The 57,671-nt window shown below is 38.2% G+C and carries 53 protein-coding genes, 2 tRNA genes and 1 pseudogene (2 of these 56 running past the window's edge); 23 read left to right on the top strand and 33 right to left on the bottom strand.

The annotated features are described in order from the left end of the window. Positions 1-14, bottom strand: partial view of an EAL domain-containing protein gene (locus WAX86_RS19800; protein WP_341489569.1) — the beginning only. 2,119 nt of this gene lie to the left of the window's left edge; the window shows 14 of its 2,133 coding nt (coding positions 1-14); its start codon is at positions 12-14; its stop codon lies beyond the left edge, outside the window. Positions 15-444: 430 nt separating this feature from the next. Beyond that, on the bottom strand, positions 445-3,270 hold the full coding sequence (locus WAX86_RS19795) for an FAD-binding and (Fe-S)-binding domain-containing protein (protein WP_341489809.1): 2,826 nt from the start codon (positions 3,268-3,270) through the stop codon (positions 445-447). Between the two features lie 160 nt (positions 3,271-3,430). On the opposite strand from WAX86_RS19795, the gene WAX86_RS19790 reads away from it, so the two are divergent. The 3 genes from WAX86_RS19790 to WAX86_RS19780 all read left to right on the top strand — a co-directional run bounded on the left by WAX86_RS19790 (position 3,431) and on the right by WAX86_RS19780 (position 5,838). Then, positions 3,431-4,333 carry a LysR family transcriptional regulator gene (locus tag WAX86_RS19790; protein WP_341489568.1) on the top strand — a complete coding sequence of 301 codons (903 nt, stop codon included), beginning with the start codon at positions 3,431-3,433 and terminating at the stop codon, positions 4,331-4,333. Positions 4,334-4,429: 96 nt separating this feature from the next. Continuing rightward, positions 4,430-5,002 carry a type II secretion system protein gene (locus tag WAX86_RS19785; protein ID WP_341489567.1) on the top strand — a complete coding sequence of 191 codons (573 nt, stop codon included), beginning with the start codon at positions 4,430-4,432 and terminating at the stop codon, positions 5,000-5,002. A 449-nt stretch (positions 5,003-5,451) separates the two neighbouring features. Continuing rightward, positions 5,452-5,838: a hypothetical protein gene (locus WAX86_RS19780; RefSeq protein WP_341489566.1), complete on the top strand. Its 387-nt coding sequence runs from the start codon at positions 5,452-5,454 to the stop codon at positions 5,836-5,838. A gap of 71 nt (positions 5,839-5,909) precedes the next feature. On the opposite strand, the gene WAX86_RS19775 is transcribed toward WAX86_RS19780, so the two are convergent. Next, positions 5,910-7,727, bottom strand: a complete 1,818-nt coding sequence (locus WAX86_RS19775) for an amidohydrolase (protein ID WP_341489565.1) — start codon at positions 7,725-7,727, stop codon at positions 5,910-5,912. Positions 7,728-8,009: 282 nt separating this feature from the next. Here WAX86_RS19775 and WAX86_RS19770 point away from each other — a divergent pair, with 282 nt between their 5' ends. The 3 genes from WAX86_RS19770 to uhpT all read left to right on the top strand — a co-directional run bounded on the left by WAX86_RS19770 (position 8,010) and on the right by uhpT (position 11,290). Then, positions 8,010-8,354 carry a helix-turn-helix transcriptional regulator gene (locus tag WAX86_RS19770; RefSeq protein ID WP_237042950.1) on the top strand — a complete coding sequence of 115 codons (345 nt, stop codon included), beginning with the start codon at positions 8,010-8,012 and terminating at the stop codon, positions 8,352-8,354. 149 nt (positions 8,355-8,503) lie between these two features. Continuing rightward, complete coding sequence (arsB, locus tag WAX86_RS19765) at positions 8,504-9,577, top strand: ACR3 family arsenite efflux transporter (RefSeq protein WP_068969700.1); 1,074 nt, start codon at positions 8,504-8,506, stop codon at positions 9,575-9,577. 312 nt (positions 9,578-9,889) lie between these two features. Then, positions 9,890-11,290: a hexose-6-phosphate:phosphate antiporter gene (gene uhpT / locus WAX86_RS19760; protein WP_065170611.1), complete on the top strand. Its 1,401-nt coding sequence runs from the start codon at positions 9,890-9,892 to the stop codon at positions 11,288-11,290. A 70-nt stretch (positions 11,291-11,360) separates the two neighbouring features. On the opposite strand, the gene WAX86_RS19755 is transcribed toward uhpT, so the two are convergent. The 5 genes from WAX86_RS19755 to WAX86_RS19735 are packed head-to-tail and all read right to left on the bottom strand — an operon-like array spanning position 11,361 to position 15,953. Further along, entirely contained in the window at positions 11,361-11,957 is a 597-nt protein-coding gene (locus tag WAX86_RS19755; protein ID WP_341489564.1) for an ATP-binding cassette domain-containing protein, read from the bottom strand. Then, positions 11,950-12,645, bottom strand: coding sequence for an ATP-binding cassette domain-containing protein (locus WAX86_RS19750; protein ID WP_238071161.1), 696 nt, complete (start codon positions 12,643-12,645; stop codon positions 11,950-11,952). Before WAX86_RS19750 ends, WAX86_RS19755 begins: the two co-directional genes overlap by 8 nt. Next, entirely contained in the window at positions 12,632-13,429 is a 798-nt protein-coding gene (locus WAX86_RS19745; protein WP_341489563.1) for an ABC transporter permease subunit, read from the bottom strand. The genes WAX86_RS19750 and WAX86_RS19745 overlap by 14 nt, the downstream gene beginning before the upstream one ends. After that, positions 13,426-14,379: an ABC transporter permease gene (locus WAX86_RS19740; protein WP_341489808.1), complete on the bottom strand. Its 954-nt coding sequence runs from the start codon at positions 14,377-14,379 to the stop codon at positions 13,426-13,428. Before WAX86_RS19740 ends, WAX86_RS19745 begins: the two co-directional genes overlap by 4 nt. Beyond that, entirely contained in the window at positions 14,379-15,953 is a 1,575-nt protein-coding gene (locus WAX86_RS19735; RefSeq protein WP_341489562.1) for an ABC transporter substrate-binding protein, read from the bottom strand. The genes WAX86_RS19740 and WAX86_RS19735 overlap by 1 nt, the downstream gene beginning before the upstream one ends. A gap of 520 nt (positions 15,954-16,473) precedes the next feature. Here WAX86_RS19735 and WAX86_RS19730 point away from each other — a divergent pair. From WAX86_RS19730 to WAX86_RS19695, 8 genes are all read left to right on the top strand, one after another. Next, complete coding sequence (locus WAX86_RS19730; protein WP_341489561.1) at positions 16,474-17,322, top strand: urease accessory protein UreD; 849 nt, start codon at positions 16,474-16,476, stop codon at positions 17,320-17,322. Positions 17,323-17,346: 24 nt separating this feature from the next. Continuing rightward, positions 17,347-17,649, top strand: coding sequence for an urease subunit gamma (gene ureA, locus WAX86_RS19725; RefSeq protein ID WP_036765376.1), 303 nt, complete (start codon positions 17,347-17,349; stop codon positions 17,647-17,649). A 9-nt stretch (positions 17,650-17,658) separates the two neighbouring features. Continuing rightward, the gene (locus tag WAX86_RS19720; protein ID WP_036765374.1) at positions 17,659-17,973 is read left to right on the top strand and encodes an urease subunit beta; all 315 of its coding nucleotides are present in this window, start codon (positions 17,659-17,661) and stop codon (positions 17,971-17,973) included. A gap of 2 nt (positions 17,974-17,975) precedes the next feature. Then, positions 17,976-19,679, top strand: a complete 1,704-nt coding sequence (gene ureC / locus WAX86_RS19715) for an urease subunit alpha (protein WP_106341275.1) — start codon at positions 17,976-17,978, stop codon at positions 19,677-19,679. Between the two features lie 17 nt (positions 19,680-19,696). After that, complete coding sequence (gene ureE / locus WAX86_RS19710; protein ID WP_341489560.1) at positions 19,697-20,155, top strand: urease accessory protein UreE; 459 nt, start codon at positions 19,697-19,699, stop codon at positions 20,153-20,155. Positions 20,156-20,184: 29 nt separating this feature from the next. After that, a complete protein-coding gene (locus tag WAX86_RS19705) occupies positions 20,185-20,850 on the top strand; it encodes an urease accessory protein UreF (protein WP_065170620.1) in 666 nt (221 codons plus the stop codon). Between the two features lie 12 nt (positions 20,851-20,862). Next, positions 20,863-21,483 (top strand): urease accessory protein UreG, encoded by a 621-nt coding sequence (gene ureG / locus WAX86_RS19700; protein WP_005303986.1) that lies wholly within the window; start codon positions 20,863-20,865, stop codon positions 21,481-21,483. A 128-nt stretch (positions 21,484-21,611) separates the two neighbouring features. Continuing rightward, positions 21,612-22,502: a LysR family transcriptional regulator gene (locus tag WAX86_RS19695; protein WP_188007516.1), complete on the top strand. Its 891-nt coding sequence runs from the start codon at positions 21,612-21,614 to the stop codon at positions 22,500-22,502. Between the two features lie 118 nt (positions 22,503-22,620). Here the strand turns inward: WAX86_RS19695 and WAX86_RS19690 are convergent. Beyond that, positions 22,621-22,697, bottom strand: a tRNA-Asp gene (locus WAX86_RS19690). A 199-nt stretch (positions 22,698-22,896) separates the two neighbouring features. Between WAX86_RS19690 and WAX86_RS19685 the strand changes: the two genes are divergently transcribed. Further along, positions 22,897-24,222 carry a tyrosine-type recombinase/integrase gene (locus WAX86_RS19685; protein ID WP_341489559.1) on the top strand — a complete coding sequence of 442 codons (1,326 nt, stop codon included), beginning with the start codon at positions 22,897-22,899 and terminating at the stop codon, positions 24,220-24,222. Positions 24,223-25,111: 889 nt separating this feature from the next. On the opposite strand, the gene WAX86_RS19680 is transcribed toward WAX86_RS19685, so the two are convergent. The 3 genes from WAX86_RS19680 to WAX86_RS19670 form a co-directional block, all read right to left on the bottom strand. Then, complete coding sequence (locus WAX86_RS19680; RefSeq protein ID WP_341489558.1) at positions 25,112-25,963, bottom strand: hypothetical protein; 852 nt, start codon at positions 25,961-25,963, stop codon at positions 25,112-25,114. A 659-nt stretch (positions 25,964-26,622) separates the two neighbouring features. Further along, on the bottom strand, positions 26,623-26,751 hold the full coding sequence (locus WAX86_RS19675) for a hypothetical protein (protein ID WP_341489557.1): 129 nt from the start codon (positions 26,749-26,751) through the stop codon (positions 26,623-26,625). Further along, entirely contained in the window at positions 26,745-27,620 is an 876-nt protein-coding gene (locus WAX86_RS19670) for a hypothetical protein (RefSeq protein WP_341489556.1), read from the bottom strand. The genes WAX86_RS19675 and WAX86_RS19670 overlap by 7 nt, the downstream gene beginning before the upstream one ends. Positions 27,621-28,225: 605 nt before the next feature. Here WAX86_RS19670 and WAX86_RS19665 point away from each other — a divergent pair. Continuing rightward, on the top strand, positions 28,226-29,101 hold the full coding sequence (locus WAX86_RS19665; protein ID WP_341489555.1) for a hypothetical protein: 876 nt from the start codon (positions 28,226-28,228) through the stop codon (positions 29,099-29,101). Here WAX86_RS19665 and WAX86_RS19660 read toward each other — a convergent pair. The 7 genes from WAX86_RS19660 to WAX86_RS19630 all read right to left on the bottom strand — a co-directional run bounded on the left by WAX86_RS19660 (position 29,090) and on the right by WAX86_RS19630 (position 34,784). Further along, positions 29,090-30,916 (bottom strand): relaxase/mobilization nuclease domain-containing protein, encoded by a 1,827-nt coding sequence (locus tag WAX86_RS19660; RefSeq protein WP_341489554.1) that lies wholly within the window; start codon positions 30,914-30,916, stop codon positions 29,090-29,092. The two genes, WAX86_RS19665 and WAX86_RS19660, sit on opposite strands and share 12 nt — an antisense overlap. A 14-nt stretch (positions 30,917-30,930) precedes the next feature. After that, entirely contained in the window at positions 30,931-31,710 is a 780-nt protein-coding gene (locus tag WAX86_RS19655) for a hypothetical protein (RefSeq protein ID WP_341489553.1), read from the bottom strand. Between the two features lie 298 nt (positions 31,711-32,008). Then, positions 32,009-32,230: a hypothetical protein gene (locus WAX86_RS19650; RefSeq protein ID WP_102433948.1), complete on the bottom strand. Its 222-nt coding sequence runs from the start codon at positions 32,228-32,230 to the stop codon at positions 32,009-32,011. Positions 32,231-32,262: 32 nt separating this feature from the next. Then, positions 32,263-33,060 carry an MvaI/BcnI family restriction endonuclease gene (locus WAX86_RS19645; RefSeq protein WP_341489552.1) on the bottom strand — a complete coding sequence of 266 codons (798 nt, stop codon included), beginning with the start codon at positions 33,058-33,060 and terminating at the stop codon, positions 32,263-32,265. Positions 33,061-33,125: 65 nt separating this feature from the next. Beyond that, positions 33,126-33,875: a site-specific DNA-methyltransferase gene (locus WAX86_RS19640; RefSeq protein ID WP_198595804.1), complete on the bottom strand. Its 750-nt coding sequence runs from the start codon at positions 33,873-33,875 to the stop codon at positions 33,126-33,128. Then, complete coding sequence (locus WAX86_RS19635; protein ID WP_102433950.1) at positions 33,875-34,126, bottom strand: hypothetical protein; 252 nt, start codon at positions 34,124-34,126, stop codon at positions 33,875-33,877. Before WAX86_RS19635 ends, WAX86_RS19640 begins: the two co-directional genes overlap by 1 nt. A gap of 567 nt (positions 34,127-34,693) precedes the next feature. Then, positions 34,694-34,784 (bottom strand) — tRNA-Ser (locus WAX86_RS19630). A gap of 412 nt (positions 34,785-35,196) precedes the next feature. Here WAX86_RS19630 and WAX86_RS19625 point away from each other — a divergent pair. The 3 genes from WAX86_RS19625 to WAX86_RS19615 are packed head-to-tail and all read left to right on the top strand — an operon-like array spanning position 35,197 to position 37,756. After that, positions 35,197-35,343 carry a hypothetical protein gene (locus WAX86_RS19625; RefSeq protein ID WP_168443827.1) on the top strand — a complete coding sequence of 49 codons (147 nt, stop codon included), beginning with the start codon at positions 35,197-35,199 and terminating at the stop codon, positions 35,341-35,343. Positions 35,344-35,348: 5 nt separating this feature from the next. Further along, positions 35,349-36,281, top strand: a complete 933-nt coding sequence (locus tag WAX86_RS19620; protein WP_065170623.1) for a DMT family transporter — start codon at positions 35,349-35,351, stop codon at positions 36,279-36,281. Positions 36,282-36,295: 14 nt separating this feature from the next. Beyond that, complete coding sequence (locus tag WAX86_RS19615) at positions 36,296-37,756, top strand: sodium:solute symporter family protein (protein ID WP_115061191.1); 1,461 nt, start codon at positions 36,296-36,298, stop codon at positions 37,754-37,756. Between the two features lie 122 nt (positions 37,757-37,878). Here the strand turns inward: WAX86_RS19615 and adiA are convergent, their stop codons facing one another. After that, positions 37,879-40,176 (bottom strand): arginine decarboxylase, encoded by a 2,298-nt coding sequence (adiA, locus tag WAX86_RS19610; protein ID WP_086368293.1) that lies wholly within the window; start codon positions 40,174-40,176, stop codon positions 37,879-37,881. Between the two features lie 655 nt (positions 40,177-40,831). Here adiA and WAX86_RS19605 point away from each other — a divergent pair. Continuing rightward, the gene (locus WAX86_RS19605; RefSeq protein ID WP_044179533.1) at positions 40,832-41,191 is read left to right on the top strand and encodes a hypothetical protein; all 360 of its coding nucleotides are present in this window, start codon (positions 40,832-40,834) and stop codon (positions 41,189-41,191) included. A 60-nt stretch (positions 41,192-41,251) separates the two neighbouring features. On the opposite strand, the gene WAX86_RS19600 is transcribed toward WAX86_RS19605, so the two are convergent. Both WAX86_RS19600 and WAX86_RS19595 read right to left on the bottom strand, forming a co-directional pair. Further along, entirely contained in the window at positions 41,252-43,729 is a 2,478-nt protein-coding gene (locus WAX86_RS19600) for an FtsX-like permease family protein (RefSeq protein WP_341489551.1), read from the bottom strand. After that, a complete protein-coding gene (locus WAX86_RS19595) occupies positions 43,726-44,406 on the bottom strand; it encodes an ABC transporter ATP-binding protein (RefSeq protein ID WP_005303967.1) in 681 nt (226 codons plus the stop codon). The genes WAX86_RS19600 and WAX86_RS19595 overlap by 4 nt, the downstream gene beginning before the upstream one ends. Between WAX86_RS19595 and WAX86_RS19590 the strand changes: the two genes are divergently transcribed. Continuing rightward, positions 44,405-45,007: an arylesterase gene (locus WAX86_RS19590; protein WP_341489550.1), complete on the top strand. Its 603-nt coding sequence runs from the start codon at positions 44,405-44,407 to the stop codon at positions 45,005-45,007. The genes WAX86_RS19595 and WAX86_RS19590 overlap by 2 nt on opposite strands. Positions 45,008-45,553: 546 nt before the next feature. On the opposite strand, the gene WAX86_RS19585 is transcribed toward WAX86_RS19590, so the two are convergent. From WAX86_RS19585 to bla, 6 genes are all read right to left on the bottom strand, one after another. Then, complete coding sequence (locus WAX86_RS19585; RefSeq protein WP_237033800.1) at positions 45,554-46,360, bottom strand: phosphorylase; 807 nt, start codon at positions 46,358-46,360, stop codon at positions 45,554-45,556. Between the two features lie 23 nt (positions 46,361-46,383). Then, on the bottom strand, positions 46,384-46,764 hold the full coding sequence (locus WAX86_RS19580; protein ID WP_044179523.1) for a hypothetical protein: 381 nt from the start codon (positions 46,762-46,764) through the stop codon (positions 46,384-46,386). Positions 46,765-46,914: 150 nt separating this feature from the next. Next, positions 46,915-47,937 carry an ABC transporter substrate-binding protein gene (locus WAX86_RS19575; RefSeq protein WP_341489549.1) on the bottom strand — a complete coding sequence of 341 codons (1,023 nt, stop codon included), beginning with the start codon at positions 47,935-47,937 and terminating at the stop codon, positions 46,915-46,917. Continuing rightward, the gene (locus tag WAX86_RS19570) at positions 47,934-48,728 is read right to left on the bottom strand and encodes an ABC transporter ATP-binding protein (protein ID WP_068968881.1); all 795 of its coding nucleotides are present in this window, start codon (positions 48,726-48,728) and stop codon (positions 47,934-47,936) included. Before WAX86_RS19570 ends, WAX86_RS19575 begins: the two co-directional genes overlap by 4 nt. A 4-nt stretch (positions 48,729-48,732) precedes the next feature. Beyond that, positions 48,733-49,779, bottom strand: a complete 1,047-nt coding sequence (locus WAX86_RS19565; RefSeq protein WP_341489548.1) for an iron ABC transporter permease — start codon at positions 49,777-49,779, stop codon at positions 48,733-48,735. A 187-nt stretch (positions 49,780-49,966) separates the two neighbouring features. Continuing rightward, positions 49,967-50,833, bottom strand: a complete 867-nt coding sequence (gene bla / locus WAX86_RS19560) for a class A beta-lactamase (RefSeq protein WP_107200372.1) — start codon at positions 50,831-50,833, stop codon at positions 49,967-49,969. 197 nt (positions 50,834-51,030) lie between these two features. Between bla and WAX86_RS19555 the strand changes: the two genes are divergently transcribed. Next, entirely contained in the window at positions 51,031-52,506 is a 1,476-nt protein-coding gene (locus tag WAX86_RS19555; RefSeq protein ID WP_341489547.1) for a protein adenylyltransferase SelO family protein, read from the top strand. Between the two features lie 81 nt (positions 52,507-52,587). Beyond that, positions 52,588-53,448 (top strand): hypothetical protein, encoded by an 861-nt coding sequence (locus WAX86_RS19550; RefSeq protein ID WP_065171120.1) that lies wholly within the window; start codon positions 52,588-52,590, stop codon positions 53,446-53,448. A gap of 94 nt (positions 53,449-53,542) precedes the next feature. Here WAX86_RS19550 and WAX86_RS19545 read toward each other — a convergent pair whose 3' ends face one another. From WAX86_RS19545 to WAX86_RS19525, 5 genes and pseudogenes are all read right to left on the bottom strand, one after another. Further along, positions 53,543-54,151 (bottom strand): outer membrane protein, encoded by a 609-nt coding sequence (locus WAX86_RS19545; RefSeq protein WP_081282946.1) that lies wholly within the window; start codon positions 54,149-54,151, stop codon positions 53,543-53,545. Between the two features lie 154 nt (positions 54,152-54,305). After that, positions 54,306-55,301: a hydrogenase nickel incorporation protein HypB gene (gene hypB, locus WAX86_RS19540; RefSeq protein ID WP_341489546.1), complete on the bottom strand. Its 996-nt coding sequence runs from the start codon at positions 55,299-55,301 to the stop codon at positions 54,306-54,308. Further along, positions 55,302-55,643 (bottom strand): hydrogenase maturation nickel metallochaperone HypA, encoded by a 342-nt coding sequence (gene hypA / locus WAX86_RS19535; RefSeq protein ID WP_044177834.1) that lies wholly within the window; start codon positions 55,641-55,643, stop codon positions 55,302-55,304. A gap of 13 nt (positions 55,644-55,656) precedes the next feature. Further along, complete coding sequence (fdhD, locus tag WAX86_RS19530) at positions 55,657-56,487, bottom strand: formate dehydrogenase accessory sulfurtransferase FdhD (RefSeq protein WP_065171123.1); 831 nt, start codon at positions 56,485-56,487, stop codon at positions 55,657-55,659. A gap of 32 nt (positions 56,488-56,519) precedes the next feature. Further along, positions 56,520-57,671 (bottom strand): annotated as a pseudogene (locus tag WAX86_RS19525) (sigma 54-interacting transcriptional regulator); it runs 1,067 nt beyond the window's last position.

The raw sequence follows: 57,671 nt of genomic DNA, 5'->3' as shown, positions 1-57,671 counted from the left end.
CTGATTAATGTCATTAACCATACCTTAAAAGTAATCAATATATTCTATTCATATCAAGAAAATAAATTATATCAAATTTGCTTTCAATTGATATTCAATGCCAGAATTTTGACATAGAGATAAGAATTGTCAATGTAATATGCTCTTATATTTATAATTTTTACTACATTCACGAACTAAAGATTCCAATATGGAATATAGTTAACCATATTTAATACTGTTTACATAAATATATAGCAACTAAATACAGTAATCATTATTTAAATTAACTTACAAAATAATAAGAATATAATCTTGATGTTGATAGCTTCCTTTATATATGCAATTAATCAAATAAACAAAACCCATACAACGCACACTATAAAAACAAGAAAATACATACAAAATGAAAATAAAAAGGAAGACTCATGAGCCTTCCCTTTCAATATCACTGACAATAAATAATTAACAACTTACTTTATCAATTAAATACAAGATTGAACGATATTCAATACCACTATGCTCCGATAATCCAATCTCACATGTCCGACTATTTGAATATCCCTCACTGCAGTTTATAGGTACCTGGGCTTTTAATGATGAGAGCGCAGATGCATTTAGCTCTGGTGTTGTGAAACCTTTATCACCAGCAAAGCCGCAACAGGTTACATCTTCAGGAATAATCACCGTCTCTGCGCATTGTTTTGTCACTTGCTCCATAACCCCAGCTAAGCCTTTACGTCGTGAAGTACAAGTGATATGAAGCATCACAGGCTCTTTTTGTGGAGTAATGGTTAGTCGAGGTAAGACAAAATCTGCAACAAATTTGAACGGTTCATAAATAGTCAGTTCACTGCTCATTACATCTTTACTAAGACTAGCACAAGGACTGGTATCCATTAATATTGGTAACGTACCTTGCTGTGAGACATGAAGTAATGCTTGCTCTAGTTGGTAAGCTTTATCTTTTGCTGTGTCGACATAACCTTTACTTTTGTAGGGCATACCACAACATAGATTATTTAGCTCATCAGGTAATATGACTTGAAACCCCGCTTTTTCAAGTAGTGAGACTGTAACATCCATCAAACTACGCTCATCACTAGCTCCTCGTTCAGTGCCCATATTTCGTGTTGAGCAACTCGGGAAATACACAACTTTCTCTTTTTCGATGGAAAATATAGTTGGTGGTAACATTTTATGAGCAGGCATCGGCATGTGAGAAGTCCACAACGGCACTCTCTGTCCTGATAAGGTTCTTACCCGTTGCATTATACTGGACATATTTTTGGTCCCTAATACCTTATGAAGACCATCAGCCGCGGCCAGACCTAATTTAGCACCGCGTGTTACTGCCGCAAAATGTTCTCCTGTCCATTTCGCAATCGATTTTGCTTTATCACTGTGATTCTGACGCAGTTTACGGACAAGATCTCCTGTATTGATTCCAACAGGACAGCGGTCAGCACAAAGCCCTGTTGCCGCACAAGTATCTAATCCTAAGTACTGATAAGACTGCTCCATTTGATGCAGTCTTTCTGGCGATTCATTGGTTTTGCGTAAACGACAAATTTCACGGTAAACCACATTACGTTGACGGGGGGTAAGCGACAGATTTCGAGATGGACACGCAGGCTCACAAAAGCCACACTCAATACAACGATCAATTAGCCCGTCTGCATCTGGCATCTGTTTTAAATGACGAATATGCGACTGGTGATCAGAATTAATAATCACCCCTGGGTTTAGCACACCATGAGTATCAAATATACGCTTGATACTCTGCATAAGCTGAAGGCCATCGCTACCCCATTCAAGCTCGATATAAGGTGCCATGTTACGTCCTGTACCATGCTCAGCTTTTAAAGAGCCTTGATATTCAACCGCAACCAATTGAGCCACAGCTTCCATAAAATCAGCATATCGTTGAATCTCAGCTTCACTATCAAAAGCCTGATTAAAAACGAAATGCAGATTACCCGCTAAAGCATGACCATAAATAATCGCTTCATGGTAACCAAATTGAGTAAATAATTGCTGCAATTGACGCACAGCAGGAGCGAGCTTTTCAATAGGAAATGCAACATCCTCAATAATAGCGGTTGTACCTACCTCTCGCACTGCACCAACAGCAGGAAAAACCCCTTTACGGATTGCCCATAATTGATCACAAAGGGCTTTATCTTGGCTAAATTCAATCTGCGCAATCGTTTTGAAAGAAGCGATAATCTGAGTTAACACAGCAATCTGCTCGTTTAAATCTTCACGATGTAAACCATGAACTTCAATCAATAATGCCGCCGCTTCGGTATTACCATCAGCTTGCAACTTTGCAATAAACTCAGGCATACCAGGTTGATCGGCAACCGATGCTAATGAACGATTATCAAGTAACTCTACCGCTGCAACCGATGTTTTTGCCAACTCACTAACAGCTAAACACGTTGATTCAATATTATCAAAAACATACAAACCCGATGCTTTAAACTGATGCTCAATTACAGTGTTATAAGTAATATCAGCAATGAACCCCAATGTTCCTTCTGAGCCAATCATAAGGTGCTGTAAAATCTCAATGGGATCATCAAAATCAATCAGCGAATTAATACTATATCCTGTGGTATTTTTTAAACGATATTTATGACGAATTTTATCACTAAGAGATCGATTTTCTTTGCATGATGCTGCAAGCTGTTTTAGCTCCAATAACAAATCATTATGACTCTGTTTAAAAGCTTCAACACTATGTTTATCAAGAGTATTGAGCAATGTTCCATCAACAAAAACAATCGTCATCCCAGCTAAGGTTTGATAACTATTTTGAGCGGTACCACAACACATACCAGAGGCATTATTGGCTGCTATACCTCCAATTTTACAGGTATTAATAGAGGCGGGATCAGGACCTATTTTACGTCCATAAGGTAATAAATATCGGTTAGCATCGGCTCCAATAATGCCAGGCTGCAACCAAATTTGCTCACCATTATTAAGAATCTTATGATGACGCCAATTGGTTGTAAGTGTAATTAACACCGAGTCTGAAATGGCTTGCCCTGAAAGACTGGTACCCGCAGCTCGAAATGTGACTGGAATATGTAAACGATAGCACTGTTTTACCGTGAAAATGACTTCATCTAGAGAATCCAGTTGCAAAACAATTTTAGGAATCAGCCGATAAAAACTGGCATCAGTTCCATAAGCAAACGTTAGAGTAGGATCAGTAATAATTCTTGTGCTTTCGATATGCTGATTAAGAATCTCTAATAATTCTTGGTAAGATGTGTCCATCATTGCTCCATTGCTTTTTTATTATTATTTCTATTGCTAAAGATATATAAACTTCATCACATAGATATATACCTAAGTAACTCATTAATATTCTATATGTGCATTTTTAGTTAATATATATCGGTTAATTCACAAAACTGTTGCAAAAAGTTGATCAATAATGCGCACTTCAGACGATTTAATCTTGTTTTACCACCTGATAGAACACGGGTCATTTAGTAAAGCCGCTGAACAAGCAGGCATAACGAAATCTGTTATAAGCAAAAGAATCAGTAAATTAGAGGCTGATCTTGGTGTGCAATTGATATATAGAACGACTCGAAAATTAACTCCAACAGAAGCTGGTATTATTTTTTATTCTCATGCCAAAGATGTATACCACTCGGTTCAAAATGCTATGAATGCGATGAGCGGTTTGGAGGAAAGTATCTCAGGGACGATAAAAATCACTGTGCCAACTATTTCTGGAGAAATGATATTACCTCAAGCGATTTCCGAATTTTCGCAACAATATCCAGATATAAAAATCGAAATGGATTTAGATAATCGTTTTGTTGATATAATAGATAAAGGATTTGACCTTGCTATTCGTACAGGAGCTCTACCTGATTCAAGCTTAATTGCGCGAAAACTCATTAATGCACACTGGATTATCTGCGCCTCTCCTACTTATTTGCATAAGTATGGACTTCCTCAACATGCATCTGAACTCACAAGCCATAATTGTTTAGGGTACAGTTACCAAGAAACAGGAGCTAGCGAATGGCTAATCAATGACAATCAGGGTATTCATACTATGACAGTCAAAGGGAATTTTACTACAAATAATGCCTCAGCCCTTCGTCAAGCAGCACTGCTAGGACAGGGAATCATTTATGTACCTAAAATATTGGTATCAGCAGATCTTGCTAATGGTGATTTACAAGAAATTTTATCAGGACAAGCAGCCAAACATTTGGGAATATATGCTGTATATCCCTATACAAAACAACAGGCTATAAAAATAAAGCTCTTCATTGAACATCTTCATAAATGCTATCAACAGCATAAGAAGCTATTTTAGCAAGCAAATAAAGTATTTCTAGACACAATGGATATCCCTAAGCAATAAAATGCACTAAAATACATTCATTCTGATTATTATTAGTTCTCATTTATTATGAAAAAGGTTGTGGGTTTTACCCTAATTGAACTGGTTGTTGTGATTGTTATCTTAGGTATTTTAGCAGTCACCGCAGCACCAAAATTCTTAGGTCTACAAGTCGATGCCCGAAATGCAGCTCTGAAAGGGTTAGAAGGAACGCTAAAATCAGCGCTTGGTGTTGGCTATTCAAAAATGGCTATATTAGGGGTTGAAAATAGCTCATACGCAACAAATAGAGCAAGAGGAGATAATGAGAAGGAAAGCTTGGGGATTTTTTCTGTCAATATGTCAATTATTGGTTGTCCTAAAAATAGTACACCAACTTGTGTATTTCAATTTGGCTATCCACAAGATCCATATACTTTTGAACAAATGGTCGAAAACGTTGGCTGGAAAGATTCTGATTCCGGCTGGACCTTCTTTTATGATGATACATCAATCATATTTACATTTTCAAATAATGTAAAAAAAATGAAGATTAATGACGAATACAAAACAGATCTAATACACAAAAATTGCTATCTTAAGTACACACCGCCACTAACAAATAACAGTAGTTACTCTTTACAATTAATAAACTGTAAATAGTTATAAAATGGCAACTTACCTGTACACATAGCACCAAATCAATAGCATTGCATACTATTGCAAAGATCTCTCACTTATTTATCATACAAATATCTTTTAAGTCTGATAAATAGTTAAGGAGTAATCAATGGCTAAAGGTGATATGAGTACAGGTAAAGGCAAACGTCGTCATCATTCATACGGTAACACTCGTCTAACCGAAAAGAATTACAAAAAGCATCATACTATGTAACTGATTGTAATTTCTGCTCTCGCTAATAAAACATCAGTACTAAGCCCAGATGTTATGTTTCTTGGTATCTGGACTTAGTATTTCGCACCTAAAGCGCTCAAAATTAGCATCCAATAAAAACAAAAATATTAAATGCTATTTTCATATTCAACCTAAGCTATATCATTTACTCATAGGCGTTAACCTATCACTTCTATTCCTTTTTTAGGTTGATTTTATGAAAAAGATCAGATATCCATTTGATTTACACGGGCATATCTCTGTACGATTTAAAAAAAATATTACTCCAGTTTTTTTAGAGACATGTGATAATAATAGTGCAGACATATCTATTGATGACTTTGTTGTTAAAGCATTTGAATACGATGCGGAATCACGCTTGTTACAAGTTTCATTACAAAAAGCAATTAATGCAACTGATGTTACTGAGTGTGATAGTGTTATGACGGGAGAAGAATTAGAAAACAATGTGATCAAATTAGATTTAATATATTGCTTATACAACGCAGCAATTATTAGCTCGCATATTTCTTATCCATTGGACGATAGTTCATTCATCAAATCGATCACGGTATCTAAGCCATTGACGCTAAAACTAAATTAATCTCAATAAGCTTGATTTAGGATGAATCAAGCCTATTAAGATCATATCAATTACACTCCAATTTAAATCAATTAGTTTAAATTAATATTTTCGCGCTGATACACAACAGCATTATCATTGATTGTGGTTTGCACTCGTATCTTTTCAATTTTTAATGGATCGATCTTTAACGGATTATCCGATAACACGACAAAGTCAGCTTCTTTTCCAACTTCAATCGAGCCTTTTCTGCCTTCTTCAAAATGTTGGTAAGCGGGCCAAATGGTCATGGCTTTTAACGCCACCAGCGGAGCTACTCGCTCAGTTGGGCCAATAATATCACCAGAACGTGAGCGACGATTCACGGTAGCAGACAATACTCGCATCGAATCAGGTAATGCGACAGGTGCGTCATGGTGAGAAGAAAACTTCATTCCTTGCTGATAAACCGAATTGGTTGGCGAGATAAATTCAGCTCGTTCTGGACCTAATACTGAGTCTCGATGCCAATCGCCCCAATAATACGTATGCATAGGAAATAATGATGGGAAAATATCAAGCTGCTTTAAGCGCACAATTTGATCTTCACGCAATGTTTGACCATGAATCAAAACTGGACGACGATCTTTTTTCCCATATTTGGCTTCGGCTTGTTTAACTGCAGCAATAAAGACATCAATCGCAGCATCACCATTAGCATGAGCTAAAATCTGCCAATTATTTTTATAAGCTTGCTCAACGTATTCAAAGGTTTTTGCATTACTTACCGCCGGATAACCGACATAAGCATCATTTTGACCTTTAGGTGGAACATGATATGGCTGAGTCAACCAAGCAGTCTTTCCTTGCGGAGAACCATCAATGGTCAACTTTGCCCCTCCAATACGGAAATTATTCGTGTAATCTTTACTCAAATAAGGACCTGAAATGGTTTCAGAAGCGATGACTATATCAGGATACACCACCACATCGATTGGGTTACTGCCACGAGCAGAAACAGCCTCCATCACTGGCATAATATTAGGGAACGCTCGACCTTCTTGTCCTGTGGTATAGCCATATTGTGAATAAAGCTCCATCCCAGCCATAAATAACTTTTCGTTATCTTGATCGGTTAGGTTCTCAAGCATTTTTCCAAGTACTAAATAGAAAGCATTTTCTTCTAATGTTCCATTGGGTTCATTAGTGCCCAGTTTACGAACAAATACACCACCTTCAGGATCGACGGTTTCGGCATTAATCCCAGCAAGTTCAAGAGCTTTGGTATTTACTGCGGCCAAGTGACCCGACTGATGAATCGCAATAACAGGTAATTCAGTCGAAACCTTATCAAGATCCTCTGCAGTTGGATGTCGTTGCTCTGCTAATTGTGAATTATCATAACCAAATCCAACAATCCACCCAACTTTATCGGTACGCTCTGGATGTTCTTTATGCCATTGATCTAAGGTAGTAATTAAAGAGTCAATATCTTTGATCTCACCATCAGGCGGAGCTAATAAATTGGCAGATAACGCCTGCATACCCACATTAAAAACATGACCATGAGCATCAACAAAGCCAGGGATCAGTGTCTGCCCATTCAGATCAAAGAGCTCTGTATTAGCATCTTTAAGTTTTAGAATATCTTGCTTATTACCGACCGCTATAATTTTACCGTCTTTAGCGGCAACCGCTTCAACCTGAGGTTGTTTATCGTTGATCGTGACAATATCACCATTCACATAAATCGTGTCGGCAAAAACCGCTGACTCATCTGGCTCATGCTGTTTTTCAGCTTCAATTTGAGTTACCGCTTGAGGTTTTGACTCTTTGACTGCTGTATTTTTCGTTTGATCACAGCCAGAAAGACCTAATATAGAGAATAGAGCGACGGAAAGCGTAGAGAGCTTTAATGGAGTCCCTTTCATGTATTATCCTTAATAATGAAGAAGATACTTATTGCATATTGTGACAATCTTAGCATTAAAGACTGAAAATACTAAAAAAAGTCAGGTCATCAAAAATTTTTTGCAAGTACCCCCTCACTTTTTACCTTTCTGATTTCTAGATAATTTCGGCATATACAGTAAAGAATATCTCTTCATTTTCTTCTCCGTACTCCTTCAGTTTTAGCCACAATACTTGCGTAAAATCAGATGACCGCCTACAATAATCGCAATTAGACGATAAACGATAAACGATAAACGACCATGACAGATCCTTGTAATCGACATTCCTGTAAAGCGTTAACCGCAACAGAAGATCAATTGGCTAAAGAACAAGACTTTGCGTTACAAGCTAAAGCACTAGCGCATCCAGCTCGTGTTCGAATTCTAAATATTTTATTAGAACTGCATAGTTTAAACGGCTGTCTAAACAGCGACCTCGTATCAGAACTGGGGTTAGCGCAATCAACAGTATCTGAGCACTTACGCATATTAAAGCAGGCAGGGTTTATTATCGCAGAGCCTAATCCCCCGAAAGTCTGTTATCGCATCAATCTAACGCAAGTTGAACAATTTAAGCGTTTATTTTCAGCTCTGTTTAATCAATAAGACAATTAAATATACCCAAGTAACCTCAAAATGCGAGGTTACTTTGGTATATATAACGAAGTGGATTTTGCCAGTCCACTTTTCTCTATCGCCAAATTTTTTCAACTAAATTAATCGCAATTCGACGATAAACGAACAAGGTTTTAATTATGAGTACACAACCGCTTCCCACTTCGACAGAAGTATCAGCTCCAGCAAAAATGAGTTTTCTTGACCGTTATCTGACTGTGTGGATTTTTGCTGCTATGGCAATTGGCGTTCTTATTGGAGCAGTATTTCCACAAGTTAGCCATTGGAATGAAGCTATGTCGGTTGGAAATACCAATATCCCATTAGCTATTGGTCTTATTTTAATGATGTACCCGCCTCTCGCTAAAGTTGACTACAGCCTACTGAAAAGTGTCACCAAAGATCGTCAAGCAATGACACTGTCTTTAGTGATGAACTGGATTGTTGGGCCAATCTTAATGTTTGTACTCGCTCTAACTTTTTTAGGTGATCACCCAGGTTACATGGTGGGTATCATTCTCATTGGTTTAGCTCGATGTATTGCAATGGTTCTTGTTTGGAATGACATTGGTGGTGGTAACAAAGAGTATGGTGCCACTTTAGTTGCATTAAACAGTGCATTTCAGATCGTTACATACAGCTTTATGGCTTGGTTATTTATTTCAGTACTGCCACCATACTTTGGATACCAGGGGTTTGCTATCGACATTTCAATGCTTGATATTGCTCATAGTGTTTTGATCTATTTAGGTGTTCCTTTTGCCGCAGGTTTTTTAAGCCGTAAATATTTAGTCAAATTCAAAGGACAAGATTGGTATAACCAAGTATTTATTCCAAAAATTTCACCGATTACGCTCATTGCCTTACTTGGTACCATCATTTTAATGTTTAGCCTAAAAGGTGAAATGATCCTTGAACTGCCAATGGATGTAGTACGCGTTGCAATCCCTCTCGCTATTTACTTTGTGGTTATGTTTTTCGTGAGCTTCTTTGTCGGAAAAAAAATGGGGATCAGCTACGACAAAAATGCTTCTATCGCTTTTACTGCGACAGGCAATAACTTTGAACTCGCTATTGCTGTTTCTATTGCTGTATTTGGTCTTAACTCAGATCAAGCATTCGCCGGTGTTATTGGCCCCTTGATTGAAGTTCCAGTACTCATTGGCTTGGTTAACCTAGCTTTAAGAATGAAGCAAAAATACAACTTAAAGTAATCAACTAGTTTAATATAAAATGATCCCAGCTTTACAGATATACCTTAAAGCTGGGACTGCATTAGGCTTGCCCTTTCATTACGAAAATCTAGCGATAAATGATTTTCTCCCACCATTTATCTCCATATTCGTAATCATAAATTGTGATCCAATCGATATTTTTCTTCCTATTAAGCCAAATCTAAGAAATTTTCCTAGTTTCATTTCTACGACAAAAGGGTATGTTTCGTTCGCATAATTGTTGTACCACGAGTATGAAACTGGAATTTGTTGCTCGTCCTACAACAAGTAATAGATCCCAAAGGAGAAATTATGGAACTGTCCATACTCAAACAAGTGCGTAAACCAACACTTGATCTGCCTGTTTCTGAACGTAAAAAAATGTGGTTTGGCCCATTTATTCGTTCTTACCTTGTAGTTTTTGTTAGCTACATGGTGATGTACTTTATTCGTAAAAACTTCAATATTGCTCAGAACGACCTAATTTCTGATTATGGTATGACCATGACTCAGCTAGGTACTATCGGTTTAGGTTTTTCTATTACTTATGGTATTGGTAAAACTGCACTGAACTACTGGTGTGACGGCAAAAACTCGAAAAACATTCTGCCTCTAGGTCTTCTTCTATCGGGTTTATGTATGCTGGGCTTCGGTCTTGTAATGGGTCCTTCAATGGGTTCGTTCTACATGATGATCGGCCTATATGCACTATCAGGTCTATTCCAAAGTGTGGGTGGTTCAAACTCTTATTCAACCATCACTAAATGGACCAGTAAGAAAAACCGCGGTACGTTCCTAGGTATGTGGAACATTTCCCACAACATTGGTGGTGCAGGTGCTGCTGGTGTAGCTCTATTTGGTGCAAACTACTTCTTTGATGGTAACGTTGCAGGTATGTTTATCGTACCAGCAATTATTGCAATCATTGTTGCATTCATCGGTTTCTTTATGGGTAGTGATAGCCCAGAAGCTTACGGCTTAGGTACAGCAGAAGAACTGTTTGAAGAGCCAGTATCAGAAGAAGATAAAGCAGTTAGCGAAAACCAGATGAGCAAACTGGAAATCTTCAAAAAATACGTTCTATTTAACAAAGTAATCTGGTTATTGTGCTTTGCTAACGTATTCCTATATGTTGTTCGTATCGGTATCGACCAATGGTCAACAGTGTACGGTTACGAAGTTCTTGGCTTTGATAAAGAGACCGCAATTTCTGGCTTTACCATGTTTGAAACAGGTGCCTTAATCGGTACATGTTTATGGGGTTTCTTCTCTGACCTTATTAATGGTCGCCGTGGTCTAGTTGCTTGTATTGCTCTATTAGGTGTAATCGCGACACTTGGTTTTTACCAGCATGCAGATACTATCTTTGCTTATCAAGCATCACTATTTGCACTTGGTTTCTTGGTATTTGGTCCACAGCTTCTAATTGGTGTGGCTGCGGTTGGCTTCGTTCCTAAACAAGGTATTGCGGTAGCTGACGGTATTAAAGGTACATTTGCTTACCTTATCGGTGATAGCTTCGCGAAACTAGGTCTTGGTCTTATTGCAGACGGTACTCCAATCTTCGGTCAAACAGGCTGGTCTGGTACTTTCGTTGCTCTAGATACTGCGGCAATCATCTGTTGTTCAATTATGGCTATTGTTGCCATCTTAGAAGAACGTAAGATTCACCGTGAGAAAAAAGAAAAGAAACTAGCTGAAGCTAACGCATAACTTTCTTTTTAAGATTAAACAAAAATGCCCCGGTAGATTATTATCGGGGCATTTTTTATAGCTGAACATTTTACGACCAAACAATAATTCGATCGCACAATTTCCTGAGCAAAGCCTCTTGGTGAGAGATAATCAATAACCCAATATTACGAGCTTTAACTTCTTGAATAACCGTCTGCCACAACTGTTGCTGAGTAATGCTATCTAGCTGAGCGGTAATCTCATCACAAATCAAAAATTGAGTAGAAGGTACCATGGCTCGTAAGATATTAATTCTCTGCAATTCGCCACCCGATAACTGCCTAGGGTAACGTTCCAGCCATGCTGCGTGAATCTGATAATCGACTAGAAAAGGAATAGTATCTTGCTTTCGATACGCTTCTTTTAGCGATCGAGCGATTGTCCAATGTGGGTCAAAGGTTTTTTCTGGATGCTGCTCAATCCATTGCACAGGATTTGCTTGACCTTTGGGATGTAATGGCACGTTGAGCTCGCCAGCATCCAGTTTTTGATAACCAGCAAGTACAGATGCTAGGGTAGATTTTCCACAGCCACTCTCACCACAAATACCAATAATATCACCTCGCCTTAATACTAAATCAGGCAAAATTATCTCGCGGCTATCAAGCTTAATGACCCCATTTTGCAAATAGATACTTTCAGTCACAACATGACTCCCAGTGTTGCGGTAATGCTTGCCATAGTTGACGAGTATACGACTGACATTGACCCGTTAATATGGCAGAAGGTGTCGTATTATCAACCTGTAGGCCTTTGTTAAGAACCACAATGCGATCAACATAATTGACAAGCAGTTCTAGGTCATGACTGATCACAATAACGCCTTTATGATTTTGCTGGCGTAAACATTGATACAACAACACCGCGTTATCATGGTCAAGACCACAAGCAGGTTCATCGGCTAATAAGAATGGCGTATCTTGAATCAGAGCTAAACACGTCAGAATACGTTTTAGCATTCCTCCAGATAGTTGATATGGATATTGTTCTTTGATACTTAGATCCAATTTTAGTTGTTTTAAGTAACGATCGATATCACCTTGATGACTAGCAAATAAATGTAACTGCTTACCTATGGTTAAATTTGGATTAAGTACACCACTGTGCTGAGCAATTAACGCAGTCTGTTTGGGAATATCATCCATAAATTCAATGGAGCCAGTATGAGCAAAACTGCTTGGTAGTGTTCCCTGAATAGCTTGAAAGAGAATACTTTTCCCACTACCACTTGCACCAATTAAACCAACCAGCTCTCCTTTATCCACCGACAAATTGAAATTATCAAGCAGTACCTGTTCTGATGATTTTATCGATAAATTCTTAATCGTTAGCATAATGTGTTACCTGCTGGGTCATTACCCTACCTGCTTTTGCTAGAATTAAAACAATCAAGATGAGAAGAACCCCAGGTAATAAGCCAAGCCACCAATACCCAAGCATTAAATAGCGATTGGATTCAGAAAGCATTCCTCCCAAAGTAGGTTGAGATGGTTCTAATCCAAATCCGAGAAAAGTCAGTGCTGCAATATGCATTAATATGTGAGGAAACAATAAAATCAGACCAATAACCCATTGCGCACTGATATAGGGGAAGCCATGTTTACAAAGAGCCATAAAACGAGATGAACCAAATTGTTCCGCATGCAATACGTAACGACTGCGACCAATGGTTTTCATCTCTTGCAAAAGTAGCTGAGTTAAGCGCGGCCAGTGGCTCAGAGTAACAGCCCAAATAATGGCATTTGCATCCGAGCCAAAACACAAAGTGAGTAGTATCAAAAGTAAAATATGGGGTAAAGCCAGAAAAGTATCTATCGCCCAACGCACCGTTTGATATAAACCGTGAGAGCTATTTCCTAACACCGCCAAAAACAGAGCAAAAAGCCCAGTAAATAACGCCGAGCTTAAACCAACTCGCACACTGCATGCTAGTGCTTGGACACTTCTTAAAAAGACATCTCGCCCCAACCAATCAGTTCCAAACCAATACGTTAATGATGGCGACTGTAGACGCTCAGTTAAGTGCAAATCAATATTAGGAATAAAGTAAGGTACAATGATCGCCCCGGCCATTAAACCCAATATCAACCCAATTAATTTTATCCATTGCAGCTTCATAATAAATTAGCTCGGCAACTGGGCATCAATCGATACTGTAAAAAACATGCAAACAAATTCCCCATTAACACCAGCCCAGCAGCAAAGCAGGTTAACGCTGCTAATAAGGCGACATCACTAGCCAAACAAGCTTGCAAGAAAACATGCCCTAACCCAGGGTAGTTAAAAACCGTTTCAATCATAACTGATCCACTGATCAACTCAGCAAGAGATGTGAGTTGCAGTAATAGCGCAGGGGTAAAGCTATTAGGGTAAATGTAAAATCGAACTAAATGGGCAAAGGGCAGTTGGTGGGCCTTAGCGTACTGAATATAATCACTTTGTAATACCGCAACGGTTTTCTCTCTGGTATGGAGATAAATATTGGGTATAGAAGTAAATACCAAGGTCACCAAAGGTAACACTAAGCTTAGACTGACTATGCTTGAGCCCTCTTCAAGACGAGCCAAAGGTAGCCATTGTAACTTAATGGCGAATAGCGATAAAAAAACTAGCCCTAACCAAAAGCTTGGAATACTACTAACACACCAAGCGATTCGACATAACCATTTATCCACAACTGAGTCTTGATAATAGGCACTTACAACGCCAAGACTGTAACCTAATATCAAAATCAGTAACCAACTTAACCCCATTAAAACTAAAGAGTGAGGTAAATAATGGCCAATCACGTCACTAACAGATTGTTGAAATAAGTTTGAATACCCGCCGCCATGGAGCAGAACGTCCTCTCCCCAGAGAAGAAGACGTTCAAAGTACCCTTGATTAGCACCAAGATGCTCTGCGATTAATTGCTTTTGCTCAACGGAGACCGAAGCAACGTTCCCGCCAAGAAACTGATTAACAGGATCTAATGGAGAAAACTTGATAATAATAAAAACCAGAGCAATCACAGCACAAAATTGGGCCATGCTATGAAGCAGAGTTTGTTTCCACCAGCATTGGTTCATTACTGACACGTCCAGCGCCATTGCTCAATATTTTCAGTAATAGGCCAACCGTGACCATGAGGTTCGGTGATCGGCTGACCAAGATCTAAACACGTTGATGCTGCATAAAGATGTTGAAGGTTAACCAACCATGTCCATGGCTGATCTTTCACGATTTGTTTTTCAGCAGCAAGCCAAAATGGTAGAGATGCCTGCCATGACGTTGCCTGTAGCGCTTTATCAATATCGTTATCAACCACTGAATTTTTATACTGACCTGAATTATAGAAATCAACGGCAGCATAATCGGAATGATACAAATAGCGAACTTCATTAGCAGAATGGCTACCAAACCCCATTAATACAGGGTTTTCAAGCATCTTACCAGCAATCGTATCCCAATCAGCCCCTTTTACTGACATTGAAATCCCTAAAGGCTTGACCATCTGAGCAACGGTTAATGCTAACTGCTCACGTACACTGTCGCCGGCTTTATAATATAAAGTCATTACAGCAGGAACACCCTCTTTTTCTCGAAGGCCAGAATTAGCGTTCACCTTCCACCCAGCTTTATCTAGCAAGGATTGAGCTGCTGCTATTGCGAAGGAGTTATCAAGAGGCTGTTTTCTATCGGCAGCGGGTAATCCCCAAGGCATATTATCAGCAACAGAGTAAGCCGGACGGGCAAAGCCATCCATAACTGTATCAACGATAAGTTGTTTATCAATCACCATATCAACTGCTTCACGAATAGCTAAAGAGGAAGAGACCCGATTGCCCTTCTCAGTTTTTGATGGTTGATTCATTGGCCATACAACACCACGGTTATCGACACTAGGAACTTGCCATAAGCGATAATCGACCGGTAGTACTTTAGCAAACTGTTGCGGAATGGCCGCTAACTGAACTTGCTTAGTTTTAAGTAAGCCATAGCGAGTTTCTTCACTAGCAAACACCAACACTAGGTGTTCGAATTGAGGTTGCTTACCATAATAAAATGGATTTTTTTCTAGTCGAGCAAACTGCCCTTGTTGCCAAGATTGAAGAATATAAGGGCCAGAACCGACAGGATGACGGCCATAGCTATTTGTATGTTCTTTAGTATCAGTAACATATTCTTTTTCAGGGACAATACCAATAGCCGAAAAGTGATCAAGAAAAGTGATATTAGGCTTGGTTAAATGAAATTCAATATGGGTTGGGTCAAGAACCGTGATCGATTCTAAATCTGTCAAATCATGACTGCTTAACGCTTGTTTAGCCTGATTAAATGTAAAAGCGACATCTTTTGCTGTTAGAGGTTGTCCGTTGGAAAATTTAACTTCATTTCGTAGCTCAACCGACCATGTTTTTCTATCATGTGAAAGCGTCCAGTCCTTAGCTAAATCCCCTACAAATTCAAGCTGTTGATTTCGTTTTAATAATGTAGATTGGAATAGCGGATTACCGTATTTCCCCCAGCCCATTATAGGATCGAACCCTGCGGTAGGTTCGTCACCTAAAGCAACATACAAGGTATCTGGTACTTGTGCATGAACTGAAATAGAGACCGATAAGGATAGCGAAAGAAAACAAGATGTTAATATTTTTTGCATAAATAATGTTCACTATTATTAGAGAGCAAATACACTATTCGTAATCCATTTTTTCTGCAACTTAAATTTCAAATAGCATTACATTATAGATAATATTTAATTGATGAAATATATGTTTCCACAATTTACAAAATAAACTTCATCGCATTCTTATATTCCTATTATTTCTTATCACTCTTTTAAGTTTTTAAATTAACGCTCAATTTAAAATATTAAAACTTAAAATTTAAGCGAATAACTAAAATATACCACAATCACATAAACAATTAAATATTACAAATCATTACCACTGAAAATTTTGAGCGTATTTTTACATTCAATAGTAAAAATCTTTATTGCCTAACCATAAAACTCGGTCTATCATCGCGCCATCAAATACAGGATTATAAATATAATTATTATTAGCTTTTTATTATAAAACTATTACTTATCTTTGTTGGCTTATTTCTATTTTAGCAATATTAATTATTGCAATAATTTCCTTTATTAAACTAATTATGTCGTAAAGGCAGAGGTTTATATGCCTGAAAGTTCCAACTCAAACTTGGGTTGGCTTGCAGAACTTTTTCTGCGCTATGAACAACGTCGAGGAATGACTCGTCTTGTCGAAAGGAAGCAAATAGGACCATTAGCTGTACAACGGCCATTTTATCCAGAAAATGGAATTTCTCATACGTATTTACTGCATCCCCCTGGTGGTGTAGTGGGTGGCGATCAGATACATATCAATGTCGAAATTGGTCCCGATTGCCACTCACTACTCACAACCCCTGGAGCAACAAAGTTTTATCGAAGCACTGGAGTTACCGCGACACAAAAACAGACACTTATAGTTAAAGACAATGGTATTTTAGAGTGGCTTCCTCAAGAGAATATTTTCTTTCCTAATAGCCACTGTGATTTAAATACTCACGTTATATTAACATCAGCAGCGAAGTTTATTGGCTGGGAAATTCAATGCTTTGGTCGGCCAACACTTAATGAAGTCTTTTCATCAGGTCAAATCAGGTGCTCAACCCGAATTGAGTTAGATAATCAACTTATCTCTCTTGAATCACTTTATTTAGAACAGTTGGACCCAGATAAACAATCTGCAGGTATGCGACAGTATCCAATGATAGGAACACTCTATATCTATCCATATAGTGAAGATTTAAAAATCGAGCTTCAAAACACATTGTCTCTTTATCAGCAGCGATGTAATGAAGCATTAGAGTATGGATTGACAGATATAGACGGACTGATTGCCATTCGATTATTAGGTAAACATACCGAACCTATGATGGGTTGCTTTGTTGAAGTATGGAAAAGAACTCGTCTCCACTGGTTTGGCGTTGAGCCTACAGTGCCAAGAATTTGGGCAACCTAAATAGAGCGTTGCTTAGGAGATATTATGGAATTAACACCAAGAGAAAAAGATAAGTTATTACTGTTCACTGCAGGCCTTGTCGCCGAGCGTCGAAAAGAACGTGGCTTGAAATTAAATTACCCTGAATCTATTGCCCTTATAAGTTGCGCCATTATGGAAGGTGCTCGTGATGGAAAAACGGTTGCAGAGCTAATGAACTTTGGCCGAACAATATTGACTGCAGATGATGTTATGGAAGGTATTCCTGAAATGATCCCAAATATTCAGGTTGAATGTACGTTTCCAGATGGAACCAAACTTGTCTCAATTCACGAGCCAATTATATAGGAAAGAAAAATGATTCCAGGCGAAGTGATTATTAACCAAGAATTAGGTGATATTGCGCTTAATATCGGTCGAATGGTTATGACAATTCGAGTTTCTAATAGTGGAGACCGTCCAGTACAAGTTGGCTCTCATTACCATTTTTATGAAGTTAATCCGTTTCTAATTTTTGAACGAGAGCTAACAAAAGGCTATCGACTCAATATTCCCGCGGGTATGGCTGTTCGTTTTGAACCAGGCCAACGCCGTACGGTTGAGTTGGTGAAATTTGGTGGAAAACGTGAAATATATGGCTTTCATGGTGAAATCATGGGCGAGGTAAAATAACAATGGCAAACATTTCTCGTCAAGCTTATTCCGATATGTTTGGTCCAACGGTGGGTGACCGCGTTCGCTTAGCCGATACTGAGTTGCTACTAGAAGTTGAGCGCGACTTCACAACATATGGTGAAGAAGTCAAATTTGGCGGCGGTAAAGTTATTCGTGATGGTATGGGCCAGAGCCAAGTCACCAGTGAACATTGTGTTGATGTACTCATTACAAATGCTCTTATTATCGATCACTGGGGTATTGTAAAAGCGGATATCGGTATTAAAGACGGTCGTATATCCGGAATAGGTAAAGCGGGTAACCCAGACGTCCAGCCTAATGTTGATATTGTTATCGGTCCCGGTACAGAAGTTGTGGCAGGCGAAGGCAAGATCGTAACAGCTGGAGGAATCGATACTCACATTCATTTTATCTGTCCTCAACAAGCCGAAGAAGGATTATGTTCTGGCTTAACAACCTTTATCGGTGGCGGAACCGGTCCAGTGGCGGGTTCCAATGCAACAACCGTGACACCAGGGGTCTGGAATATGTCACGAATGCTGGAAGCCGTTGATGACTTACCGATTAATGTGGGTTTATTTGGTAAAGGTTGTGTCAGTAAACCAGAAGCATTACGAGAGCAAATTGAAGCTGGAGCTGTTGGTTTAAAACTGCATGAAGATTGGGGTGCAACGCCCGCTGCTATTAATAACTGTATGAATGTGGCAGATGAGATGGATATTCAAGTTGCTATCCACTCAGACACCTTAAATGAAGGCGGATTTTACGAAGAAACGGTTAAAGCCATTGGTGATCGTGTTATCCACGTATTCCATACCGAAGGCGCTGGCGGTGGACATGCGCCAGATGTGATCAAATCGGTGGGTGAACATAATATCTTACCGGCATCAACAAACCCAACAATGCCTTACACCATCAATACTGTCGATGAGCATTTGGATATGTTGATGGTTTGTCATCATTTGGACCCATCAATACCAGAAGATGTAGCTTTTGCTGAATCTCGTATTCGTAGAGAAACCATTGCAGCCGAAGATATTCTGCATGATCTTGGTGCAATTTCAGTGATGTCATCAGATTCTCAAGCAATGGGCCGTGTTGGAGAAGTCATTACTCGTACTTGGCAATGTGCCAATAAGATGAAGCTTCAGCGAGGTTCATTAGAAGGTGATACTCCATTTAGTGATAACACCCGAATCAAACGCTACATTGCTAAATATACGATCAATCCAGCTATTGCTCATGGTATTTCTCACGAAGTGGGTTCTCTAGAAGTGGGTAAACTGGCAGATATCGTTTTATGGGATCCTGCTTTCTTTGGTGTCAAACCCGCTCTAATTTTGAAATGTGGTTTAGTTGCCTATGCCCCTATGGGTGATATCAATGCAGCAATTCCAACGCCACAACCCGTACATTATCGTCCTATGTACGCATGTTATGGCAAAGCGATGTACAGCTCATCCATGATTTTTATGTCTCAAGCAGGGATAGATAACGGTGTCCCAGAACAATTGAACTTAAAGAGTCGTATCGGTCGAGTTCATGGTTGTCGAAATATTTCGAAAAAAGACATGATTCATAATAGTTATACCCCACATATTGAATTGGACTCTCAAACTTATGAAGTCAAAGCAGATGGGATTCCTTTAACTTGTGAGCCAGCCACAGAGCTGCCTATGGCACAACGTTACTTCTTGTTTTAATGGTAGGTAAATAGAAGATGCTTCAATTTATTACACTGATCGAACCGGATCATAGTACTGATACTCAGGCGGATTATCAGATTTGCTTAACCATGGATGAACGAACCAAAAGCCGACTTAAAGTAACACTCAGCAATGGTCTGGCTGCTGGTCTTTTTCTCCCAAGAGGAACCATCTTAAAAGAAGGTGATGTGGTTGTTGCAGAAAGTGGTGAAACAGCCATTATCATTGCGGCGAAAGAGACCGTCTCAACTGTTATTACTGAAGACCCATTATTACTTGCTCGCGTCTGTTATCACTTAGGTAATCGTCATGTACCGCTACAAGTAGAACAAGGCTGGTGCCGTTACCAACATGATCATGTTCTTGATGATATGGTTCGAGGCCTAGGTGCTCAGGTTATTGTTGCACAAGAAAAATATCAACCAGAACCTGGTGCTTATGGCGGTACTACCGGTAGTCATCATCACCATTAACTATTTAGAATTTTTGTTGTGAGTTTTTTATGTTGGCAGATCTGCGGTTATATCAACTCATCAGCCCTTCTCTACCAGTGGGATCTTTCACTTATTCACAAGGGTTAGAATGGGCTATAGAGTGCGGTTGGATATCCGATCCTCAGACACTCAAGCAGTGGTTAACTCAGCAGTTACTCGACAGTATTGCAACGCTTGAGTTACCTGTACTCTATAAAATGATTGATGCTCTTACAAAAGGGAAAACTCAACAAGCCCAAGAGTGGAGCCAATTAATTGTTGCAAGTCGAGAAACAAAAGAACTGAGAGCTGAAGAGCGTCAACGTGGATATGCCTTTGCTCAACTATTGCCTAAATTAGGAATTGAACTATCAGAAGAAGAGTTAGCAATGGTAAAGCAGACACAAATCGCTGCTTTTGCCTTAGCGGGTATTCACTGGAAAATTCCTAATCATCAACTGGCTAAAGGTTATCTGTGGGCCTGGCTTGAAAACGCCGTTATGGCTGGAGTCAAACTAGTCCCCCTTGGTCAGACGGCTGGGCAACAGTTAATTTTTGAATTAGCAGAGATGATTCCAATAGCGTTAGAGAAAAGTTTAACGTGGCCCGACAATAACATTGGCAGTTTTACTCCAGCTCAAGTTATTGCGAGTTGCCGACATGAAACTCAATACACTCGATTATTCCGTTCATAAGGATTCAAACTGATGCAAAATTATAAACAGCCCTTAAGAATAGGGGTTGGTGGCCCTGTCGGTTCAGGCAAAACTGCGCTGTTAGAAGTTCTGTGTAAAGCACTGCGAGATCGCTTCCAGATTGCGGTCGTTACAAATGACATTTATACGCAAGAAGATGCAAAAATTCTAACACGAGCAGAAGCATTAGATGCAGATCGTATTATTGGTGTCGAAACCGGAGGTTGTCCTCACACCGCAATTCGTGAAGATGCATCAATGAACTTAGCGGCAGTTGAAGAGTTGGCTATGCGCCATAAAAACTTAGATGTCGTATTCGTTGAAAGTGGTGGCGACAACCTTAGTGCAACATTTAGTCCAGAGCTAGCTGATCTTACAATTTATGTTATTGATGTTGCCGAAGGTGAAAAAATTCCACGTAAAGGTGGTCCAGGTATTACGCGCTCAGATCTTTTAGTGATCAATAAAATCGATCTGGCACCTTACGTTGGGGCATCGCTAGAAGTTATGGAAGCCGATACCGCGAGAATGCGACCAGAAAAACCGTACGTCTTTACTAACCTAAAAGAAGGTAAAGGCCTTGATAAGATCATCGATTTTATCGTTGATCGCGGTATGCTCGAAGTGCAATAACCCTATTTATTATAATAATATTGCTATTTTATTTGGAGAAGGAGTAGGTCCCCTTCTCCCTTTTTATTCGCTCGAAACAAAATTATCGTTTATTCTACCTTTTATGATTTACGATGATGAAAGTTATGATGCTCAATCCTATTTGGCTAAAAACCTTTACGACTCTTATTGATACCGGTCACTTCACAAAAACAGCTCAAAAGTTATTTATGACTCAACCAGGTGTTAGTCAGCATATAAAAAAACTTGAAGAGTATTGTGGCTACCCGCTGATAATTAGAGAGAAAAAAAGTTTTGAGCTTACCGAACAAGGAAGATTGGTTTATCAGTACAGCCAACAACTTGAAAAAAATGAGCAAACATTACTCGATCAACTGGGTTCCGATGACCCTTTCTGCGGTACTTGTTCTATTGCCTGCTCTGGCTCTCTCGCTTTAAGTTTGTATCCAGCTCTACTTCATGTTCAATCTCAACATCCACAGTTAAATATACACATTGAAGCTGCACCAAATCATAAGATTTTGCACGAAATAACCTCCGGGGATATTGAACTTGGAATCGTTACTCAACAACCGAATTCTGGCTTGTTTGATTTTAAAACGGTTGGATTTGAAAACCTTTATTTGATCGTCCCCCACAGAGCACAAACGACAATTACTCCTGATGATTTATTATCTTTAGGTTTAATTGATCATCCAGATGCCCAACTCTACTTATCAATGTTTTTCACTCAATGTGGTGATAAAAAATTAGCAGAAATGGATACGAGCACTTTGCCAGTATCAAGTTATATCAATCAACTAAGCCAAATATTACTGCCTATTGCAATGGGACTTGGCTTTACGGTTCTGCCGAAAAGTGCTGTAGATCAATTTACAAGCAAAGATAAACTGACGGTTATCCAGACCCCACAAACAGTTAGCGAAACCTTATACTTAGTAAAGAAAAAACATCGAGTATTAGGTGCTCGTTATCGCACAATAGAAAAAGTTATCACAGAGCTATTCAATCAAGCTTAAACAACACGATGACATAGCGAAAGATTGTGTTCTAGAGGAAATCATTAAACAGAAAAGCTGTTTTGAACAAAAAGAGATACAAAAAAGCCTCAACATTTCTGCTGAGGCTTCGTTGTAGTGGCGGAGCGGACGGGACTCGAACCCGCGACCCCCGGCGTGACAGGCCGGTATTCTAACCAACTGAACTACCGCTCCAATTCTTTACTTAAGCTCGGAAAACCAAACTTAAAGAATAAGTGGCGGAGGGATAGGGATTTGAACCCTAGATACGCTACAAACGTATGCCGGTTTTCAAGTTTGATTGTTTAAGTGTTGTTATGTATTATTTTTCAATGCGTTACCGCTTTTTATCAAGTCGTGTAAACACAAAACTAAACAAATCAAGGTGTTAAAAATGGCTAAAAATGGACAAAAAAGCGAGTATCACAAGCTCAAAGACGGGTTAGCAATTCGAAAAGTTCCACAGTCAAAAAATTATGGTATTTACTTAAAGTTTCCAAACCAAAAACCTCTTCAGTTTTCGCTAAGAACTGACGATTATGACGAAGCGGTAGAAAAAGCAATGGAAGAATATTACTTCAATAAAATGCTTTTAAGCCGTGGCGAAAAAATCCGCCAACCAAAGCAAAAATCAACAGTTCACAAAATCATTGATGAACTGATCAAAGTCCACGAAAAAAATCAAGATGCTTTAAAAATTGACGGAAAAGAGAAAAAACACGAAACACACATAAGAATCTTTAAACGTATCAAGCAATTTTACAAAGAAGACTTGAATCCGTCAGGTCTTGAAATGCCTTTAATCCGTGCTTATTTTGAAGAAAATCAACCGTTTTCAACTACTCAACTACGAGTTACAAAGTATTGTTTTAATGAGATTTTTGATCGAAGCGTAGAGAAAAAACTCATTACTAAAAATGACGTTGTTGACTTGAAAAAAATCAAGCCAAGTAAGAAACCCGAAAGCAGAAAAGATCATTTCACATACTCAGAGTTTTCGAAAGTAGTAGTCCACGCTATAAACGAATGCAGAAACGCACACGGAAAAGGACAACACACTCAGAGAATGGCAATTCTTTACTCGTCATTTCTTTTTTATTCGGGCGTTCGGGCTGGATCTGAAGCTCTTGGCATAACTTGGGGAGACTTGAACTTTTCAGATTTTGGGGATCTGTATTGCACCGTTCGAGAAGGGAAAACGAAGAACTACACAAGAAATAATAGAAACGTCATTCTTGATCATTTTGCAGAAGAGACAATCCATTCAGTTGTTGCTTTGAAGTTCCCAAAATTGGCGCAAAAATTCACGAAAAAAGAAGCGGTGTTGTTTCTCAAAAACAACAAAGCAGGAGTAACAATTTTTTCAACCAATTTCAGCCAAAAACCCACATATCCAAAGATTTTTAAGAAGTGGATCGATGAGTTAAAAGACACAAAAACACTATCAAAATCAAAGGATTTGACGCTTTATAGTTTGCGCCATAGCTATATTACAATAGCTTTGGAAAACAACGTTCCGATCCCTCTCATAGCTGAAAATGCAGGAACAAGCGGATCTATGATTGAAAGACACTATTCACACATAACTGTTCTAACTCCAGAAGCTCGAAAAGCTCTTTTGAGAGATAAGATTATGTTTGAAAATGGGGAAAAAATGGAAAAGACACAAGCGGAAAAACGCAAGGTTATTGATAACCTTATCGACAATTTCGATGCGTGATTTGTGTATAGTCGTATAAGTCGAAAACCTTGTTTTCTCCTGCGCTGAAAAAAGCCCGATATACAAAGCATTTTTAAAAAGTGTTGTGTTTGTCGGGTTATGTCACAAGGGACAAATCCAACAGTTTTGGTTATCGATCAAACGGACAAATCCAACATTTCTTGATTAAAAGTGATATTGCTATTTTTAAGCGTTTGATTCAAAAATAATAGTGTAAGCGTTGTTTATGTAAGTTTATTGTTTTGATAGTGTTCTTAGTTGATAATTGCAATTAAGAGATTTAAACAAAGATAGGTTTTGATTGATTTTTAATTTTCAAAAAACGATAGGCACAACAAAGAAACGAGACAAGCAGCAACAACACACAAGGCGGATAAATCCTTATATATCAAGGTTTTTAGTGTTGTAAATCTGAAAAATTGAGTTGTTGAAGTGTTGCGGTAAAAATTAGGGTATACCCCTAAATGGTCTAAATTGAAAAATCAAACGATTGGTTTTTCTATTAAAAATATTGCATATAATCACTAGAAAAGAAAAGTGTAAAAATTGAAATTAAAAATCCTTATTTATAGGGCTTTTTTAGGTGTTGAGTTGTTAAAATATGCACTTGAATTACTTTAAAGCATTAGATTGCTATATTTATACATTATCTATATTTCCAATTATATAGTAATTTACATAACGACATTTTCAAAAATATCGAAACATCAAAACTGTTGGATTTGTCGGTTGTGACCATGAAAGAAAAATTGTTGGATTTGTCGCAATCCATGCCAAACAATTCAGAGCTTAAAAAAGTTGGATTTGTCCAACTTTTGATTAGAAATCCTTTTATTTAAATGAAAAAAAACGCCCTATTGAACGTTAAAAAATTAATAAAATCAGTTAATTACATAGACGTATACAAATCAAACATATCATTAATTTCTTCAAAATCTGTTTCGTCGTAACCGTAGAAATCAAGCGTTACAGTCTTTGAATAAGTTTTGTTGTTGAGCTTGTAAGTGACTGTAAAATCACGCTTTCCAAGTCGTTTGGGTGGTTCTACAAACGTTTCTGTAAGAGTTATTTGAGCAGGGTTTTTAAGAGCAACAAAACGACTATTAAAATAGCTGTATCGTCTACCGTTCGCAATTAAAAACTTTTCTGTGTCTATCCTAAATTCGTGTTTAGTAAACATTTTGTTTCCACAAGTCGCTAAAACTTCTGTGATAATGTCTGAAAACTCACGATTATTGATAGTCAAACCGTCAAAATGATCTTTAAAAGATTTTTTAAACTCTTTGTTATTCGTTAGTTTTTTAAGACGTTGACGACTGTTTAAAGAAAGCTTTTTAGTGTCCAGAAATAGCGGTTTTTCTGGCATTGAAAAATCCCTCAATTTCTTAATTCCAAGTTTTCCAAATCGCCAGCCAAATGAATAATACGGAATAGCTTTAATTTCTAATTCTTTAATAAAGTTTTTATATGTTAAATAGTTTTCAATATTTTCTTGATTATCTTCGAAAATTGAGAAACTAGATATGCAACAATTATTTGTTTTAATGTTTGAATATTTGATTTTATTATCAGAAACTGTCTTTTTTACTTCTTCCAAGTCTTGTAAATATGAGTTACAAACTCTGTCAGTAAGTTCATTTGTAATTTCTCTCATATCAAAAACGTTAATTTTATACAAACGTCTAATTTCTGTTTTTGTCTGATTAAAATGTATTTTGTTATCTTTTATTTCATAATTCACTTCGAACCTCTCTTATTTGATCTTAATTATTTAATTACCATTTAATTTTTAACTTGTCAAATAAAAACATTGGGTTTGTCTAATTGTTTTTTATTTTAAAATAAGAGAAATAAAAAATAAGTATTGGATTTGTCGGTTGGGGTTGCATACGGTAAGGTTTATTAATATCAAAGTTGTGATATATAAATAATAAAGAGAAGAAGGAATTAGAGATAATGAAGATTAAAATAATAACTTTGATTTTGTGTTGTTTCACAGCGTTTTTTTCAACTGCGAAGACACATACACAGATCAAAGGAAAAATGTATAATATTTACTATTATTCAACGACTTACAACGATGGTAAGATTTTTACGAGTTGTTTTTATGGCTACCCAAATAATCCATTTACGAATAAAGGAAGTAATTGGTTGTCGCTTGGTGATCGTAATTACTATGGGTTGAGAAGTAGAGATATTAAAATCTGTGAAGAAATGCTTGATTCAACGCATAGATATAAATAAAGTAGATTAGATTTAAAATACATATTGACTTCAAGAAATAAATAATATATAAATAGTTCAAGATTACTTAATAAATCTTCAAGGATTGACGTTTTAAAAATAAAATGACTTTGTAACAAGTAAACATAAAACTAAGTAATCAAAAAAACACAACTCTTAAGTTGTGTTTTTTGGTTTAGGTTCTTCGTTTTTTTGTTTTGATTGAATACTTTCTATTTCTTTTCTAAGTTCTTCAAGAACTCGTTGTTCTTCGCTTTTCCAATCAAAAAATTTTGTTTCTACCATAGTTTTAAATTCCTTTTCGTGCGTTGTTTTTTGTTTGTTGGTTCTGGTTCGTCAGGGGGAAAAATTGGATCGTTTTGAGCTTCGAAACTGCAAGATTTTTCTACAGACATACCAAAACTTTCTTTGAGTTCTTGATCTGAAACTTGATCAGAAAGAAAATAGTTTTTAACGTGTTCAATTTCAAAATCGTTAAGTTTGCGATCTCCAAGAGCTTCTTTAAGCTCGTTAAGCATTAAACCTTCAAAACTACGGTTTTCAGAAAGTGAAATATCCGTAATAGAAGCTGTTTTTTTATGCTTATACCAGTATTTAATTTTGTTCTTTATATACTCTTTATTGTTTGAACTTACTTGAACCGATTGCCAGCCGTTTTTAACTTGCTCTTTTGTCATTAAATCAAGACTTTTACTATCTGACTTACAGACCATTTGACCATTTTTAAATTGTTTAAAAACAAAGTTATTTTTATCATTATCAAGATAAAAATATGTGTTTCCGTGCTCGTCATCCCATTTTAACAAGCCAGAACTTCTAATTTTCTTCTGTTTGGGGTTTCTTTCGCTGTTGGCGTGTAGTAGTTCTAGACGTTCAAAAAAGTCCTTAAATTGCTCTAAAAAGCTTTGTGTTGTTAAATCTGGACCGTTGAAGTCGTCGATTTTGAAAGACTTGATAAGTTTGTTCTTGTCGTTATTCACGTTGAACACTAGATTTTTATTCTTGTCTAGAACCGTTTGAATGCTCGATTTTTGAAGAATATTGAAAAACTCGTTTGAGTTTTTAGACTGGTTCAGATTGTAGATTATGAATTGAGTTACTAGTTTTAATAGCTCTAATTCACTCATTTTTGAGTCATATTTAAATGATTTCATAGTTAACCTCTCTTTTGTTTGAAGTAAAAAGTTTGAACTCTTATAACTACATACAAACACAAATATTAAAATATCAAAGTATTTAGATCTAGAATGTTTATTTTTGTTAATAGATAAAAGGTTTAAAAATTGCAATTTCAGAATATGAGCTTGCGATTTAATACAAGCGTCAAAAACTCCATAGAGTTTTTTCTACGCACAAACATTTTCGACGAAGGAGAACAGACACATCTCAAAGTGAACGAGTTTCACTATCTATATATAAAGTCTTTTATTATAAAGTCTCTTATTATAGGGGGTGGTAAGTCGGTATTGGAGGGGGAGTAATTCGGTATTCAAGGGGGAGTATTTCGGAGGTATAACGATATTGAATACAATTGTTTTTATAATTAGACTTGATTTAATTTATTTTAATGATATTCGTATAGTTAGAAAAGAAAAAAGAGCACTTTATAAAGCACTCTATTTTTTGAAAGCAAGGAGACAAACCCTTTTATCGATAGTTAAATATTCCACTAGATAACTATAAATAAAATAACGTGAGTATTAATTTTTGTCAATACCATTTAGTGAGTCTCTATTAAATTTTTTAAGGAGACTTTTTAATGTCAAAAATATACAAAGTAAGAACACCAAGAACAACTACAATTCAAAGCACAGAAGCAAACACTTATAACTACTATTACAGTGATATTTCACTAACCGCTAAAAAGCTTTTCTTTATATTGATCGGAAATGCTCAATATTCATATTTAGACAATAATCAAGAAAATAATTACAAAATCAAAGTTAGCAAGATTAAAAAACTCTTTAATAATTCAAAAAAAGGTTTTGACTTTTTTCTTGAACACTTAAACGAAATGGAAACTTCAAACAAAATCTTGATCAAATCAATCAGAAGAAAAGAGATCGAATACTCGATTATCGAACATAACGATTTAATCATACCAAGGCAAGATACTAGCGAAATTGACACGTATTTTAATGTTTACGACATTATAAAGTGCAGAAGTGAATTGAGTTTATTTTTAACTATAACTGGTTCTAGATTAAGAACGAGTAAACATAATTACAGAATTAACATAAAAACCATTTTCAACCTAATGAACTTAAAACAATCTACAAAAAACGAAAGAAAAGAGTCAAAAAAGTTAATAATGAACATTTTGAAAAATGAAAAAAATGGATTTGATTTTGAATATAACGATTATTGTTTTAGTTACTCGTTGAAACCACTTGAAGCACAAGAAAAAGAAGAAGTTACAACGAAAAAAGAAGAGAAAGCAGAAACACAGCCAGCAGTAGCGAAAGCGACAGAAAACGAACTAGAAAGCACAGAGAGCAGCGAAAAAGGTTTTAATGGGCTGAGTGCTTGGCAACAAGCTTTGAAACGTCCTGAAATTGATTTTGAGCGAGAAGCGGAAACGATTTTTGATAATGAAAAGACAGAAGAAGAATTGTTAGACGAGTTAGATTTTTAAAGCTTTGTTTTTGTCTTTCTTGTTCTTGTCTTTTTTCTTCTTCAAGACAGAAGTAAAGACTTGCTTATTCGAGCTATGAAGCGGTTTTTTGTTCGCTGCTTGATACTGACTCGCTAACTCATTGCTTTGATTTTTAAACTTGTTGAGCAATCTCTCACGCTCTTTTTTCTGTGCTTCGTCAGTCGGTTCAAACTCTTTATAAGCTCTTGATAGAATTTCGTCAGAAGCTTGATTTTTCTTTAACGTATTGAACAAATGTACTTTCTCTTTCTGACTTAACAAGTCTTTGTTATCGCTTAAAAAGTTAGTGATTTTATAAGCATTTTCCTTGTCAATCCAAGCTTTTGGAAGCTTGGCGGTAGTCAAATCAAAACCTTTTTCAAGCATTTCTTGATACTTTTCTTCACTCGGTTTTGTGAGATTTGAAAACCAACCAACCGATTTTTTATTATCCAAATCAATCGCTTTTTTCGTTGATTTTGTCGTTTTATTTGGTTCGTCATTAACAAAACTAGACTCTTCAACTAAAGCTTTTTCAAGATCTCTTTCAGCTCGTTTTTGTTTTAAACTTTCTTTCTCTTTTAGCTCTCGGTAGTCGTCAACAAATAACTTAAAAATCCCGTCTTTATTCTCGTTTTCTGCTCGTTTTTTCGCTTGAACTTCGTCATAGTAATCCATCATTTGTTTCTGATATTGTTGGATTTTTTTAGTTTCAGCGTCTGCAAACTTATCAACCTCGTTCGATTTACTTGGTAGAGTTGAAGAAGGTGCTTTTGACGGCTTTTTAACTGACTTGTTAGACGTTGAAGCCGTTTGTTTTGCTGTCTGAGCCTTGTTTTTAATGGTTTTAGGCGTTGTTTGCTTTTGCTCTTGTCTCTGTATGATTTGCTTGGTTATGCCCTTGAAGCGTGTTTCTAGTGCGTTTTTAGTCAATAGCTTTCTACTAAGCTTTGAACCGCTTGAATGTGCGATTACTGAACCGTCTTTATTACGCATTTCAAAAGAAAATCCACGGATTTCTTGCTGTCCGTTTTGCCCTTTTTTGAAGCTCGGTTTTACTTCAATGTTGTGCTTATCTAGAAGTTTGAAAAAGTGTGTGTTGTTCTTTGCGTTTTTTGCTGCGTAAACGGTTTGTTTGCGCATAAACTCAAACGGATTCTTTTCAAGTTCTTTTGCTCTTTGCGCTGCCAGTTCTTCAAGCTTTTCAGCCGCTTCTAAATCGTTAGCGTTAAACGCTTTTTTCGCTATTGCTTGAAGCTTGTTCGCTGGGTCCTGCGGTGAAGAATCTTGGCGATTTGTTTTAGTTAAATCATATTTATCTTCTAGTTGTTCAGCGATTTTTCTAGATCGGTTTTTTGACTGCCAAGCGTGATCATAACTTAATGAAGTTGAGACACGGGGAACGATAAAATGAAAGTGTTTATTCTCTGTATCATTATGTAAAGTATACAAAAATTCTTTATCTTCAAAATCTTTCACGAAACCGCTTAAACCCTCTTTTGCAATGTCCAACATTTCTTGATTTGTTCTGCTTTTCCAGTCCTCTGGAGAAAAAGCGATCTCTATGTGGTCATAAAGATACTTGTTATTAGATTTTTTCTTTTCTTGCTGTAAGTGCAAATTATGATTAGTTTCAACGTCTAACATAAAACTTTTTAGAGCTTCATTTTTTAAGTCTTTGTTTATGTCAGTCTTGGACGTTGCAAGCATTTCGCAACGATCTGAATCGTTTTGATTTTTCGGGTTTGAAATGTAATCACAAACTGTCTTTAAGTCGTTGTTATTACTGCCGTTGTGTTGGATTTTTATAATCATAATCTATCCTTCGCTTACTCGACTTCTACGAGTTGAACAGATAGATCAGAAGTTTGATTTTTTTGTTTTAAAAGACTTTCACAATAGTTAATGAAATCAGTTTTGAACTCTTCAAAATCGAAAGTTCCAAAGTGTGTTTTTAGTTTTGAGCTTGATTTAATCGCTTTTACTAATTCGTGATCAAAGTTCGTTTTGTTCTGTGACACTTTAATCACGATTTTGGATCTGTTCTTGTTAGCTATGCGACTATAACGATCTGAAAGTTGTTCAATCTTTTTAAAATAATCTGTTTTTTTAAAGTCTACGGTTCTTGTCTTTTTTGTAATAAATAAATGAAGAAAATCAAGGTTAGACAAACGACCTTTTGCGTTTTCAAGTTCTTTTTTTTCAAAGTCGAAAACTCGTTTTTCAAGATCTGAAAATTCAATAAATTTCTTTTTATTCGATTTTGAAAAATCAGATAATGAACTGTCTTTATATTCTGACAAGTCGCAGTAATGAAGAATGACTTTATTAAATATTGATTTTAAATCGTTGACATTGTGACTATAGAATGTGTTGACAAAGTTCAAAGTCTTTTGAACTTGTCTGACTGTGTCAATTGTCATATTAATAAAAATACGTTTTTCAGTGTTCAAAACACATTCAGCAAGTTTTAAGTTTCGCTCTTCGTGAAACTTACTGATCTCTTCTAGTTTTTTATTGTCTTCTTGACCTCTTAAGACAATCTGTTTTTTCTTATTCCTCATTTTCAATGTTCCCAAAAAAATACAACTATCAAGTTGTGTTTTCATTAAATTATTTCAATCGTCAGATTGATAATTTAAATCTAGCTTCGCAGAACAAGTGCTATGGACCGCAGGGTCATACTCCAACTTGTTTCTATTCAGTTTTCACAACTATATTTACTAGTATATCTCGATTTTTGAGAACTCAAAATTATTGAAATATTGAGAGGAAAGAAAGCTTTTAGTTTGTGTATTTTTAAAATTATTTTATGCGAAATAATATTTAAAAAATTGTGTAGTGAGGTTTGAGAAATGAAAAAGCCAAACTTTAAAAGTATGGCTTTCTTTAATTTCAAAAACTATCTTACTTTGAGTCGTTTTCAGCAGATACCAAACCTAATTCTTTTTCCAACGCTTTTATCTTCTCACGACACGATAGGATTTCTTCGTCATACTCTTCTAGTAACTCCCCATTGTCATCGTTTTTTTGTGTTACGTAACGATGTCGCATAGAATAAAAAAAGATTACTTTTTTTTGACAAAAGTAGAGTTCTTGGAGCTTTTCAAAAATGTTTATATTTTTCATTTTAAATCTCGACCAGTTTGTATATGCATATCTTATAACACGATAGAGTGTTCAAATAGGTCTTTTAAACGTGTTGTCTTCACTCGGATCTTTGTGCCGTGGTTGTGGCGTGTTCGAGCGTCGAAGTCAAGATACAAGCCGCCGCTATTCAATAAATCAACTAGATTATCCACTTTAAAACCGCTCAATATGAAAGCTTGATCGTAAAAGAAAAGCTTTTCTTGTGTTTTCGGACACTTTTTAGTTTTACACAAAACAAAGACGGTATTATCAAGTTTTGCTTTGATTTTAGCCGCTAATGCTCTCATATCATATTGAACGGGTAAAACATCAGTATAATGAATGTCTCGATTTGACAAATCAGCTAACCAATCGCCATAAGTGCCAAAAGCTTTCGATTTATCTTCTTTGTGTGTTTGAACCTCGTTAGGAGAAAACATAAACTCTAAAATGTCTTCGCTTGCTTGAATTCTGAAACCTCGATCAGAAAAAGCGTGTCCGTATGTGGTAGAGCGGAAACTCATTTCGTCTACTGGATATTTACCGCCTGCGTCTTTATGAGGCCAACCAAGCGATACACAAAGTTTTGGAACGGGAGTTTGAGGAATAGTAGGATCTGAATGTAAAAGAGTTACAAGAGCACTAGACTCTTTCTTTTGAGTTTTTAATTCGTATACACCACCAAGATCAGGTAGTGGAATGTTGTTCTCTGGAACACCTAAAAGATCTTCAAGTGTGTTCCCTTGGTTCCCGTCATTGCCTTGACGTGTCCCTCTGTGCCATTGGTGCATTACACCTTGTAGTTTTTCGATTAGCTCATCAACTGTCATTGTTCATACCGTAGAGTCCAAAAAAAGGACCCTACGATACGATCATATCTAACTAATTGAAAGGCTTATAATGCAAGTTGTTGCTGACCTGTTTCCTCTAGAATGCGTTGTTTCGCATATTCACAATATTCTGGGGAGATTTCGATACCTACATAGTCTCTTTCTAGGTTCGTCGCTGCAATTGCAGTAGTGCCTGAACCCATAAACGGATCTAAGACTATTTCCGCATTCGTTGAAGAAATTACTCTTTCAATCAATTCAACTGGGAATGGTGCAGGGTGATCGATACCTTTTGCTTGTCCTATTTGCCATACGTCCCCGTGACCGTTCGCACCTTTGGCAAGTTTAAAGTCTTTTTTCGCTATCATATAAATGACTTCATAAGTCGGGACAAAGTAGCCAGGGTTGAAGTTAAATCCGCCTTTACGTTGCCAAATGATAATCTGGCGAACTGGGAAGCCTTCAACAATGTCTTGACGGTCTTGAATTAGACCTTTTTGAACTCGCCATTTATGGTTGTAGAAAATCGCCCCGTCATCTTTTACTACTCTCATCATTTCGGTCAAACAAGCTCTTTGCCATTCTACATACTCATCGTGCGGCATATTATCACCGTGAGTTTGATAGCCGTTGATTAGTTGAGCATTTGCCCACTTACCACCACGACCATCTTTCATTCCGTTACCAGACGAGTTTTTAAGATTGTAAGGGGGTGAAGTAACCACTAAATCTATTGATTTTTCGGGAATTTTTTTCATTTCTTCCAGAACGTCACCGCACAAAATTTTATTTTTAATGTTATCTAACGAATACATTATTCACCCTTATTCACTACTACTAATTTGCTAACGTCATAACCCAAAGATTGAATAGTATTGAAAGCACTATCCAAAGTTTTGAAGTATCGAATGCTTCCTCGCTGTGTTTTGAGGTAGAATTGCTGTCCATTCTTACCCAAGAAAGTGATTACGTATCCGTTACTTTCCTCGGTAATAATTTCTACTTTTGAAATGACACCATTCTCTTGCATTAGTTTTGCGTCAGACAATTCAAAGCAATCAGTCATAAATCAAAAACCAACTTTTGATAATCAAAAACACAGATTTGATTTTATATGGTACGAGATAGGTCCACAAGCTTTTATTTGTGCAGTGTGAATAAAAAGAGGTAAGCCAAACTTTTTAGGGTGTGGCTTTCTATAATCAGAGCAGATTTTTTTGAATGTTGTTGAGTGCAATCTGTTTCAAAACCGTGATCTCGTTGGCTTCGAGGATTTCAAGGATTGACTGAATGATCAGCTCTTGTTTGTCGGGGACCTCGTCGGGAACCTGCTTCGAAATCCTGTCTATAAACTCTTGTATTTGAAAATCCATGCGTTTCTATCCGTGTTAATGCCTTTGTTTAACTTTACCACATTTCTTTAAACTGGGGCGTTTCACGGCTTCAAAACGTGCTTTTGAAGACGTGGAAGGTCTAACAAATCTTTTGATTTGTATAGTGTGATGCTAATCTTAGATTTCTAAACACGACTAAACAGAATTATTTTTTAGATTTCTGTTGATTTTGAAAAGTAAACTACAAACAGTCTAAAACGAAAAAACCCACTGTAAAACAGTGGGTTATCTCTTGAATGTGGCGGAGAGATAGGGATTTGAACCCTAGGATAGCTATTAACCATCGCCGGTTTTCAAGACCGGTGCTTTCAACCACTCAGCCATCCCTCCGTAAGTGCTGCGAATAATACTGTCAGATTTTTATCTTGTAAAGCACTTTTTTATCCATAAAAACCAATTGGGCATCTAACATTCAAATCGATTCTAAAGACGACGAAATAACAAAATAAAATTTATTTAGCTTTATACCCAAACGACTTTAAAGCACAAAATTCATAACCTTGCCAACCTTGTCCACAAACCCAGTCACTTCCATCAAATCTTACATTTTGTCACTACTTGAGAATATCGTTATCACAACTTACTCCCTTTAGCAGCAATGAATAATTTTATGGCAGGTTTTCGCTAGTTATCACTCTAATTCTCGACCAATATCACTCTCAACCACTCTTCATTTGTTATTTGTACCAACACAAAAACACGGAGAGTATCCCTTCGATTTCTGTTCACAAAGGACTGGATAATGCTAACAGGTTATTGGTCTATTGATGCCTTTTTGATTGCAAACTTGATACTCTGTTTAGGTGTCTCAGTGGTCTTTGGTTATCAGCAATATACCGGTGGAGGAGCCTTAGATGACACCTCTTCAAAGCATTCATCTAAGGAGTAGTTACGATGAATCCAAAAACACTCGGTTATTCAACCATGATCATTTCAGCCACCTTAATGGGGTGCGTTGGTCTTTTTGCTCGCAATATTAATACCAGTGGTGATGTTATTGCATTTACACGTATGGTTGTAGGTGCGGTTTGTATTTTTGCTCTGATGTATTATCAAGGAAAAACCTTACAGATAAAATCCACTAAGCTCTCCCCTACGGTCATTGCCAGTGGCGCTTGTTTAGGACTCTGCCTTGCCGCCTATGTTTCTGCAACCCAATACACAACTCTTGCCAATGCGGTCTTTCTAATTTATACAGGTCCAGTTGTTTCAACCATTTTGGCTGCAATCTTCTTAAAAGAAAAAATTTCTGCTTTAACTGCTGGATTTTTAAGTGCTGTTTTCGTGGGCTGTTTACTGATTATTGGCGTTATCGGTTATACGCCAGAGTCTGGATTTACCATGTCTTTATCCTTTTCAAAAGAGACTATGCTAGGTGATATGCTAGGTCTAACCTCTGGTATTGGCTATGGTTTATATCTATTCTTTAGTCGCTATCGTACCGATGTCAGCTCAGACTCTCGCTCTTTCTTTAACTTCCTATTTGGTGCTATTGCCATTGGCGTTTGCTTTATGCTTAATCCACCATCATTGGCTGAAATGAATGCCAGTTCGTGGGTTTGGTTATTAGCAATGGGCTTCTTTATTGGTTTTGGTGCTCTGTCATTATTAACTATTGCAGCAAAACATTTAAAAGCTGCTGAACTGGCTTGTGTGTCCTATCTTGAAACCGTTGTTGGTGCAGGTATCGGTATCATGATGTTTAATGAATCCCTTACAACGCTTCAAGCTATTGGTGGCATTCTTGTTATCGGTGGCGGTATGGGTGAGATTGTGATCAGCATAGCGAAAAAGCGTCAAGCAACAAAAAGTGCACCAGCAATCTAATCTAAGGGGGCGTTATGAATACCTCCCTAAATTGGTGGCTACTCTTAGGAACCATATCCATTATGGTCGGGTTAGCCACCTACAGTAATAAAGTGATGCATAAAGGCAATGGAGAGGGAGGTTTTCTCCTTGCCTCAAACTGTTTAGGTCCTTTTATTGGGGCCTCAACAATTGTTGCAACCGCGTTTTCTGGCTGGGGATTTATGGGTTCCCCAGGTGTTGCCTATAAATATGGCGCAATAGAGTTGCTTGGCAATTTTTTCTTTGCCCCAGCAATTGTCCTAGCCGTTCTTTTTTGTGCACGTTTTCTGCACCACAAAGCACAAACTATGGGGACGCTAACTATTCCAGAATACATAGCCCATAGCCATTCTGGACCCGATAGTATTAAGCGAGTCACTCAAGCCTTTGCCGCTATTATTACGATTGTTCTACTACTCGTTTTTTTAGTTGGCCAAATTAAAGCGTTAGGATTACTGGCAGGACAATGGCTAGGTATTGATGCAATCACAGCTTCTCTTATGATGGTTGGCGTTATCATCTTATATACATCTGTTGGTGGACTTGCTGCTGTTGCTTTTACGGATACCTTTATGGTGATTGGGATGTGCGCATCGGCTTTAATTGTTGTAGTAACTATTTTTGCCGATATTTCACCTACTGACTTTATTGATCAACTTAATCAAATCGATCCTCAACTACTTGCACCTGATAATTCAGGCCCATATGGTGAAAGCCAATGGCATGTTTTGATGGTGTTGCCTTACGCATTTATCTACAGTGCAACACTCCCTTATATGTCTGTTCGCTTTATGGCTTTTGCTAAAACAACAAAATTACATCATGTTGCTGCATATATTACTCCAATGGCTTGTCTATTAAGTCTTGTTCCTATGGTTGGCTTATATATGCGAGTAAAAATGCCCGAACTGGATAATCCAGATAGTGCGATGCCAATGTTCTTAACCCATTATCTCTCCCCGACACTTTCAGCAATTGTCACCTTGTTTATTTTATTTGCCATGAAGTCGACCGCCAATTCGGTTCTTCATGCAATTTCAGGTGCCGTATCGCACGATCTTCGTCAAGCGCTATGGCCTCAATGTAAATTAAATAAAAAACAGCTACTTATGTTTAATCGAGTATCGGTGCTACTATTGGGGCTACTTGGCTTTGTCATTATGCTTTTTACTCCCCCGCTAATGTTATCTATGCTAGCAATCTTGGGGTCTGGGACTTTAATGGCTGCATTAGTCGCCCCAACACTACTTGCTCATTGGTTTCCAGGCAATATCTATGCGGCGTTAAGCTCTTTAGTTGTTGGGTTTTTGAGTGGAACCGCTATGTTTGTACATTGGGATCTTGGCTGGGTAGAGGCTCCTCTTTATGCCTCATTTTTAGCATGTTGCAGTTATGTCATTGTTGGAAAATGCTTCCAGAATCAACTTATAACTCATACCAGTTCATTAAATTAATCGGGAAATAACATATTTACTTCTGCAATTTCCGCTTTAGATATAACAGAAAAAGAGGCTAATGTTTTCACATTAGCCTCTTTATTACGTTAAGTTTTATTTAGCAAGTGCGGTGTAAATAATTACTTAAGCGCTTCTTTTTTGATACATAGAACGTGGTATTTACCATTCTCGATCTCAGCACCTTCAGTTTCGTGTTCGAAACCAGGGAACTCTTCATCCCAAGCTTCTAGCGCTTTTAGGTACTGGATTTGTGGGCTATTTTCGTCACCGAAGTTTTCACCACCCATTAGCATTGGGATGCCTGGTGGGTAAGGGATAACAGAGTGCGCTGCAACACGACCAACAAGTTCATCCGAAGCAACTAGCTCAACGTCGTTAGATACGATCATCTGGTAAGCATCACGTGGTTTAAGCTCCATTTCTGGTAGGCTTGAGTACGCGTTGTTTAGCACTTGACCTGGGTTATGACGAACTAGGTATTCAAACATCTTGTTACCTAGATCTTTCAGACCAAGACCTTTGTAAGCTGCAGGGTTGCTTGCAACTAGCTCAGGTAGAATCACTTCTAGATCTGCGTTTGCATCGTAGTGACGCTTAAATGACAACAAGGTGTTGATTAGTGTGTCACGTTTACCTTTAGTAATACCCATTGAGAATAGGAACATTACTTGGAAGTCAGTTGTACGAGTTGGTACGATACCGAAACGACCTAGGTATGCGCTAACAAGTGCTGCAGGAACACCTTTATCTAGGAATTGACCTTTGTCATCAAGTCCTGGAGTTAGTAGACTCACCTTGATTGGGTCAAGCATACACCAGTCATCATCGATGTCATCGAAACCGTGCCATTGATCGCCTGGGTGTAGTTTCCAGTTGTCTTGAACTGTCATTAACGCTTCAACAGATGCATCTTCAAACTTCACTTTGTCACCGTTAGTTTCAGTAACAGTTTCTGCGTTCCAAGGCTTGAAGAACCAATCGTTTTCAGAAGTGTAATCGTTAAATAGACGACGTACGTTTTGACGGAAGATAACCGCTTCACGAACCACTTCGTTAGTTAGAGACAGACCACTTTCACCTTTCATCATGTTCGCAGCAACATCGTTAGATGCGCAGATTGCGTATAGTGGTGAAGTTGAAGTGTGCATCATGTACGCTTGGTTGAAACGATCAAAGTCAATAGCGTTTTCACCGTTACGAACGTGAATGTAAGATGCTTGAGACAGTGCGTTCAACAACTTGTGAGTTGAGTGAGTTGCAAATACTGTTGGACCTTTGTGGTCTTTCGCATCGCCACGCATCGCAAAGTGACCCTTGTAGATAGGGTTAAAGCGAGCATAACCAAACCAAGCTTCATCCATGTGGATACGGCTTGCAGATTCAGCAAGAAGTGCTTCAGTCACTTCTGAGTGGTAACACATACCGTCATAAGTACAGTTAGTTACTACTGAGTAGCTTGCTTTATCTTTGTTTAGGTCAAATTCAGGTGCTTTCTCAGCAATTTTCTTCGCTAGAGACTCTTTGCTCATTTGCGCTTTGCTGATTGGACCGATGATACCGTAGCAGTTACGGCTAGGTGTCATATAAACAGGGCGAGCACCAGTTAGGATCAGACCTTGTTCAATTGATTTGTGACAGTTACGGTCACAGATAGCAACGTCGTCATCTTTTAGACACGCTTGCATGATAGTACGGTTAGAACCAGAAGTACCTACGATACCTGAGTAAGATTCGTGAGCACCGAAGATTTTCGCTGCTTCTACTTCTGAGTCTTTGAATGCGCCAGTGTGGTCTAGTAGAGAACCTAGAGAAGCACGTTCGATACCCATATCAGTACGGAATAGGTTTTCACCGTAGAATTGGTAGAACTGGTTACCGGCTGGAGTCTTAGTGAAACCGATACCGCCTTGGTGACCAGGAGCAGACCATGAGTACTCGTGAACGTCGTTGTATTCCATCATCGCTTTCATAAATGGAGGAATAACAACATCACGGTAACGCTTCATTGCAGCAACGATACGGCCAGCAACGAAATCTGCAGTGTCTTCAAGTACTGAGTAACATTCGTCGATACGTTCCATTAGCTTGCGGTTAGCAAGAACAGAAGTACGAGCACGTTCAGCTAGAACAAATACAGGCACTTCAGCTTGACGCTCTTTAAGTACAGCAAGAAGTTCTAGTTCTTCAGTTGAATTTGTTAATTGTTCTTCAGTTTTATCAAGCGCTAGCACCAAGCTGTCGATTTGATTCGCCATAATAATAGCTTTCGCATCGTCATAAGAGGTTGCAGTGATGATTTCAATTGAGCGATCTTTTAATTCTTGAGCTAGAGACTGAGTAGTACGGTCTGCGTAGCTGTTCGCTTCAATATTTTGGTGCTCTACGATAAGAGCGCGCATTACATTTATATTGCTCATAAATATATACCTGATTTTTTCGCGCTTCGATAAACCCAAATTAAATAGATGTGAAAAGGTATTTAAATTGGATTTAACTTAAATATTGTTATGCTTATTGAAAGGATTGTTAAGGCGTCACACTCTTAATAATTTCTCTATATAACAAATAACTATTATATAAATAAGCTTTTGATTTCATTTTAGAAAGCAAGAAAATATAACTTCTTAGCTTGCCTCAGAAGATGACGCTATTATTACGCTAGATTTGATAAATAAAAACACTAAAAATGGAATGAGTTTTTGCAGTTTCAGACATAAATGACAATTTAGAAATTAATATTCTTTTTTGCATAATCAACGTTAAATTTATCTAAAACTGGGTTTAAGGAACGAAAAACCGTAAAAAAACCTCATTTATTTAGCTAGTTATGTGCTCAATATCACATAAAAACCATTTGCAATGATGCAATTTGTCACACAAAATGCTTGTTTACTGAATATAGTTATGCATTATTTAAGCAAGAACACTCATTAAATTTTTTTTCATTTTTGGACATTATTTTCTTGCCCGATTAATGCTTGTTCGTTTTATCGTCAATTTGTTTAGAATAACTTAACCTAGCTTTCTTTTTATGCCATTCTTAATGAGAAGGTTCTTATCAAGGAGGATAGAATGACCTTAATAAAAGCAGCATTAACCTTACCCGCAGAGTTACTTCCTGGTGGGATCCCTCTACAAGCAAAAAAGTTTGGCTTTAATACTATCCATAAAGAAAAGATCACCAGCAACGACCATAAACCCTTAGTCAAATTTCACTTTTCCGATCCCATTCTTACGACTAAAACCATTGGCTTTGAGCGAGGTATTGCAACTTTTCTAAATCACGTTATTGAAGGCGCACCCTATGAAATAGAAAAGATTTTCAGTGTGGCAGAAGCTAATAGTCGAGAATCCACCTTCTATAAGAAGAATAATAAGATGATAAGCAATGAACCACTCACTAAGATCTTAAGTGACAAACGAAAGTATTAAGAGAATCCCCAGCATATCTGGGGATTCTTAATTTGGCGTTACACAGGGCTGAAACAGTAGCTATTTTAATGGTTTTAACAGTTGCTTTATTTGGCTTCGAGTGACGCAATAAACAAGAAGCAAAGCAAAAAGAGGTAGGATAAACCAAATACTAACATGAGGGTAAAATGGTAATTCAAAACCATAAATTAAAAGAATACCAACGACAAACTCACTACAGCCCGCAGCTATCCCCCCACCCAATAAAGCTATTGTGCCAAACTCATACCAAAGCGTATCTGATATTCGCTTTCGGCTTGCACCCAAAGTTCGATACAACTGAACCTCTAGTTGACGTTCAGAAAGACTTAAACGTAGCAGTGTCATAATTAGCATTAAACCGCTCACAACACCTAACCCGGCAAGTACAGACAAAGACCAACTTACTTGAGAGAGTAAGCCTTGAATTCTATTTGCCATCAACCGTAAATCCAGCAAACTCACCGTTGGATACTTTTCCGCAAGCTGGTTAAGTTGCTGATTTTGATCCGATTCGATACGAAAACTGACAAGCCAAGCAGCTGGATAACTGGCCAAAAGTTCAGGAGAAAAAATAAAGTAAAAATTTGGCTTCATATTGCGCCATTCAACATCTCGAATACTGGTCACAACAGCAGTAAAAGGAAAACTACCTACACTAAACGTGAGGTGATCACCTAACTGGATTCCTAAACGTTTCGCAATTCCTGATTCAACAGAGACACCATCTTCTCGATTCCCCCATTCACCTTGTATTAGCTGATTATGAGCAGGCAATACTTGGGTCCAAGTAAAATTGAGTTCACGATTTAGTGCTTCATCATCGTTAGCAGACGATTGTGCAGCATTACCTTTATCGGGTTCTTCTTTTCCGAAAAAATGATCATTAATTGCGGTTAACCGTCCTCTCACCACAGGATAGCCAGATGAGCGTTCTAAACCCAATTGATCGAGATCTTGTAAATATTGTTGCTGCTGAGATGGTGCAATATTAACCGCAAAAACATTAGGCGCATTTTCTGGCAACGTCTGCTGCCAATCACTCAGTAATTCTTGACGCAATAGTGCAATAACAGCAACTAACATCAGAGAACTCGTCAATGCAGCTAATTGAGTTGCCGCCTTTACTTTGCTGCGATTGATGCGTCTTACGGCCAATTGATAAGAAGAATTCAGTCGGACTCTTCCCATCATATGTAGAGCAACCATTCCAAATAACGCAAGTAACCCCAATAGTAAGAGCAGTCCAAGTAGGGTTAACCAAACAAATATATTGGTATTAATCCAAGCAATAGCCGTGATAACAGGTACTAAAAATAATAACCAAGAGGCTGTGAATCGATAAGATTGAATCGTTTGAGTTTCATTGCCGTCTATCGCAGCACTCGCTTTTATATTAACCAATCGGATTAAATGAATTCCCAGCGTAGGAAGAGAAATACAAAAAGCAACGACTAAACTTAATATGGCAGGTTGCCACCCGATTGTAGGGATAGAATGGGGCAGTAACGATTGCAGTGGATAGCGCAATAGCCATTCCAATGCAATCCCCACGGATAAACCAATACAGGCAGCTAAAACAAATAGCAAAGCGACCTGGATCAGAAGCCAACGCCATAAAAAAGCTTTTTGAGCACCAAGGCTTTTCATCATGGCCACCGAAGCTTTTCGACTTGAACAGTAATATTGGCAAGTGAGAACTAAAGTTGCCGCAGCCATTAAGATCACCAGCACCAAAGTCAGCGACAAATACTGCTCAGCGCGCGTTATAAAATCACCACTTCTCCCCGCCTCTCTTTCTGTTTGCCACCGTTGGCTTGCTGTTAAAGAGACTTGCGATCTAAACTGATCCAAGTTTGCTTGAGTTCCTGAAAAGTACCAACGATAACTGATTCTACCACCGGGTTGGATCGCGCCTGTAGCCTCAATATCACTGTGACTTATTAATACTGAAGGCATTTGACTAAACGGATTAAAGGATAATTCAGGATCTTCAACAATACGTCCAGAGATTGTTAATGTTGTATCACCAATATCTAATGAATCCCCCACGTTTACATTGAGTAAAGAGAATAAGCGTTCCGATAACCACAATTGATGGGGCGCTACATGATGGTATTGAGTTGTATCTGCTGACGCTCCAAGTGTTAAATTGCCTTTCAATGGAAAGTTATCACTAACCGCTTTAACACTGACTAGTTGCATGGTTGAATCACTAAATGCCATCGTACCAAAGCGAGTCTGTTGCGCTGTGATTAACTGATAATTATGAGCAAGTTTAATTATCGAATCATCAATTGGATTTGCTGACACTAAAACAAGATCCGCCGTCAAAGCTGAACGACCTTGCTCTGTAATAATTCCTTCAATCCGAGCAACCAAAGCCGACAGCGCAAACACACAAGCAATAATTAAGCTAAGCGCTAAAGTTACGAGCCAAAGCTGCCCTTGACGAATCTCTCGTAAACTCCATCGTAAGAGAAAGAAAACGTTACTTGAAGAGACCATGGATTTATTCATAACGTCTCCTTCAGCTTCCCGTTATCAAGTGTAAGCACTCTATCGCAGCGATGGGCTAATTGATTATCATGAGTCACTAATATTAACGTTGTTCCACTGCTACGATTTAACTCAAACAATAATTCAATAACCTTAGCTGCCGTATGCTGGTCCAGGTTACCTGTTGGTTCATCTGCAAATAAAATTTTCGGCTGACTCATAAAGGCACGGGCCAGAGCAACTCGTTGCTGTTCGCCACCAGAGAGTTGAGAGGGTAAGTGATCACTTCTCTTATCTAGCCCAACTTGCGCTAATAACTGTTTTGCGCGCTCAATATCTACGGGGATATCTTGAATTAAGCAAGGCAACGTCACATTCTCAAATGCTGTCAATGTCGGCAATAATAGAAAGCTTTGGAAAACAAACCCTACACTCTTACTGCGTAAAGCAGCACGCTGTTCATCGTTTAATTCAGTTAAATTGTGCCCTAATAGCTCAACAGTGCCACTTGATGGAAGATCCAATCCGGCAAGCAGTGTCATCAATGTTGACTTACCAGCCCCTGACACTCCCACCAATGCAATTGACTCACCTTGCTCGACCTCAAGCGAAATATCCTGCAAAATGGTCATAGACGATGATGTCGTTATTACTCTTTTTGTTATTGCATGCGCTTTTATCACGGAAGATACAGACATGATACGAATCCTTTCTCTATTCTTTTTATTAATAAGCTCAACCTTAAGCTATAGCCAGACACTGCTTGTTATAGGTGATAGTTTAAGTGCTGGCTATCAAATGAAACCCGAACAAAGTTGGCCCGCGCTTCTTCCTTCTATATTAGAACAACAGCAACAGCCAACCACAGTAATTAATGCCAGTATTTCAGGAGATACAAGTGGGAATGGTCTAACTCGATTACCCGCCCTTCTACAGCAGTATCAACCTAACTGGGTGTTAATCGAACTCGGAGCCAATGATGGTTTAAGAGGGTTTGCCCCTTCAATTTTAAAGACGAATTTGTCTCAGATGATTGAAAAAATTCAGCAACATGATGCAAAACCACTCCTAATGCAGATAGAGATCCCACCTAACTACGGCAAACGCTACAACCAAATGTTCCGCCAGATCTATCCGGATCTGAGTCAAAAACATCAGATCCCTTTGCTGCCATTCTTCTTAGTCGAGATCATTGAACAAGATAACTTAATGATGAAAGATGGATTACATCCCACCGCAAATGCTCAACCTATCATAGCTAAATTTATGGCTAAACATTTACAACCGCACTTAAAATAATAAATAGCCCAAGTTACTTTGTTATTACTTGGGCATCTTTCTATTTTTTAATTCGAAAAATTGAATATAAAAAGAAACATGAAAATATAAATTCAAAATGTTTTTTATTTAATAGAGAAAACACTCAAAAAAGAATAAATGCAAAAACCGTTATTTTTCAAACATATAAAAAAGAAAGAATTTGAAAGACATCTAATTAAAACGAAATTTTAAGACAGGATAAATATTAAAATAAATTTGGCACTCGCCTATTATTCATTAACACTTTAATAAGAAGTTCATCATGAAAATTGGAGACAGCTAATGAAAAAATTCCTTTTTATTTTAACCGCACTTATTCTTGCAGGGTGCACGACAACGAATAATCCAAGTGATCCAGCTAATTACGTAGATGCACAAAACGAAATATTTTTGTATGAAGATTGATATACCAAAATGATTTCAAAATGTAGTAATCAGAACTCTATAAGTGATTCAAGATCCAAAAAAGTAACACTGCCATCATATCTGGTGGCAGTGTATAACCCAACCTAGATAACTAGCATATCAATCATTATTTAAAGAGCCATTTTGACAGCATTCGGTTAGAAAATGAATAAAACCATACTCTTTGAGCCAGGATAATTGTTCATCTGATCCAACTAAAAATCGCCCACTAAAATTGATACCATGCCCTGAAATATCTTCTACCTGATTTTTACTACGAGGGATTACAAGCATCCAGTGTTGAGTCAGCAATATATTATAAGGATTACACTCTTGATACTCGTTTGAATGATTTAGTGCATAAAGATCTAACTCAACCATTGCGCTTTGATAGCATTGAAACAAAAAGTCCGGATCAAGTTTATCAAACTGAAATAAAGCATGCTTAAATGGCAATTGCTTATTCACAATTCGAGATTCTAATGGAATATGAGTTCGAACCAACTGCATATGCCGATGCATTTGACTAGAACCTGCTATATGTCCTGAATTAAAAAATCCTAAAACATCGTCACGAGTAAAAGCCTTAATCCAAGCGGAGAAATCACTTTCTGTCAGCGGTGAAGTTTGAGGTACATACTGTTTAGCACAAACAAGTAGGTGAGGAACAATGATGGGAAATTTATTGAGTAGGCAAACATGTTCGCGGCCCATACTTCCTAAATAGGTTTCAGGATTATAAGGCGGCAAAAATGGATCGTGATTAGCAACGTCAGGTGAATATTTTTTCTTCATATTACCCGTGATGATATTACCGACATACGTAATACCATCTTGCTCAACCAAAGTATCATTATCAGTAAGGGGGAACAGAGCCCCCTCCTGCAATGCTTTCTCTGAGATATGCTCAGCAAGAGACCACAGCATTGAATTGTACCTAATTAGAAGTCTTAATCGTCTAGTACGCCACAATCTGTGCAGCTTTGAAGTGCAATCTCATGGTCAAATACCGCCACGCCTTCAGCAGTCATATGCTCAGAAACTTCATCAGCAACTTCATCAGCATCTTCCGACTCAATATGACCGTGTTTTAATTCATCATCAGAGTAACCGTAGTAATTAAGTAGCAAGTAATCACGAGCTTCATCTTCAGTACATGTTACTTTTACAGAGAAATCAGGCTCGATATTACCTTCATTCATAAGAACCTTAACTTGCTCTAGGATCTCATCTTTCATACCAGCAGTTAACCAACCAAGATCTGTGTCTACTTTGGTTTTCTTACAGTTATAACAAGGTAGTTTGTGGAAGTAATATTGGAAGTTAGTCATTGTGAAATATTCCTATAAAAGAGATATACGCAAAAGAGTATGCTTCTTTCTTACCAAATACTAGAGGTAAAAGTAAAATGATGCCTTTTCAAACAATTAAGCAATAACTCTGTTTTAATCATTGATAAGCATACTCTTCAATATCCAGCATTAAGAACGTGGTAGTAATGCCTGTAAGATTCGAGAAGCTTGCTCTGGTGTTAATGAATAATCAAAGAAGTGCTGATAAAACTCTTGAGTGATTTTTGTTAAATCGTCATGTTTAAATAATTCAGGATGCAATGCTTTCGCCGCCCACTGAATTTGTAACGCACTTTCAGGACCATAGCGATCCCAAGTAAAGACACCCAAAGGATTTCGTAAAACATGTCCATCTTTAACCGCTTTTAATTGTTCAAGCAAAGAAGCTTCAGGACTCTGTTTAATGTCTCCCGCATCACCTTGCAAAATCACAATATCGGGTTGCCAAGCTAGGATTTGCTCAGCAGATACAGGTTGCATTGTCCCTTTTACCTCAGCCACGTTACGACCACCAGCAATAGAAATCCAATCAGAAATTAAGGTTCCCTGTCCATCGACTTTTAACGGATTTAAAGATGAAATATGCAAAACTTTTGGCCGCTGTTGCTCGGTTAATTTTTCTGTTTTTTTCTTAATGCGTTTAAGTTGATGCTGCAAATATTGATTGTATTCTTTCGCTCTTACCATTGCTTTTTCACTGCCCATTGCTTTGGCGGTAATCAACATGGTTTTCTGCAAACCTTCTAATGTAGTGAAATGCACTTGAACCACTGGAATATTAACACTTTCCATTGCGATACGTTGAGGGTTTCCAGTCATCACAAAAGCAAGTTGAACATCACGATTAAGTAGCGATTCAATATTAAAGATCTTCCCTTGGCCCAAAAGAGCATGATTAAGTGATGGTTGAATTTTAAACATCCAAGGACGACTTTCAGGATGATTAATCGTTGCAACAATTTTATCGCCTTCACCCAATGCCATAAGCTCTGTTGTGTGTGAATACCAAGCATCTGCAACGCGTTCAATAGGATGATTTGGCAACACAACTTTTGCCCCCGTACCATCAATAACCGTTCGTGTTGTTGAGGTTGCCATTGCAGATGCCGAAATCAATGAGCAAACCAATGCGACTGTCGCCTTTAGCTTCATAAAAAATCCTTAGTATTATTATTTTGGCTATAAAAAGGAGTAAAAAAACGCCCTTCAGTGAAATCTAACTGATTGACGGATAGACCATATAATTGATGAATAAGCTGCGTATCTATAACCTGATGTGGACGGCCATCAGCAATAATTTCTCCCTGATGAAGAGCAATGACCCGGTCAGAAAACATTAAGGCATGCTCTGGATTATGAGTAATGGTTAAAATGGTTCGCCCTGAATGAGCAATCTCCTTTAACAACATTAATAAACGAAGTTGACTACCATAGTCCAAACCGTTTGTTGGCTCATCAAGGAGGATAATAGGTGTTTGTTGGACCAGAGCACGAGCCAGTAACGTTCGTTGCCGCTCACCACCAGATAGTTGGGTATAATTACGAGCGCGTAATGACATTACATCCATCTGTATCATTGCTTGCTCTATTAATTGCTTTTGCTCTGTGGTTATAACGCGAAATAATCCAGCTTGAGGCAAACAACCTTGTTCGATAACTTGCTCTACAGTATAGGGAAAGTGAGGAGAATGTTGCTGCGGTACGTAAGCGATATGTTTGGCGATATCTCTTCGACGCCATTGATTAAGAGGCTTATTATGCAGTTCAATTTTCCCTGATTGAGGCGTGAGTATTCCAAGCATCAATTTAAGTAAGGTACTTTTCCCTGCGCCATTTGTCCCTAATAATGCTACCGATTCGCCAGCTCTTAGTTGCAAGGAAACATTACGTAAAATATGACGTTCATCAATAGAATAAGATAGGTGTTGGCAGTTAAATAACATTGTCTTATCTCGCTTGCCAAGTTCGAGTGAGTAGAAAGAAGAATATCACCGCACCCAGTAATTCAGTGACAACACCAAGAGGGATCTCACTGCTTGTCAACATTCTCGCTAAATCATCAGCAATTAATAAAAAGATAGCGCCAAGCAACGCGCTTAAAGGTAGAACAAAGCGATGGCTGGCCCCCCAGATCAAACGAGTAAGATGAGGGATTAGCAGGCCAACCCAACCGACGACACCAGCAATACAAACAGTAATCGCAGAAATAATCGTTGCCAAAAAGATAACACCATAACGCATTGTTGATACGGGGATCCCAAGACTCAATGCTTCATCATCTCCCAGCGACATAGCATCTAATACTCGACCTAAAACCAGCAGCAGAGCCATTGCAATAACCATAATAGGCAATGTCACTTCAAGCAAAGGTAAAGATACGGAGCTTAAACTACCTAGTAACCAATAGATAATACCCGGGAGCTGATTTTCAGGATCTGCCATATATTTTACTAATGACAATAGGCCGGCAAACAACGCATTGCTGATAATGCCACCTAAAATCAAAAGAAGAATAGAATCGCCCCCAATACGCTTAGCAATCAAGACTCCGATCGCAACGGCTAAACAACCAAATAAACAAGCTAACAATGGCACACCATAGAGTCCCGCCTGTAACACCAATCCTAGCGCAGCCCCAAATGCACACCCATTGAGAACACCTAATAATCCAGGGGAGACGAGAGGATTTCGAAAAACGGCTTGAAAAGCACTACCAGCGATGGCTAAGCCTGCACCAACAACTAATGCAGTGATAACTCTAGGTAATCGAGCATGAAACACAACCGCTTTTATCACTTCATAATGGTTGGATTCCAGATCTGGATGTCCAAGCGCGGTTTGCAAAGCAGCAACAAGATCATGAAACGAAATGGTATAGCGCCCAAGCAGTAGAGAAGAGATCGCCAGCAGAGTCATAACCGCTGCGGTAAGTTTGATAGATAAACGCAGATCTCCTCGTATCTCAACAGGTTTGATACGAGACAGTAATTTCATAGAGGTTTAAGTTTAATTATTCCGATATATAATCAAGTATACATTGAAAGAATATTAACTCAAAATACAGTTGCATCTCTATAGAGATAAATTAAGAAGGACCCAAGTGATTGAAGAATGTGAAGTCACTTGGGTATACCGCTAGATTTTAATAGGTTGACTAACTACTTTTAATTACAGGTTCTCGTTAAAAGTAAGTAAACACTTGCTTACCTATTGTGGCAATTGCTTTATTTCTCTCATCCATTGATGCCGAACTTTGTTGAATATAAATACTCACAACCATTGGCTCATGCTCCGTTGGCCAAACGACTGCGGTTATACCTCGGGATCCAAAACCACCGGCACCTGAGCGATCCGCAATCTTCCATCCCTTAGGTAAAACGGAACGTAATAACGGTGCAGCAACCTGATTCCCTTCCATCCAGGTAATTAACTGCTGCTGAGATGGTTTCGTTAAAATATGCTCACTTAGCATCAGCTTATTCAAGGTTTCAGCGATGGCAATTGGCGTTGTCGTATCACGAGGATCATTGAGTTTTGCTTCATTTAAGGTCGGCTCTGTTCTATCTAACCGCGTAGTGCTATCCCCAACGCGACGGCGTAAAAACTCAGTTAACTGCTCCGGGCCACCCACGGCATGGAGTACGATGTTTGCGGCAGTATTATCGCTAAAGGTCATGGTCGCATCACACGCTTGTTTAGGTGTAAAACGCTTTCCAACCCATTTTTCAGTCACGGGAGAATACGTTACAAGCTCCGACTTTTTAATTACCACCGGATGAGTAAGTACTGACTTATCTTTATCTGAGTCTGCCAATAATTTTGCGCATGCTAAGCTTTTAAATGTGCTCATCATTGGAAAACGCATCTCACCATTATAGTTCCAAACGGATCCTGAATCCGTATCAAGAACAGCCATGCCAATAGTGCCATTTAATGCTTTTTCTTGTTGTTTTATGATATTAACCAAAGCCTTTTGCTGTTGTGATGTAAATGGCTCTGCAGATGCACTTGTACTAAGTAATAGCGAACATCCTAAAACCGCAATCAGACTACTTTTATGGCCGTTTGAAATCACGTAATTATTCTCATCTATTAATGTTATAAGCGTTTCCAATTGTAATCACTAACTCTCTATTTTACTGTGATTTTTTTGTAAACGAACTTAAATACCCCCACTCTCTCAGGGTTGTTTTCTTAGTGTTCTTAAGCCATCTTAAAGATGAGTACAGACCAAACGAGATAACTATGAAGCGCCTAGATCAATTAGTATTTAATAATACCTTCCGTCAACTTCCTGATGTATTTGGCCAAGCTGTTACGCCAATAGGTCTTGATAATGCATTCTTGGTCAGTGCCAACCCTGAGGTCGCAGCTTTACTTGAGCTTAATCCAGAAGAGCTACAGACACCCTCGTTTGTTCGCATATTCAGTGGTAATCAACAACTGATGCAGTTTGAACCCATTGCGATGAAATATACAGGACATCAATTTGGTCAATACAATCCCGATTTAGGTGATGGTAGAGGGGTACTACTGGGGGAGGTTGTCACAGATCGAGGGCAAAAATGGGATCTTCACTTAAAAGGATCAGGTAAAACACCCTATTCTCGTATGGGCGATGGTCGTGCGGTTCTTCGTTCTAGTATTCGAGAATATCTAGCCAGTGCTGCAATGTCTGGTTTAGGCATTCCAACTACTCATGCTCTTGCGATTATAGGCAGTGAAACTCCCGTCTATCGAGAGCAGCAAGAATATGGAGCAACTTTAGTTCGGGTTGCAGAAAGCCATATTCGCTTCGGTCACTTTGAATATCTCTTTTTTACTCGCCAGTATCCAGCCCTAAAGCGATTAATGGATTACGTTATTGATCACCACTACCTAGATCTAAAACAGCAAGGAAATCCCTACCAAGCGTTATTTTATCGAATCTGTGAAACGACAGCAGAAATGATTGCAGCATGGCAAGCTGTAGGGTTCGCTCATGGCGTAATGAACACTGATAACATGTCAATTCTTGGGTTAACCTTTGATTACGGCCCCTATGCATTTTTAGACGATTACATACCTAACTTTATCTGTAATCACTCAGATTACTCAGGCCGATACGCCTTTAATCAACAGCCAGGTATTGGATTGTGGAACCTAACGGCATTAGGCTATGCTTTCTCTGCTTTTGTCGATAAAAACCATATTGAATCAGCACTTGAACACTACCAAGTCCATTTACAACAACAGTATTCACAGCGGATAAAAAGTAAGTTAGGGCTTACATTAAATGATGATGGTGATAGTGAATTAGGTAACCGACTTTTCACTATTCTAGCTGAACAAGAGGCTGATTATACGCTATTTTTTAGAACGCTATCCTCCATTCCTTATGAGGCGTTAGCCGAAGCTATGCAAAAATTTGAAGACATAGTGGATGATCCGATGGCATTAGCCCCTTGGTTAACCACCTATAAAAAGCGAATAAAGCAAGAACTGACTCAGCAAACCGATCTTAAGCGTCTGGAACAGATGAAACAGGCTAACCCTAAATTTATTCTACGCAACTACCTTGCTCAACAAGCAATAGACCATGCAGAAAGAGGCAACTATGAGAAAATTGAAGCTCTACTTCATGTTTTACGCGACCCTTTTTCTGAACATCCACAGTTTGAACATCTAGCTCAGCAGCCTCCATACTGGGGAAAACATCTTCCGATCAGTTGTTCTTCTTGAGTCTCAACTTTAAGAAACATACCTAATCATTACGCCATTAAAATTACAGGAGATGAAATCAATCAGATATGAGGAAACATAATGAACTGGCGCTTAATGAGCATAGGCTTTTGTTCATTACTTCTAATTGGTTGTAATGACGATAACGATAACTTATTTACGACATCCAATACTCCGGAACAAAATACACCAACAGAAGAAACCCCATCGGCAGAACTTCCACCATCAAGTAATACAGAACCTGAGTTATTTATAGAACCTGAATGCGACCTAGAGAATATTAATTTACTCGACTTTGAGCAATGGCAAAGAGAAGATGGATGGTGGGTTGGTGAATATACACTCTTAGGTGCAGATGGAAACCCTCAAGTATCAAACAGTTGGCCATATCAATATGATCATTACATGGGATTTATACACTTAGAGGTTATTGGCAATAGTATCAAACAACGAAATGTCTTCTTATATCCACCTAAAAATGTTGATGAATGTGACTCAGATAATCAAGTTATTGGCAATGGTGTCTGTGGTATAAATGGTAATGAAAAGATATTTAGTGCAGATCAAAGTGCTAGTGACTGTGACGGGAACCTAGCTGGACCATATATTGCCTTCGGTATGACGATGGATACTCATACGACACTTATTGGTGATGATACTGTGTTATACCAAGTTAGAATGTCTGATGGCAGTTTAATGCAAAATCAACTGACAAGCCTCCCACCAAATGATACTCGGGTGAGAACAGCTCAAGGTTTTTTCATGAACTCACCAACCTATGCCAGCTACTATCGAGAACGTAAGGTAACTAAGGAAGAATTTTTCGAACTCATAACTCAATACCGTCAAGAGTATCAAATTCTTGAAACCGATCATTGTGCTTATGACTCAGGTAATCAGCCAAGCCAAACAACATGTGATGAACATTTTGAGTTAGAGTAATATTCTAAACAATATAGGTAACATGGCCTGATAAAAATAAAAAGACCCGCTAATTTAGCGGGTCACGAAAAGCTTTTTGGGTAAAAAAGATAAATTAAAATCGGTATTGCATACCCAGAGTTAGCATATTTACAGAGGCAACTTTCGTTCCATCTGATTTGAGGCTGTTAGCATCCGCAGCAAATACATGACTAAATTCAGCATTCATACCCAATTCTGGTGTAAAGTCATAACCAAAGCCCAAAGAAACTTTAGGTTTAATTTCGTTCTTATTTTTGCCACTCAGACCAAGACCATCAACTGTTAGCTTTTGGTTCACATATGCAAGGCCTGCCTTACCAAAAACATTCCATTGAGAAGAAAAATTATATTTCGCTACACCTAAAAGGTCTAAATTATAGCCCTTATAATCCATGTGAAAAGAGTCACCGATTCGGTACTTATTTTTGGCATAAGTGTCGAATCCAAGTTCTACACCGTACTCTAATTGCTGTGTCTGCCAAAGGTAACCCGCATCAATACCACCAGCTAAACCTCTTAGTTCATAAGAACTGGTTTGGTTAATTTCAAGCTCTGGAGTATCCATACCACCGCTACCAATATTAACGCCGATGTACGGACCTGCTTTAGCCATAGCACTACCACACACCAAAGAACTTAGTACACCAACAACAATCAATAGACCTTTCATACTCTTCATCATCTCTTACTTATTTTTATGACGGAATCACAAATAAAAAATAAACACACTGTTTTATTAACTGAACACAGTGTAGATGACAGAAGCAAAAAGGTAAGTCGCATTAATGTGCTTTAATGTAATTATTCGTCACGATTATGTACTTATCCCCGTAAGATTATTTTTGCATTAATTGCTCATTGAGCCACGTAAGCCAAGCCTCCATACCCTCACCTGTTTTTGCTGATAATTTAATGATCTGAATCTGAGGATTTACTCGACGAGCATTGGCAATACAGGCATCAATATCAAAATCAAGGTAAGGCAGAAGATCCACTTTGTTTAAGACCATCACCTTTGCCGCAGCAAACATATTAGGGTATTTAAGCGGTTTATCTTCTCCTTCAGTCACAGACAAAATGGCTACTTTACAATCTTCACCCAAATCAAAACTCGCAGGACATACTAAATTACCTACGTTTTCAACAAAGATAAAACCACGTTCATTACTGGCTAATTGATGATAAGCATCATGTACCATTTGTGCATCAAGATGACACCCTTTGCCCGTATTCACCTGAATAGCAGCAACCCCAGTCGCACGAATACGATCCGCATCATTGGTTGTTTGTTGATCGCCTTCAATGACCGCACAAGGCCACTGTTTCGAAAGTAGAGTTAACGTTTCTGTTAAGAGTGTCGTTTTACCTGAACCTGGGCTTGAAACCAGATTTAATACACACTGTTGGTGTTCAGAAAAATGTTGACGATTATGGGTCGCAAGGTGATTGTTATTACCCAGAATATCTTGCTCTAAAGTCAATAGTTGACGCTGGGATACACCAGAGACATGGACTTGAGCCTCACCCTTACCATAATGAAGATCACCCGATTCAAGTTGCTCTGGATAGTGGTCATGATGGTCATGATGGTCATGATGGTCATGATGGTCATGATGGTCATGATGGTCATGAGTATGACTGTGATGGTGACCCTGTCCAGCATTAGATGATTTCACATCACCGTTTGAACCATAAATATGTAAGTGAACATCCCCTTGGTTGTAATAATGGTGATGAACAATTACGGTTGGTGTTGAGGTTTTATCCTCATGATGATGGTGATGGGTATGACCTTCTACTTGGCTATCTCCACAGCCACAAACACTGCACATTTACGCAACCTCAATTTGTTTAATTTTTAATTCTTCGCCAGTTTCTATCGCTAATTGATAACCACCACACAAAGGACAGCACATATCTCGCTGTTGTAACTCAATATTTTTTTTGCAATGGGAACACCAAGCCGTGGCTTTAATATGATTAATTTTAAGCCTAGCCCCTTCTGCTATTGTCTCTCGACAAGCAAATTCAAATCCAGTTGCTAACGCCTGAGACTCAATGCATGACAAAGCGCCAATATCTAACTCAACCAGTGTTACCTTGTGAAATCCTTGGGCTTTAGCATGAGCCACAACGGCATCAACCGTATTGATACTTAAAGAAAGTTCGTGCATTTGTCATCACCACCTATAACATGCCAACGATTCGCTCACTATGACTATAAGCATCAGCACGGCCATGACGACAATGCCCAACTAGAGTCACATTTAAACGCTCTGCTAAATCTACTGCCATCTTGGTTGCTGATGAGATCGCAAATAAGATCTCAACACCTGCTGATGCCACTTTCTGTACCATTTCAAAACTGGCTCGGCTAGTAACTAACACTGCCCCACCCGATAACTGATGTTGGTTAATAAAACCAATTAATTTATCCAGAGCGATATGACGACCTACATCTTCAAAAATTGCTTCAATGCAACCCTCCGATGTTAAATACACCGCAGCATGAGCAGATCCTGTTAACTGATTAAGTTGCTGCTTAGCCAATAGTTGGGCTAACGCCGGCTCCAAATGGCAGAGATCAAATTCAGCGTGGGAAGTAACAGGAAGCAATGCTCGACAAACGGTATCGAGCTTCTCTTCTCCACAAATTCCACACCCAGTTAATCCGGCAAGAGAGCGGCGTTTTTGTTTTAAACGTAATAAGCAACGATTAGCGACAATCACATTAAGATCGATACCATTTTCCAGCTTGGTGATTTCAATGTCATGGATATCGCGATGGTGATCAATAATCCCTTCAGATAGAGCAAAACCAATAGCAAAATACTCTAAGTCATTAGGTGTACACATCATGACCGTGTAGGCCACCCCATTAAAAGCAACGGCAACAGGCATTTCTTCTATAATAAAATCCCATTCTCGATGCTCATCTTGTCCTTTACGATAACGAACAATGGAACGTTCACAGCTGTTTGCAAAATCAATATCAGGCAATACTTCACAGGTATTCACGATAATTCCTTGGTTCAAAAACTCGAATTTGGTTAACGATAATCTTGACTACTGATGCCCATTTTTTGCATACGAGATAGTAGGGTTGTTCGCTTTAAGCCCAGCATATTAGCCGCACCATTAGGCCCTGCAATGACCCCTTGACACCGTTTTAATGCGTTGATGATCATGGATTGATCAACAATAGGTCTCACCTTTTTTACTTCATTTTTTGCCGCTGTATCGACAGAACAGACACTCTCTGAGCCTGAGCTTGTTAGATCATCAATTGATGCTACCTGCGGTAATTCTTGAGCCTGTTTAAGTGAAGTCTTGGATAGTGATGGTTGGGATTCCATTTTTCTAGAATTTTGCACAATATGAGGTTGAAGCGAAATTAGCTCATCAACCGGAATATTTAATATATGGCCTCGCGTTAAAATAACGGAACGTTCAACAAAATTATGCAATTCACGAACATTTCCAGGCCAAGAAAAACGTTGCATCAGTTCAAGATCGCTAGCTGCAATTGCAGTGATTTTCTTACCCATTTTTTGGGCTAATTGACGAGCAAAATGTTTGACTAATAACGGGATATCTTCAGCCCGCTGTCGAAGCGGAGGAACTTCAATCGGAAAAACATTTAACCGATAATAAAGATCATTACGAAACTGTTTTGCATCAACCATTGCCAGTAAATCAACATTAGTCGCAACAACAATACGAACATCAACAGAGATAAGCTGATTTTTACCTACTCGCTCGATTTCGTTTTCTTGTAACGCCCGTAATAACTTAGGCTGTAATTCAAGCGGCATATCTCCAATTTCATCTAAAAAGAGAGTCCCCTTATGGGCTTGCTCAAATCGACCAACCCGTTGGCTGATTGCCCCTGTAAATGCCCCTCTTTCATGACCAAACAGCTCGCTTTCAAACAAACCGGCAGGAATCGCGGCACAATTCATTTTCACCATTCGGGTTTTGCTACGTAAACTCATTTTGTGAATCGCACGTGCAATTAACTCTTTTCCTGTCCCCGATTCACCTAGAATCAATACCGTACTATCGCAACTGGCCACCATTGCAACTTTTTCCAACACCTGGTTCATCGCTTCACTTTGGCTGATAATGTCATCAAAAATCGCATGTTCATCATAGCTATCTTCAATACTGACATACTGCTCAGTTACAGTTCTGGGCAGTGA

This window comes from Photobacterium damselae subsp. damselae (assembly GCF_038086725.1).
GTDB classification, from domain to species: Bacteria; Pseudomonadota; Gammaproteobacteria; order Enterobacterales; family Vibrionaceae; genus Photobacterium; species Photobacterium damselae.
Note: the sequence above shows the minus strand (reverse complement) of the source record. Positions and strands in the feature narration are given on the sequence as shown.

Bases quoted from the DNA above. Each gene is read 5' to 3' on its own strand.
- WAX86_RS19795 (WP_341489809.1), bottom strand. From the start codon at position 3,270: ATGGACACATCTTACCAAGAATTATTAGAGATTCTTAATCAGCATATC.
- WAX86_RS19790 (WP_341489568.1), top strand. From the start codon at position 3,431: ATGCGCACTTCAGACGATTTAATCTTGTTTTACCACCTGATAGAACAC.
- WAX86_RS19785 (WP_341489567.1), top strand. From the start codon at position 4,430: ATGAAAAAGGTTGTGGGTTTTACCCTAATTGAACTGGTTGTTGTGATT.
- WAX86_RS19780 (WP_341489566.1), top strand. From the start codon at position 5,452: ATGAAAAAGATCAGATATCCATTTGATTTACACGGGCATATCTCTGTA.
- WAX86_RS19775 (WP_341489565.1), bottom strand. From the start codon at position 7,727: ATGAAAGGGACTCCATTAAAGCTCTCTACGCTTTCCGTCGCTCTATTC.
- WAX86_RS19770 (WP_237042950.1), top strand. From the start codon at position 8,010: ATGACAGATCCTTGTAATCGACATTCCTGTAAAGCGTTAACCGCAACA.
- arsB (WP_068969700.1), top strand. From the start codon at position 8,504: ATGAGTACACAACCGCTTCCCACTTCGACAGAAGTATCAGCTCCAGCA.
- uhpT (WP_065170611.1), top strand. From the start codon at position 9,890: ATGGAACTGTCCATACTCAAACAAGTGCGTAAACCAACACTTGATCTG.
- WAX86_RS19750 (WP_238071161.1), bottom strand. From the start codon at position 12,645: ATGCTAACGATTAAGAATTTATCGATAAAATCATCAGAACAGGTACTG.
- WAX86_RS19745 (WP_341489563.1), bottom strand. From the start codon at position 13,429: ATGAAGCTGCAATGGATAAAATTAATTGGGTTGATATTGGGTTTAATG.
- WAX86_RS19740 (WP_341489808.1), bottom strand. From the start codon at position 14,379: ATGAACCAATGCTGGTGGAAACAAACTCTGCTTCATAGCATGGCCCAA.
- WAX86_RS19735 (WP_341489562.1), bottom strand. From the start codon at position 15,953: ATGCAAAAAATATTAACATCTTGTTTTCTTTCGCTATCCTTATCGGTC.
- WAX86_RS19730 (WP_341489561.1), top strand. From the start codon at position 16,474: ATGCCTGAAAGTTCCAACTCAAACTTGGGTTGGCTTGCAGAACTTTTT.
- ureA (WP_036765376.1), top strand. From the start codon at position 17,347: ATGGAATTAACACCAAGAGAAAAAGATAAGTTATTACTGTTCACTGCA.
- WAX86_RS19720 (WP_036765374.1), top strand. From the start codon at position 17,659: ATGATTCCAGGCGAAGTGATTATTAACCAAGAATTAGGTGATATTGCG.
- ureC (WP_106341275.1), top strand. From the start codon at position 17,976: ATGGCAAACATTTCTCGTCAAGCTTATTCCGATATGTTTGGTCCAACG.
- ureE (WP_341489560.1), top strand. From the start codon at position 19,697: ATGCTTCAATTTATTACACTGATCGAACCGGATCATAGTACTGATACT.
- WAX86_RS19705 (WP_065170620.1), top strand. From the start codon at position 20,185: ATGTTGGCAGATCTGCGGTTATATCAACTCATCAGCCCTTCTCTACCA.
- ureG (WP_005303986.1), top strand. From the start codon at position 20,863: ATGCAAAATTATAAACAGCCCTTAAGAATAGGGGTTGGTGGCCCTGTC.
- WAX86_RS19695 (WP_188007516.1), top strand. From the start codon at position 21,612: ATGCTCAATCCTATTTGGCTAAAAACCTTTACGACTCTTATTGATACC.
- WAX86_RS19685 (WP_341489559.1), top strand. From the start codon at position 22,897: ATGGCTAAAAATGGACAAAAAAGCGAGTATCACAAGCTCAAAGACGGG.
- WAX86_RS19675 (WP_341489557.1), bottom strand. From the start codon at position 26,751: ATGGTAGAAACAAAATTTTTTGATTGGAAAAGCGAAGAACAACGAGTT.
- WAX86_RS19670 (WP_341489556.1), bottom strand. From the start codon at position 27,620: ATGAAATCATTTAAATATGACTCAAAAATGAGTGAATTAGAGCTATTA.
- WAX86_RS19665 (WP_341489555.1), top strand. From the start codon at position 28,226: ATGTCAAAAATATACAAAGTAAGAACACCAAGAACAACTACAATTCAA.
- WAX86_RS19660 (WP_341489554.1), bottom strand. From the start codon at position 30,916: ATGATTATAAAAATCCAACACAACGGCAGTAATAACAACGACTTAAAG.
- WAX86_RS19655 (WP_341489553.1), bottom strand. From the start codon at position 31,710: ATGAAAACACAACTTGATAGTTGTATTTTTTTGGGAACATTGAAAATG.
- WAX86_RS19650 (WP_102433948.1), bottom strand. From the start codon at position 32,230: ATGAAAAATATAAACATTTTTGAAAAGCTCCAAGAACTCTACTTTTGT.
- WAX86_RS19645 (WP_341489552.1), bottom strand. From the start codon at position 33,060: ATGACAGTTGATGAGCTAATCGAAAAACTACAAGGTGTAATGCACCAA.
- WAX86_RS19640 (WP_198595804.1), bottom strand. From the start codon at position 33,875: ATGTATTCGTTAGATAACATTAAAAATAAAATTTTGTGCGGTGACGTT.
- WAX86_RS19635 (WP_102433950.1), bottom strand. From the start codon at position 34,126: ATGACTGATTGCTTTGAATTGTCTGACGCAAAACTAATGCAAGAGAAT.
- WAX86_RS19625 (WP_168443827.1), top strand. From the start codon at position 35,197: ATGCTAACAGGTTATTGGTCTATTGATGCCTTTTTGATTGCAAACTTG.
- WAX86_RS19620 (WP_065170623.1), top strand. From the start codon at position 35,349: ATGAATCCAAAAACACTCGGTTATTCAACCATGATCATTTCAGCCACC.
- WAX86_RS19615 (WP_115061191.1), top strand. From the start codon at position 36,296: ATGAATACCTCCCTAAATTGGTGGCTACTCTTAGGAACCATATCCATT.
- adiA (WP_086368293.1), bottom strand. From the start codon at position 40,176: ATGAGCAATATAAATGTAATGCGCGCTCTTATCGTAGAGCACCAAAAT.
- WAX86_RS19605 (WP_044179533.1), top strand. From the start codon at position 40,832: ATGACCTTAATAAAAGCAGCATTAACCTTACCCGCAGAGTTACTTCCT.
- WAX86_RS19600 (WP_341489551.1), bottom strand. From the start codon at position 43,729: ATGAATAAATCCATGGTCTCTTCAAGTAACGTTTTCTTTCTCTTACGA.
- WAX86_RS19590 (WP_341489550.1), top strand. From the start codon at position 44,405: ATGATACGAATCCTTTCTCTATTCTTTTTATTAATAAGCTCAACCTTA.
- WAX86_RS19595 (WP_005303967.1), bottom strand. From the start codon at position 44,406: ATGTCTGTATCTTCCGTGATAAAAGCGCATGCAATAACAAAAAGAGTA.
- WAX86_RS19585 (WP_237033800.1), bottom strand. From the start codon at position 46,360: ATGCTGTGGTCTCTTGCTGAGCATATCTCAGAGAAAGCATTGCAGGAG.
- WAX86_RS19580 (WP_044179523.1), bottom strand. From the start codon at position 46,764: ATGACTAACTTCCAATATTACTTCCACAAACTACCTTGTTATAACTGT.
- WAX86_RS19575 (WP_341489549.1), bottom strand. From the start codon at position 47,937: ATGAAGCTAAAGGCGACAGTCGCATTGGTTTGCTCATTGATTTCGGCA.
- WAX86_RS19570 (WP_068968881.1), bottom strand. From the start codon at position 48,728: ATGTTATTTAACTGCCAACACCTATCTTATTCTATTGATGAACGTCAT.
- WAX86_RS19565 (WP_341489548.1), bottom strand. From the start codon at position 49,779: ATGAAATTACTGTCTCGTATCAAACCTGTTGAGATACGAGGAGATCTG.
- WAX86_RS19555 (WP_341489547.1), top strand. From the start codon at position 51,031: ATGAAGCGCCTAGATCAATTAGTATTTAATAATACCTTCCGTCAACTT.
- WAX86_RS19550 (WP_065171120.1), top strand. From the start codon at position 52,588: ATGAACTGGCGCTTAATGAGCATAGGCTTTTGTTCATTACTTCTAATT.
- WAX86_RS19545 (WP_081282946.1), bottom strand. From the start codon at position 54,151: ATGATGAAGAGTATGAAAGGTCTATTGATTGTTGTTGGTGTACTAAGT.
- hypB (WP_341489546.1), bottom strand. From the start codon at position 55,301: ATGTGCAGTGTTTGTGGCTGTGGAGATAGCCAAGTAGAAGGTCATACC.
- hypA (WP_044177834.1), bottom strand. From the start codon at position 55,643: ATGCACGAACTTTCTTTAAGTATCAATACGGTTGATGCCGTTGTGGCT.